Source organism: Paenarthrobacter sp. NPDC056912, from assembly GCF_042786555.1.
GTDB lineage: Bacteria > Actinomycetota > Actinomycetes > Actinomycetales > Micrococcaceae > Arthrobacter.
This window is the reverse complement of the sequence record NZ_JBHUCD010000020.1, coordinates 1-56674: the sequence shown is the minus strand read 5'-3', so window position 1 is coordinate 56674 and position 56674 is coordinate 1. Positions and strand designations below refer to the sequence as shown.

At 63.9% G+C, this 56674-nt stretch carries 52 protein-coding genes, 1 tRNA gene and 2 riboswitches (1 of these 55 cut by a window edge); of the genes, 21 read left to right on the top strand and 32 right to left on the bottom strand.

What is annotated here, in order from left to right; genetic code table 11:
* From sucC to ACFRJ9_RS19370, 4 genes are all read right to left on the bottom strand, one after another.
* Window positions 1-960 carry the 5' portion of an ADP-forming succinate--CoA ligase subunit beta gene (gene sucC, locus ACFRJ9_RS19385; RefSeq protein ID WP_377671308.1) on the bottom strand. 210 nt of this gene lie to the left of the window's left edge, so only the first 960 of its 1170 coding nucleotides appear in the window; its start codon is at window positions 958-960; its stop codon lies off the left edge, out of view.
* Window positions 961-1236: 276 nt separating this feature from the next.
* Window positions 1237-1935 (bottom strand): hypothetical protein, encoded by a 699-nt coding sequence (locus ACFRJ9_RS19380; RefSeq protein ID WP_377671305.1) that lies wholly within the window; start codon window positions 1933-1935, stop codon window positions 1237-1239.
* A 25-nt stretch (window positions 1936-1960) separates the two neighbouring features.
* Window positions 1961-4504 (bottom strand): DNA helicase PcrA, encoded by a 2544-nt coding sequence (gene pcrA, locus ACFRJ9_RS19375; RefSeq protein ID WP_377671303.1) that lies wholly within the window; start codon window positions 4502-4504, stop codon window positions 1961-1963.
* Window positions 4505-4568: 64 nt separating this feature from the next.
* Window positions 4569-5408 (bottom strand): inositol monophosphatase family protein, encoded by an 840-nt coding sequence (locus ACFRJ9_RS19370; RefSeq protein ID WP_377671300.1) that lies wholly within the window; start codon window positions 5406-5408, stop codon window positions 4569-4571.
* Between the two features lie 33 nt (window positions 5409-5441).
* Here ACFRJ9_RS19370 and ACFRJ9_RS19365 point away from each other — a divergent pair, with 33 nt between their 5' ends.
* Window positions 5442-6068: a hypothetical protein gene (locus ACFRJ9_RS19365; RefSeq protein WP_377671298.1), complete on the top strand. Its 627-nt coding sequence runs from the start codon at window positions 5442-5444 to the stop codon at window positions 6066-6068.
* On the opposite strand, the gene ACFRJ9_RS19360 is transcribed toward ACFRJ9_RS19365, so the two are convergent.
* Both ACFRJ9_RS19360 and ACFRJ9_RS19355 read right to left on the bottom strand, forming a co-directional pair.
* Window positions 6007-6834, bottom strand: a complete 828-nt coding sequence (locus ACFRJ9_RS19360; RefSeq protein WP_377671296.1) for a hypothetical protein — start codon at window positions 6832-6834, stop codon at window positions 6007-6009. The genes ACFRJ9_RS19365 and ACFRJ9_RS19360 overlap by 62 nt on opposite strands.
* Window positions 6835-6947: 113 nt before the next feature.
* Window positions 6948-7745: a hypothetical protein gene (locus tag ACFRJ9_RS19355; RefSeq protein WP_377671293.1), complete on the bottom strand. Its 798-nt coding sequence runs from the start codon at window positions 7743-7745 to the stop codon at window positions 6948-6950.
* Between the two features lie 106 nt (window positions 7746-7851).
* Here ACFRJ9_RS19355 and ACFRJ9_RS19350 point away from each other — a divergent pair.
* From ACFRJ9_RS19350 to ACFRJ9_RS19340, 3 genes are all read left to right on the top strand, one after another.
* A tRNA-Arg gene (locus tag ACFRJ9_RS19350) sits at window positions 7852-7924 on the top strand.
* Between the two features lies 1 nt (window position 7925).
* Entirely contained in the window at window positions 7926-8384 is a 459-nt protein-coding gene (locus ACFRJ9_RS19345) for a DUF6314 family protein (RefSeq protein ID WP_377671291.1), read from the top strand.
* On the top strand, window positions 8381-8779 hold the full coding sequence (locus ACFRJ9_RS19340) for an NUDIX domain-containing protein (protein ID WP_377671288.1): 399 nt from the start codon (window positions 8381-8383) through the stop codon (window positions 8777-8779). The genes ACFRJ9_RS19345 and ACFRJ9_RS19340 overlap by 4 nt, the downstream gene beginning before the upstream one ends.
* 2 nt (window positions 8780-8781) lie before the next feature.
* On the opposite strand, the gene ACFRJ9_RS19335 is transcribed toward ACFRJ9_RS19340, so the two are convergent.
* The gene (locus tag ACFRJ9_RS19335) at window positions 8782-10695 is read right to left on the bottom strand and encodes an ABC transporter ATP-binding protein (RefSeq protein WP_377671286.1); all 1914 of its coding nucleotides are present in this window, start codon (window positions 10693-10695) and stop codon (window positions 8782-8784) included.
* Window positions 10696-10697: 2 nt separating this feature from the next.
* Complete coding sequence (locus tag ACFRJ9_RS19330; protein WP_377671284.1) at window positions 10698-12359, bottom strand: ABC-F family ATP-binding cassette domain-containing protein; 1662 nt, start codon at window positions 12357-12359, stop codon at window positions 10698-10700.
* A 221-nt stretch (window positions 12360-12580) separates the two neighbouring features.
* Between ACFRJ9_RS19330 and ACFRJ9_RS19325 the strand changes: the two genes are divergently transcribed.
* The 5 genes from ACFRJ9_RS19325 to ACFRJ9_RS19305 all read left to right on the top strand — a co-directional run bounded on the left by ACFRJ9_RS19325 (window position 12581) and on the right by ACFRJ9_RS19305 (window position 16503).
* Complete coding sequence (locus ACFRJ9_RS19325) at window positions 12581-13303, top strand: hypothetical protein (protein ID WP_377671282.1); 723 nt, start codon at window positions 12581-12583, stop codon at window positions 13301-13303.
* Entirely contained in the window at window positions 13300-14007 is a 708-nt protein-coding gene (locus ACFRJ9_RS19320) for a hypothetical protein (RefSeq protein ID WP_377671280.1), read from the top strand. The genes ACFRJ9_RS19325 and ACFRJ9_RS19320 overlap by 4 nt, the downstream gene beginning before the upstream one ends.
* A gap of 239 nt (window positions 14008-14246) precedes the next feature.
* On the top strand, window positions 14247-15062 hold the full coding sequence (locus ACFRJ9_RS19315; RefSeq protein WP_377671272.1) for an amino acid ABC transporter substrate-binding protein: 816 nt from the start codon (window positions 14247-14249) through the stop codon (window positions 15060-15062).
* On the top strand, window positions 15063-15722 hold the full coding sequence (locus ACFRJ9_RS19310; RefSeq protein WP_377671270.1) for an amino acid ABC transporter permease: 660 nt from the start codon (window positions 15063-15065) through the stop codon (window positions 15720-15722).
* Entirely contained in the window at window positions 15709-16503 is a 795-nt protein-coding gene (locus tag ACFRJ9_RS19305; protein ID WP_377671268.1) for an amino acid ABC transporter ATP-binding protein, read from the top strand. The genes ACFRJ9_RS19310 and ACFRJ9_RS19305 overlap by 14 nt, the downstream gene beginning before the upstream one ends.
* Before the next feature lie 9 nt (window positions 16504-16512).
* Here ACFRJ9_RS19305 and ACFRJ9_RS19300 read toward each other — a convergent pair whose 3' ends face one another.
* The 10 genes from ACFRJ9_RS19300 to ACFRJ9_RS19255 all read right to left on the bottom strand — a co-directional run bounded on the left by ACFRJ9_RS19300 (window position 16513) and on the right by ACFRJ9_RS19255 (window position 30049).
* On the bottom strand, window positions 16513-19542 hold the full coding sequence (locus tag ACFRJ9_RS19300; RefSeq protein ID WP_377671266.1) for an alpha-mannosidase: 3030 nt from the start codon (window positions 19540-19542) through the stop codon (window positions 16513-16515).
* Window positions 19543-19716: 174 nt separating this feature from the next.
* Window positions 19717-20583 (bottom strand): formate dehydrogenase accessory sulfurtransferase FdhD, encoded by an 867-nt coding sequence (gene fdhD / locus ACFRJ9_RS19295; RefSeq protein ID WP_377671263.1) that lies wholly within the window; start codon window positions 20581-20583, stop codon window positions 19717-19719.
* Between the two features lies 1 nt (window position 20584).
* Window positions 20585-22900: an FdhF/YdeP family oxidoreductase gene (locus ACFRJ9_RS19290; RefSeq protein WP_377671260.1), complete on the bottom strand. Its 2316-nt coding sequence runs from the start codon at window positions 22898-22900 to the stop codon at window positions 20585-20587.
* A gap of 55 nt (window positions 22901-22955) precedes the next feature.
* On the bottom strand, window positions 22956-24299 hold the full coding sequence (locus tag ACFRJ9_RS19285) for a molybdopterin molybdotransferase MoeA (protein WP_377671257.1): 1344 nt from the start codon (window positions 24297-24299) through the stop codon (window positions 22956-22958).
* Entirely contained in the window at window positions 24296-25186 is an 891-nt protein-coding gene (locus tag ACFRJ9_RS19280) for an NTP transferase domain-containing protein (RefSeq protein ID WP_377671254.1), read from the bottom strand. Before ACFRJ9_RS19280 ends, ACFRJ9_RS19285 begins: the two co-directional genes overlap by 4 nt.
* A gap of 43 nt (window positions 25187-25229) precedes the next feature.
* Window positions 25230-25730: an HNH endonuclease gene (locus tag ACFRJ9_RS19275; protein WP_377671252.1), complete on the bottom strand. Its 501-nt coding sequence runs from the start codon at window positions 25728-25730 to the stop codon at window positions 25230-25232.
* Between the two features lie 437 nt (window positions 25731-26167).
* The gene (locus ACFRJ9_RS19270; RefSeq protein WP_377671249.1) at window positions 26168-26944 is read right to left on the bottom strand and encodes an NlpC/P60 family protein; all 777 of its coding nucleotides are present in this window, start codon (window positions 26942-26944) and stop codon (window positions 26168-26170) included.
* Window positions 26945-27045: 101 nt separating this feature from the next.
* On the bottom strand, window positions 27046-27777 hold the full coding sequence (locus ACFRJ9_RS19265; protein WP_377671247.1) for a C40 family peptidase: 732 nt from the start codon (window positions 27775-27777) through the stop codon (window positions 27046-27048).
* A 4-nt stretch (window positions 27778-27781) separates the two neighbouring features.
* A riboswitch (cyclic di-AMP (ydaO/yuaA leader) is annotated at window positions 27782-27949 on the bottom strand.
* A 138-nt stretch (window positions 27950-28087) separates the two neighbouring features.
* Window positions 28088-28918 (bottom strand): M23 family metallopeptidase, encoded by an 831-nt coding sequence (locus ACFRJ9_RS19260; RefSeq protein ID WP_377671245.1) that lies wholly within the window; start codon window positions 28916-28918, stop codon window positions 28088-28090.
* 4 nt (window positions 28919-28922) lie between these two features.
* A riboswitch (cyclic di-AMP (ydaO/yuaA leader) is annotated at window positions 28923-29164 on the bottom strand.
* Between the two features lie 189 nt (window positions 29165-29353).
* Window positions 29354-30049, bottom strand: coding sequence for a metal-dependent transcriptional regulator (locus ACFRJ9_RS19255; RefSeq protein ID WP_377671243.1), 696 nt, complete (start codon window positions 30047-30049; stop codon window positions 29354-29356).
* A 294-nt stretch (window positions 30050-30343) separates the two neighbouring features.
* Here ACFRJ9_RS19255 and serC point away from each other — a divergent pair, with 294 nt between their 5' ends.
* The gene (gene serC / locus ACFRJ9_RS19250; protein WP_377671240.1) at window positions 30344-31474 is read left to right on the top strand and encodes a phosphoserine transaminase; all 1131 of its coding nucleotides are present in this window, start codon (window positions 30344-30346) and stop codon (window positions 31472-31474) included.
* A gap of 169 nt (window positions 31475-31643) precedes the next feature.
* Here serC and ACFRJ9_RS19245 read toward each other — a convergent pair whose 3' ends face one another.
* Entirely contained in the window at window positions 31644-32255 is a 612-nt protein-coding gene (locus ACFRJ9_RS19245; RefSeq protein ID WP_377671237.1) for a DUF3027 domain-containing protein, read from the bottom strand.
* 8 nt (window positions 32256-32263) lie between these two features.
* A complete protein-coding gene (locus tag ACFRJ9_RS19240; protein ID WP_377671235.1) occupies window positions 32264-32647 on the bottom strand; it encodes a cold-shock protein in 384 nt (127 codons plus the stop codon).
* A 215-nt stretch (window positions 32648-32862) separates the two neighbouring features.
* Here ACFRJ9_RS19240 and ACFRJ9_RS19235 point away from each other — a divergent pair, with 215 nt between their 5' ends.
* The 5 genes from ACFRJ9_RS19235 (at window position 32863) to ACFRJ9_RS19215 (ending at window position 40102) form a co-directional block, all read left to right on the top strand.
* A complete protein-coding gene (locus ACFRJ9_RS19235; protein ID WP_377671232.1) occupies window positions 32863-33078 on the top strand; it encodes a hypothetical protein in 216 nt (71 codons plus the stop codon).
* 66 nt (window positions 33079-33144) lie between these two features.
* Window positions 33145-35613 (top strand): helicase-associated domain-containing protein, encoded by a 2469-nt coding sequence (locus ACFRJ9_RS19230; RefSeq protein WP_377671230.1) that lies wholly within the window; start codon window positions 33145-33147, stop codon window positions 35611-35613.
* Window positions 35614-35653: 40 nt separating this feature from the next.
* The gene (locus ACFRJ9_RS19225; RefSeq protein WP_377671229.1) at window positions 35654-37312 is read left to right on the top strand and encodes a DNA repair helicase XPB; all 1659 of its coding nucleotides are present in this window, start codon (window positions 35654-35656) and stop codon (window positions 37310-37312) included.
* A gap of 213 nt (window positions 37313-37525) precedes the next feature.
* On the top strand, window positions 37526-37999 hold the full coding sequence (locus ACFRJ9_RS19220; RefSeq protein ID WP_377671227.1) for a hypothetical protein: 474 nt from the start codon (window positions 37526-37528) through the stop codon (window positions 37997-37999).
* A gap of 12 nt (window positions 38000-38011) precedes the next feature.
* Complete coding sequence (locus ACFRJ9_RS19215; RefSeq protein ID WP_377671225.1) at window positions 38012-40102, top strand: multicopper oxidase family protein; 2091 nt, start codon at window positions 38012-38014, stop codon at window positions 40100-40102.
* 3 nt (window positions 40103-40105) lie between these two features.
* Here the strand turns inward: ACFRJ9_RS19215 and ACFRJ9_RS19210 are convergent, their stop codons facing one another.
* Window positions 40106-40333, bottom strand: coding sequence for a hypothetical protein (locus tag ACFRJ9_RS19210; protein ID WP_377671223.1), 228 nt, complete (start codon window positions 40331-40333; stop codon window positions 40106-40108).
* A gap of 146 nt (window positions 40334-40479) precedes the next feature.
* Complete coding sequence (locus tag ACFRJ9_RS19205; RefSeq protein WP_377671221.1) at window positions 40480-41400, bottom strand: LysR family transcriptional regulator ArgP; 921 nt, start codon at window positions 41398-41400, stop codon at window positions 40480-40482.
* A 68-nt stretch (window positions 41401-41468) separates the two neighbouring features.
* On the opposite strand from ACFRJ9_RS19205, the gene ACFRJ9_RS19200 reads away from it, so the two are divergent.
* The 4 genes from ACFRJ9_RS19200 (at window position 41469) to ACFRJ9_RS19185 (ending at window position 44788) form a co-directional block, all read left to right on the top strand.
* Window positions 41469-42119: a LysE/ArgO family amino acid transporter gene (locus ACFRJ9_RS19200; protein WP_377671219.1), complete on the top strand. Its 651-nt coding sequence runs from the start codon at window positions 41469-41471 to the stop codon at window positions 42117-42119.
* 94 nt (window positions 42120-42213) lie between these two features.
* On the top strand, window positions 42214-42924 hold the full coding sequence (locus tag ACFRJ9_RS19195; protein ID WP_026543233.1) for a response regulator transcription factor: 711 nt from the start codon (window positions 42214-42216) through the stop codon (window positions 42922-42924).
* 2 nt (window positions 42925-42926) lie between these two features.
* Window positions 42927-44393, top strand: a complete 1467-nt coding sequence (locus tag ACFRJ9_RS19190) for a sensor histidine kinase (RefSeq protein ID WP_377671217.1) — start codon at window positions 42927-42929, stop codon at window positions 44391-44393.
* Window positions 44394-44497: 104 nt separating this feature from the next.
* Window positions 44498-44788, top strand: coding sequence for a WXG100 family type VII secretion target (locus ACFRJ9_RS19185; protein ID WP_377671215.1), 291 nt, complete (start codon window positions 44498-44500; stop codon window positions 44786-44788).
* A 95-nt stretch (window positions 44789-44883) separates the two neighbouring features.
* Here ACFRJ9_RS19185 and ACFRJ9_RS19180 read toward each other — a convergent pair whose 3' ends face one another.
* The 5 genes from ACFRJ9_RS19180 to ACFRJ9_RS19160 all read right to left on the bottom strand — a co-directional run bounded on the left by ACFRJ9_RS19180 (window position 44884) and on the right by ACFRJ9_RS19160 (window position 49442).
* A complete protein-coding gene (locus tag ACFRJ9_RS19180) occupies window positions 44884-45903 on the bottom strand; it encodes an RNase H family protein (RefSeq protein WP_377671213.1) in 1020 nt (339 codons plus the stop codon).
* A 218-nt stretch (window positions 45904-46121) separates the two neighbouring features.
* The gene (groL, locus tag ACFRJ9_RS19175; protein WP_377671211.1) at window positions 46122-47747 is read right to left on the bottom strand and encodes a chaperonin GroEL; all 1626 of its coding nucleotides are present in this window, start codon (window positions 47745-47747) and stop codon (window positions 46122-46124) included.
* 315 nt (window positions 47748-48062) lie between these two features.
* Window positions 48063-48266 carry a cold-shock protein gene (locus ACFRJ9_RS19170; protein ID WP_377671386.1) on the bottom strand — a complete coding sequence of 68 codons (204 nt, stop codon included), beginning with the start codon at window positions 48264-48266 and terminating at the stop codon, window positions 48063-48065.
* Between the two features lie 182 nt (window positions 48267-48448).
* Window positions 48449-49057 (bottom strand): LytR C-terminal domain-containing protein, encoded by a 609-nt coding sequence (locus tag ACFRJ9_RS19165; protein WP_377671209.1) that lies wholly within the window; start codon window positions 49055-49057, stop codon window positions 48449-48451.
* Window positions 49058-49106: 49 nt separating this feature from the next.
* Entirely contained in the window at window positions 49107-49442 is a 336-nt protein-coding gene (locus ACFRJ9_RS19160) for a DUF3263 domain-containing protein (protein ID WP_377671207.1), read from the bottom strand.
* A 106-nt stretch (window positions 49443-49548) separates the two neighbouring features.
* On the opposite strand from ACFRJ9_RS19160, the gene ACFRJ9_RS19155 reads away from it, so the two are divergent.
* Window positions 49549-50319, top strand: coding sequence for a uracil-DNA glycosylase (locus ACFRJ9_RS19155; protein WP_377671205.1), 771 nt, complete (start codon window positions 49549-49551; stop codon window positions 50317-50319).
* A gap of 52 nt (window positions 50320-50371) precedes the next feature.
* Window positions 50372-51214 (top strand): siderophore-interacting protein, encoded by an 843-nt coding sequence (locus ACFRJ9_RS19150; RefSeq protein ID WP_377671203.1) that lies wholly within the window; start codon window positions 50372-50374, stop codon window positions 51212-51214.
* A gap of 58 nt (window positions 51215-51272) precedes the next feature.
* On the opposite strand, the gene ACFRJ9_RS19145 is transcribed toward ACFRJ9_RS19150, so the two are convergent.
* From ACFRJ9_RS19145 to ACFRJ9_RS19125, 5 genes are all read right to left on the bottom strand, one after another.
* Complete coding sequence (locus ACFRJ9_RS19145; protein WP_377671201.1) at window positions 51273-52760, bottom strand: threonine/serine exporter ThrE family protein; 1488 nt, start codon at window positions 52758-52760, stop codon at window positions 51273-51275.
* A 27-nt stretch (window positions 52761-52787) separates the two neighbouring features.
* Window positions 52788-54104, bottom strand: a complete 1317-nt coding sequence (locus tag ACFRJ9_RS19140) for a peptidoglycan bridge formation glycyltransferase FemA/FemB family protein (protein ID WP_377671199.1) — start codon at window positions 54102-54104, stop codon at window positions 52788-52790.
* Window positions 54105-54208: 104 nt separating this feature from the next.
* Window positions 54209-55297 (bottom strand): lipid II:glycine glycyltransferase FemX, encoded by a 1089-nt coding sequence (locus tag ACFRJ9_RS19135; RefSeq protein ID WP_377671197.1) that lies wholly within the window; start codon window positions 55295-55297, stop codon window positions 54209-54211.
* Between the two features lie 116 nt (window positions 55298-55413).
* The gene (locus ACFRJ9_RS19130) at window positions 55414-56235 is read right to left on the bottom strand and encodes a DNA/RNA non-specific endonuclease (protein ID WP_377671195.1); all 822 of its coding nucleotides are present in this window, start codon (window positions 56233-56235) and stop codon (window positions 55414-55416) included.
* A gap of 38 nt (window positions 56236-56273) precedes the next feature.
* Window positions 56274-56674 (bottom strand): L-serine ammonia-lyase, iron-sulfur-dependent, subunit alpha (locus tag ACFRJ9_RS19125; protein ID WP_377671193.1); only part of this gene is annotated, 401 nt, incomplete at its 5' end.

The following is a 56674-nucleotide window of genomic DNA, read 5'->3' as shown; positions in this document are numbered from 1 at the left end:
GGTGATGCCACCGAAGACGTTCACGAACACGCTCTTGACCTGGGAGTCGCCCAGGATGACGTCCAGACCGTTGGCCATGACCTCAGCGGAAGCTCCACCACCGATGTCCAGGAAGTTGGCGGGCTTGACGTTGCCGTGGTTTTCACCGGCGTAAGCAACGACGTCCAGGGTGGACATCACAAGACCGGCGCCGTTGCCGATGATGCCTACTTCGCCGTCCAGCTTGACGTAGTTGAGGTCCTGCGCCTTGGCCTTGGCCTCCAGCGGGTCAGCAGCGTCCTTGTCCTCCAGCGTTGCGTGGTGCACGTGGCGGAAGTCAGCGTTTTCGTCCAGGGAGACCTTGCCGTCCAGGGCAACGATGTCGCCTGCGCCGGTGCGGACCAGCGGGTTGACCTCAACCAGGGTTGCGTCTTCCTTCTTGAAGACGTCCCAGAGCTTCAGGATTACGTCGGCCACCTTGCCGCGCAGTTCTTCAGCGAAACCTGCAGCTGCGACGATCTCGTCAGCCTTGGCCTGGTCGATGCCCACAGCGGGGTCGATCGCGATCTTGGCCAAGGCCTCGGGACGCTCAACGGCCAGCTGCTCGATTTCCATGCCGCCTTCAACCGAGCACATGGCCAGGTAGTTGCGGTTGGCGCGGTCCAGGAGGACCGAGAAGTAGAATTCCTCGGCGATGTCAGCACCCTGGGCGATCATCACCTTGTTGACGGTGTGGCCCTTGATGTCCATGCCCAGGATGTTGGTGGAGTGCTCAAGCGCCTCTTCGGCAGACTTGGCAACCTTGACGCCGCCAGCCTTGCCGCGGCCACCGACCTTAACCTGTGCCTTTACGACAGTTACGCCGCCGATCTTCTCAGCAGCTGCCTTTGCTTCTTCAGGAGTGTGCGCCACGATGCCGGCGAGCACGGGTACACCGTGCGCTTCGAACATATCGCGCGCCTGATATTCAAACAGGTCCACGGTTTAGTGTCCTTCTACGTCGAAGTAGTTTTCTGTACAGCCGGGAACCGCGATGACCGCGATAGCCAGCTGCGGAAAGTACGCGGTACATGACCGTGATTAGAGCCGGTCACATTGCGTAAGGTCCTCTCGGAACTTTAGCCCTTTGAGGAGTCCCGCCAGCTACACACTACCTGTTAAGTGAGTAAGCTTACACTTCTATCCCATGTAGAAAACCCGCGCAAAGACGCGGATTTTGGGCCGCTGGCAGGCAACCACAAGGCCTCGACAAGGCGATCAGGCAGGGTCTTTCAAGGTCCCCCGGACCGTCTTGCCGCCGTCGGAAATCAGCTGGTAGCCCTGCCGCTTCACGAAGAAGGCCACGCCACCGGAGACGTTTCCGCAGGCGACGCCGCCGTTGTAGGCGGAGCAACGCAAACCGTTCCGCTCGATGTTTTGTCCGTCCGCCAGCTCGCGCAGCTTGGAGATGGGTCCCGCATGGCTGCCCTTGGGCCCGAGCTCCGACTCCATTTGTGTTACGCCCGAACGACACGAGCCATACACCGCCTTGTCCGGGGACAGGAGAACCGTGCCGCCGAGGTAGCCCAGACCGGTACCGGCGCAGTCGTCAGTGATGTCATCGACGTCCGGTTTTGAGTACACAGCCAACTCGCAGTGCACCACGGGAACAACAGCGAACTTGTTGTTGGCCGCGTCCGAATAGGAGTTGGCCTCATAGGGCAGGTTGAGGTGGCCGCCCCTGGAGGAGGTCATGGCACACACGATATTCCGGTCTGCCGTGACGAACGCGGTAACGTCCTCACCCGCCGCGAGGCTGCTCTGTTCCGTGACGGGAACCTGTTCGAGCTGTTCCAGCGGCGGCAACGGAGCCGGCGGCGTATAGTCCGGGTCCTTGGTTGCGAAGGAGCACCCCGCGGCCAGCACCATGATCAAGGCGGCCAGGATCCCCCACACAGTCCGTCGCATGCCACTCATTATGCCGCGGGAATCGAGCTTGGGCTCAGGCATCGAGCTTGGTCAGGGGCGCATACCGCAACAGGAGCCGCTTCTCGCCGATGTCGAACTTCACCTTGGCCACGGTCTTGTCCCCCGCGCCTTCGACGCCCAGCACTACGCCGTTGCCAAAGCTGGTGTGGTTGACCTTGTCCCCCACCATCACCGAAATGACTTCCTTTTGCGGCTGCACCCTGTTGCGTGCGACGGCGGCAGGGACGTCGGCGTCGAACCCTGCGGTGGGGCTCGCGGCAACGCCGCGGGAGCTGCCCGCACCCCAGAACGATCCGCCATACCGGTTGGAACCGATGGGAGCGCTGCCCCAACCACCTGCCTGGCGGCTCATGCCCTCACGCTTCCAGTCCAGGAGCTCGGATGGGATCTCCTCCAGGAACTGGCTGGCGGGGTTGTACTGGCTCTGTCCCCACATGCTGCGGACCTCCGAGCGCGTGACGTACAGGCGCTTGCGTGCCCGGGTGAGCCCCACGTAAGCGAGGCGCCGTTCTTCTGCGAGTTCCTTGGGGTCCGTGGCCGAGCGTTGGTGGGGGAAGATTCCGTGCTCCATGCCGGTCAGGAACACCACGGGGAACTCAAGGCCTTTGGCGGTGTGCAGGGTCATCAGCGTGACCACTCCCATGCGCTTGGCCTCCGCCACGGCGGCGTCGATGTCCGCTCCGGGAGCGTCGGGAATCTGGTCGGCATCGGCCACCAACGAAACCTGTTCCAGGAATTCGCCCAGGGAGCCTTCCGGGTTGTCGCGCTCGTACTCGCGGACCACTGCCACGAGTTCGGCGAGGTTCTCCACCCGGGATTCGTCCTGCGGGTCATTGCTGGCGCGAAGGCCCGCGAGGTAACCCGTCTGCTCCAAAACTGCTTCCAGAGCGGCCGCGGCGCCGGAGCCGGCAGCTACCTCGGCGAGGTCATCCAGGAGCTTCACAAAGCCCAGCACGGCGTTGACGGAGCGGGTTGCCATTCCGGGTGCCTGGTCCGCGCGGCGGGCGGCGGTCATGAAGGATGTCCGTTCGCGCTCGGCCAGGGCAGCCACTGCGCCCTCGGCGCGGTCGCCGATTCCACGCTTGGGTTCGTTCAGGACACGGCGAAGGTTGACGTCGTCGTCCGGGTTCACCAGAACGCGCAGGTACGCCAAGGCATCCTTGATTTCCTTGCGTTCGTAGAAGCGCGTGCCGCCGACCACCTTGTAGGGAAGGCCGACACGTACCAGGACGTCTTCGATGGACCGTGACTGCGCGTTGGTGCGGTAGAAGATGGCGACGTCGCCGGGGCGCAAGCCTTCCTCATCCTGCAGCCGGTCGATTTCCTTGGCGATGAACTGGGCTTCGTCGTGCTCGTTCTCCCCCACGTAGCCAACGATCTTCTCGCCATCTCCCTCGGCGGTCCACAATCGCTTTTCCTGGCGGTTGGGGTTGCGTGAGATCACGGAGTTCGCGGCGGTGAGGATGTTCTGGGTGGAACGGTAGTTCTGTTCGAGCTTGATGGTGCGCGCGTTGGGGTAATCGGCCTCGAACTCCACGATGTTGCGGATGTCCGCGCCGCGGAAGGCGTAGATGGACTGATCGGAATCGCCCACCACGGTCAGTTCGCTGGGTTGGACGTCCGTGTCTGTTCCCAGGCCCACGATTTCCCTGACCAGCGCGTACTGTGCGTGGTTGGTGTCCTGGTACTCGTCCACCAACACATGGCGGAAGCGGCGCCGGTAGGACTCGGCGAGCGCCGGGAAGGCCCGGAACATGTAGACGGTCTGGGCAATGAGGTCATCGAAGTCCATCGCGTTGGCTTGGCGGAGCCGCTGCGTGTAGCCCTTGAAGACCTCGGCCACGGCTTGCTCGAAGGGGTCGTTGTGATTGGCCGAGGACGAGTAGGAGTCGTCATCAATGAGCTCGTTCTTGAGCGCCGAGATCTTGTGCTGGATGGCCTTGGGCGCGAACTTCTTGGGGTCCAGGTCCAGGTTCTTGGCCACGAGCGTGATGAGGCGCAGCGAATCGGCGGAATCGTAGATGGAGAAGTTCGAGTTCAGGCCGACGTTCGAGGCTTCACGGCGCAGGATGCGGACACAGGACGAGTGGAAGGTGGAGATCCACATGGTCTTGGCGCGGCCGCCCACCAGGGCCTCGATGCGTTCCCGCATTTCCGCTGCTGCCTTGTTGGTAAAGGTGATGGCCAGGATTTCGCCGTGGTGCGCCCGCTTGGTGGCGATGAGGTAGGCGATCCTGTTACTCAGGACACGGGTCTTGCCGGAGCCTGCACCTGCCACGATCAGCAACGGGCTGCCTGCGTGCTTAACGGCTTCTTCCTGCTGTGGATTCAGCCCCTGAAGCAACGCGTCGGCACTGGGCAAGCCGGAGCCACCCTGGTTGCCCCATCCTCCCGACGCCGGACCCTGCGGATTGTCCGGAGACGCGCCGCTTCCCTCGTGGAGGCGGGCGCCGGACGCACCTGCGCCGGAGTGCGAAAGCTCCGGGGCAGCCTTGAGCGCGGCTTTGGTGCCTGCTTTGAAGGGGCCGTCTGCGTAAGGGTCAAACAACATATCCATGGTGCCTACCAGTCTAGGCGGTGCCTCCGACACTCAAAGGCGCATTGGCTGGCAGCAGCGGATGCTAGGCAAACTGGGGCACAGAGGTGAGGGCCGTACTCAACTCGCGTACCGCCGTCGGGCCTCCTGCGACGAACCAGTTCAGCCCGTTGACCTTGACGACGGCGGTGTCCCCGCCGGCCGCGCGGACAATCGCCTTCCCCGGGAGCCAGTCCCATTCGGGGCAGCTGTGCTGGAACCAGCAACCGAGTTCACCGTCGGCGACGCGGCCGAGGTCGCACGAGCCCGAGCCGAACATGCGCAGGGACGCTGCGGAAACGGCAGCGGCGTGCCACGGCATGGCAGTGCGAGGGTCGGCAAGCCAGGTGGGGTGGATGTAGGTGGCGGCACAGATTTCGCCAACAGAGGCGTCGCCGGAGCCGGAGATGGGTTCCCCGTTCAGTGTGGCCGGGTGGTCCTCGCCGCCGAGCCAGAGCTTGTCCAGTTCGGGTTGGTAGATCGCGCCGAGGATCACGGAGGGGTCCGCGGTGTTGCCGCTGCCGGCGTCGTCGCGCTTCAGGGCGATGGCCGAGCACCAGTAGGTGGACCCGTGCAGGAAGTTGTACGTGCCGTCAACGGGGTCGATGACCCACGTGCGGCCGCTTGTACCGGCCACGGACGCGCCTTCCTCCCCGAGGATGCCGTCCTGCGGGCGGCAGCGTTGCAACTGTTCCAGGACGTAGGCCTCGGCCGCGTGGTCGGCGGCAGTGACGACGTCGGAAACGGATGTCTTGCGTTCCCCTTGCAAACCACCCATCCGCATGAGCAGCGCCAGTTGGCCTGCTTCCCGCACCAGCGCGCTGGCCAGCTGGTAGTCGTCGAGGGATGGATCGAGTTCAGTTGCGGTGTGCCTGCCGGTGGTCATGGTTCCAGCTTAGGTGGCGGGATAATGAAAGGCATGGCCAAGACACCAGCCCAGCGCATCAAGAAGCACGGAGACAAGGCAGTGGTTCCCAACCACTCGCTGCCGCCCGTGATCAACAACACCACGCAACGCACTCCGCAGAAGGCGCAGAGCAACTCCAAGCTCATTGTGATCGCGGGCGTGGTGGCCAGCTTGTTCCTGTTCTGGTACTTGCACCTGCTGACCCTCAACCAGATGACGCAGCTCTCCGGCGGCTTGGCCATGCCCGACTCCTTGATCGGCGGGTTCTCGCAGGACTACATCGTCCAGCTTCGCGCCGCCATGGACGAGTCAGCGCGCGGCCAGCTGAATTACATCCACAAGACTGCAGGCACGCTGTTCCCGCTGATCTTCGGCTTCAGCTGGCTTCTCCTCATTGGCACCAATGTGGCCCGGAAGTCATGGCGCTGGGCGCTGTGGGCGGCGCCGCTCTTGTTCGTCGTGGCCCATTTGTGGTCCAACGTCGCCATTGACTCCGTGCTCGCTTCCGAAGCGCCCGACGCCGGTTCGGTTGCCCTCGCGTCAGCTGTCACGGTTGCGTCGTGGGTACTTTTCCTCATCAGCCTGCTGAGCGGCGTGGCTGCGGTGTTCCTGGGGCGGAAGAGCGCGAAGCAGCCCTGACGGCTTTCCTTTGCCTGGTCACTCGGCGTGCCACAACCAGTCCCACCAGGGACAGCCCAAGGATGATCGGATAGGCCATGGTGCGTTCCACCGCGCCCGGCTGTTCGACGCGCAGGGCCACGGCAAGCAAGTAGATGGTTGTTCCCAAGGACACCGCACCGAACAGCAGTACCAGCCAGGACATCGGCGTGTGTCCGCGCCAGACGAGGCCCAGGATCGCCAAGGACAACGGCCCGGCGATGAAGTACATGCCCGCGCCAACCAAATGCAGGGCAAGGTCCGTGTCCTCCGGAACCAGTCCAACCATCGCCTGGCCGATACCCGCCACGAAAATCAGCACCCGCACGGCGCCGGCCGCGAGCCAGGGAACGGCTTCGGGTGATCTCAGGCCCCTGGAGGCCATGCGGGGTGTGATGACGCGCGCGCCAGGCTCGGCTGCGATGGAGAGCACGGCCGTATTCACCAGCACGGCGCCAAGGACCATGGCCACGCCTTGGAGGACGAACGAAATGTTGATCAGCCAATTTAGGGGTGAACATACCTCGTAGCCATTGAAGGGACCGCAAGTGGCTGCGCCGAGATCGCTGATGACGTGGTCGCGCCGGTCATAGACAGGGACGCCTTGCCAGGCAATCATCGCCATGGCTTCCACGACGAAGTAATGGACGGGGGTGATGGCTGCCCAACCCCCAACCAGCTCGCGTCGCCCGGCGAGGTCGGGCAGAAGTCCCCGGTCACCGCCGCGCGGACCACCCGCCGTCGTCATAGCGCCAGAATAGACCCGGCTTCCGCGCGGCGCACCACTCGTTCGCCGGGGCCGCACCTGATCCCGCCTCACGCACCAGTGTTTACGGGAGCGGATGGCGGCAAGGGGTGCGCCTAGCCGCCCACCCGAAGCCGTGCGACTGTCCGCTCCGTGTGCACGCGCTGGGCGATCACCAAGCCGGCCGCGGCCAGGCCGACCGTTACCGGATAGCCCATGAGCCGTTCGAGGGTGCCGGGTTGGGGCACCTCCATTCCGGTGATCCCGCCAACGACCAGCGCGCCCACGGTAACAAGGCCGCAGGCAGCGAGGAACCAGCTCATGGGGGTCTGCCGGAACCACAGGGCGCCCAACAGAAGCAGGGCAAAGCCTCCGCCGATGAAGAACATCAGCGCACCAGCAAAGTGCCACGGTGAACCCAGGTCCTCGGGGACCAAGCCCACAACCACTGTTCCTGCGCCGGCAACACCGGTAAGGATCCGGACAGCGACGGCAAGGATCCAGGGAACGGTCAACAGCCTCATCCGGGACCCGGCGTCGTCAAGGACCGTGCGGAAGCGCTGCGCCTGCACACCGGGCTGCGCGGCCACGCACAACAGCCCCGCAGTCAGGAACAGCGCGCCCAGGATCAGGGCCACTCCCTGGACCACGAACGACGCATTCATCAGCACATGCAAAGGCGAGCAGACGTCCCTGTCTTCGTAGATCCCGCAGGCCACAGCGCCAAGGTCGCTGATGTATCCGGTGGCCCGGCTATAGGGCTCCGGACCGGCCCAGGCCTGGATCACGGCGGCCTCGGCCACGAAGTACTGGACCACGCTCAGCTGAGCCCAGCCTCCGATATTTGCCCTGATGCTGCGGACGTCGGGGAGGAACCATCCGGCCTGTGCCGGTGCAGTAGCGTGCCCTTTCATGATCGCCAGCCTAGTGGTGTTCGGGCGCCGCCCCGGCAGCTTGTATGCTTGTAGTCGTGTCCGGGCCGTGGAGCTCCAGCAGTGGGATTCCAAGCCATGGACGCAGGCCCTCGTAGCTCAGTGGATAGAGCACGGCTCTCCTAAAGCCGGTGTCGTTGGTTCGATTCCAATCGAGGGCACTTGAACCACCAGCAGCCCACCCAGGACTTGCGGGCCTATCTGGCCGGCAGCTGGAACGTGGAGCGGGCCCTCCTGGACCGGGCCTCCGGCACCCGCGGGACCTTCACCGGCGTCGTGCGTTACTCCCAAAACCCCGACGGCGGCCTCCACTACCGCGAAGACGGAACCATGCACTGGCCAACGCATTCAGGGCCGGCCTTCCGCGAATACGTCCTGAAGCCCGGCACCGGGCCTGAATCAATGGACGTGTTCTTCCCCGATGGCAGGCCGTTCCACGTCATGAGCTTCTCCGAACAGGGACACCAGGACGAACACTGGTGCGATCCCGACGATTACCGCGTCAACTACACGTACGCGGGTCCGGATGCGTTCAGCTTCACCTGGGATGTCCAGGGCCCCTCAAAGAACCTTTTGCTCGAATCGCACCTGATCCGTATCGACGCCGGGAGGCAACCGTGACCACCACAGACCTGATCGTGGTCAGCGCTGTCTGCGTGTACAACGCAGAAGGCCACTTGTTGACTGTCCGCAAGCGCGGAACGGACAAGTTCATGCATCCCGGTGGCAAGCCCGAGCCAGGCGAGACCGCGGCCCAAGCTGCCGCCCGGGAACTGTTCGAGGAAGTCGGCATCGAGCTGTCGCCGCAGGAGCTGGAGCCCCTGGGCGTCTGGCTCGCCGTGGCCGCCAACGAAGCCGCAACCACCATCGAAGCCACCGTGTTTACCGCGCCCGGAACATGGGCAGCGCACCCCTCGGCCGAGATCGCGGAGATCCGCTGGCTGGACCTCACAGCCCCGTTGCCCACAGACCTGGCGCCCTTGCTGACGGACCACGTCCTTCCGGCGCTCAAGTAGCGTTACAGCTCCGGGACTGCTTCCCTGGCCACAGCGGTGGCTTCAGCGAACTGGGTTTGGTACAGCTCGGCGTAGCGCCCGTCCGCGGCCAGCAGCTCGGTGTGTGTGCCACGCTCCACGATCCTGCCGTCCTCAACCACCAGAATGGCGTCGGCCGCACGGATAGTGGACAGCCGGTGCGCAATGACGACGGCGGTACGCCCCTCCAGCGCCTCGCCCAAGGCCGCCTGGACGGCGGCTTCGTTGGTGGAGTCGAGTGCGGCGGTCGCCTCATCGAGAATCACGACGCGCGGCTGCTTGATGAGCAGGCGGGCGATGGTAAGCCGCTGGCGTTCACCACCGGAGAGCCGGTACCCGCGCTCCCCCACCACTGTCTCCAGGCCGTCGGGCAGGGACCGGATCATGGGTTCGAGGCGTGACCGCCGGAGCACGTCCCACATGTCGTCCTCGGTGGCGTCAGGCCGGGCCAGGCGAAGATTCGAGGCGATGGTTTCGTGGAACAGGTGGCCGTCCTGGGTCACCATGCCCAGGGTGTCCCGCAGGGAATCGAAGCGGACATCGCGCACGTCAACGCCAGTCCCGGGGCGATCGCCGCCCAGGCGCACCACTCCGGAGTCGACGTCGTACAAACGGGACAGCAGCTGCGCCACAGTGGACTTGCCCGCGCCGGAGGAGCCCACCAAAGCCACGGTCTGGCCCGGTTCCACCCGGAAACTGATACCGTGCAGGACTTCCTCGCCGCCACGGGTATCCAGCGTGGCAACGTCCTCCAGGGAAGCAAGGGACACTTTTTCAGCGGACGGGTAGGCGAAGCGGACGTCGTCGAACTCCACGGCCACGGGTCCGGCGGGAACCGATCCGGCATCCGGCTTTTCGGTGATCAGCGGTTTCAGGTCCAGGATCTCGAATACCCGCTCGAAGCTGACCAAGGCACTCATGATTTCCACCCTGGCGTTGGACAGCGCCGTCAGCGGAGCATAGAGCCGGGTCAGCAGGAGTGCCAGGACCACAACATCACCCGGCGCCAGTTGCCCGCCGAGGGCCAGCCAGCCGCCCAGCCCGTAAACGAGGGCCAGTGCCAGGGCCGACACCAAGGTCAGGGCCGTCACGAAGGTGAACTGCAGCATGGCGGTCCGGATGCCGATGTCACGGACCCTGCCCGCGCGCGCAGCGAACTCCCGGGATTCCTCATCCGGCCGGCCGAAGAGCTTCACCAGCGTGGCACCGGGCGCGGAGAACCTCTCGGTCATCTGTGTTCCCATGGCGGCGTTGTGGGCGGCGGCTTCACGGCGGAGGTCGGCAAGCTTGGAGCCCATGCGCCGGGCCGGAATCAGGAAGATCGGCAGCAGCACCATGGCCAGCACAGTCACCAGCCAGGACGTGTTCAGCATGACGGCAAGCGTCAACGCAAGGGCAACCACGTTGCTGACCACGCCGGACAAGGTGCCCGCGAAGGCGGACTGCGCGCCGATGACGTCGTTGTTCAGGCGGCTGACCAGGGCTCCGGTGCGCGTCCTGGTGAAGAAGGCAATGGGCATGCGCTGAACATGGTCGAACACCCGGGTGCGGAGGTCCACGATCACGCCTTCTCCGATGATGGAGGACAACCAACGGGTCAGCAGTCCCACGCCGGCTTCACCCACAGCAACGATCGCAATCAGCACGGCCAGCCAAATCACCGTCCCCACGCCGGCGTTGGCGATGATGGCATCAACAACCTGGCCCGCGAGCACAGGCGTGGCAACAGCCAGGACCGCGCCCGCAATCGAGGCGATCACGAACGCGATGAGCTTGCCTTTATGCGGAGCGGCGAACGCCAGAACGCGCTTGAGGGTCTCCTTGGAGAACGGCTGCGAGCCGCTCTTGGCAGTGGTGATGTTGTACAGCGAGCTCCACGCCACGCGGTCCATGCTCATGGTTACTTCTCCTGGCTTGGGGTGTGGTGCAGTTCCTGGACCTGACCGTTGTCCACATGCCAGCGCGAATCGAGCCGCACGTTTTCCAGCAGGCGGCGGTCATGGGTGACCAGCAGGAGTGCGCCTTCGTAGCTTTCCAGCGCCTCTTCGAGTTGCTCGATCGCGGGCAGATCCAAATGGTTGGTGGGCTCATCAAGCACCAACAGGTTCACCCCGCGTGCTTGCAGCAGGGCCAGGGCGGCACGGGTCCGCTCCCCCGGGGACAGTGAATCGACAGTCCGTGAGGTGTGGTCGGCCTTGAGGCCGAACTTGGCCAGCAGCGTCCGGACATCCGCGCTGTTCCAATCCACCAGCACGGCTTCTACAGCGTCGCCAAGGGGCGTCCCGCCGTCGAGCAGGCCTCGGGCCTGGTCGATTTCGCCGATGGCAACGGAGGCACCCATGGAGGCATCGCCGTCGTCGGGTTCCTGCGTTCCAAGCAGCAACCGCAGCAGCGTGGACTTGCCGGCACCGTTCGGTCCCGTGATGCCGATCCGCTCGCCACCGTTGAGTTGGAGGCTGACCGGTCCCAGCGTGAAGTCACCCTGTCGTGCGATCACGTTGCGCAAGGTGGCGACGACGGCGCTTGAGCGGGGTGCCTGGCCGATGCTGAACTGCAGCTGCCATTCCTTTCGGGGCTCCTCCACCTCCGTGAGCCGGGCGATGCGGGACTCCATCTGGCGGACCTTCTGCGCCTGCTTCTCGGACGATTCCGTGCTGGCCGCGCGGCGGATCTTGTCGTTGTCCGGGTTCTTCTTCATGGCGTTCCGTACGCCTTGGGAGCTCCACTCACGTTGAGTCCGGGCGCGTGAGACGAGATCGGCCTTGGTATTGGCGAACTCTTCGTAACGCTCGCGGGCATGGCGCTTGGCGACGGCGCGTTCTTCGAGGAAAGCCTCATAGCCGCCGTCGTACACCGCTACCGAATTCTGGGCGAGGTCCAGCTCCACCACGGTGGTGACGCAGCGGGCCAGGAATTCACGGTCGTGCGAGACCAGGACCACACCGCCGCGCAGGCCCTGGACGAATGCTTCGAGACGGGCGAGGCCGTCGAGGTCGAGGTCATTGGTGGGCTCGTCCAGGAGTACGACGTCGAAACGGCTGAGGAGCAGGGCAGCCAAAGCCACACGGGCGGCCTGGCCACCGGAGAGCCCCGTCATAAGGGCGTCGGTGCCCAGTTCCAAGCCGAGGTCTGCCAGCACAGCGGGAGCACGGTCCTCCAGGTCCGCGGCGCCGGATGCCATCCAGCGGTCGAAGGCCAGAGAGTAGGCGTCATCGGCTCCTGGAGCTCCTGAGCCGAGGGCCTCCGCGGTGGACTCCATCTCAAAGGTGGCCTGCGCGCAGCCGGTCCGCCGTGCAATGTAGGCGGCGATGGTTTCACCGTCAGTGCGCTCATGCTCCTGCGGCAACCAACCTACAAAGGCATCCGACGGAGCCAGGTTGACGCTTCCCTCTTGCGGCTGGTCCACGCCGGCCAGGATGCGCAGCAGCGTAGATTTGCCCGCACCATTGGCGCCCACCACGCCCACCACATCGCCGGGCGACACGGTGACGGAAAGGCCTGAAAAAAGGGTGCGGTGGCCGTGGCCACCGGCAAGATCCTTGGCCACCAAAGTTGCTGTCATTGTCTATCCTCCAGCAGGGGAACGCAGAAAATCAGGCCGCGATTCCCGCGGGCATGGAAAAACCCGTTGGTCCGGACTTGGGGGGTGTACGGACCAACGGGTTCAAGCATCAAGCATAATTCAATGTGGCGTCGGCGTAAAATCGTTTTCGTTCTCCTACGCCCGGTTTCCCTGGTTGGCGAAGCCGGGCATGCCCCTATGACACCTCCGGAAAGCTCCACATGCCCTTACAGTCCAAGGCGTTCCAACGCTGGCTTCATGGCGTTGCGCCCGACGCCAGCACCGCGGACGTTTGCAGGATCGCCGGCATCAAACGAACAACCCTGGCCCAGCAGCTGGTCCGCGGCAAGGTAGCCGAATCCACCTTGGTGAGCATCAGCCGCGGCTTCCACGTCAGCCCGGTGGAAGCACTGTCCACCTTTGATCTCTATGCCGAGCTGCGCGGGGACCCCGTCCCGCCCACGCCCGGCGAGCTGGTCAGCCAGATCGCCACCATCGACTTGCTGCGGGCAGTGGTTGAACGCAGTGAACCCGGTTCCGTCCCAACGGCGGGACTGTCGGAGCCACCGCACCCTACCGCCGTGCGGAACTGGGTGGACGCGATCGACGACGGCGAGTTGCGGCACCGGGTCAGCGAAGCCACCGGGATCGCGCCACAGAACTTCTCGGCCCACCTGACCGCCAACAGGCTTCCACCCGAATTGGCCATCGCGACGTCGCGGGCTGCCGGCGTGGGGCCCGCGGGCGGGCTGGTGGCCGGAGGACTGATTACCGAGGCCGAGGCGGGCTGGCCGCCCAACGCCCGCCAGGAGGCCCTGGACAAAATGACCCAGGGCGAACTGGTAACGCTGGCCGGCGAACGGCTCCAGGCGCTGGGGAAGACGCTGCGCCGCCACGAACAAGACCATGAACGTACTGAAAGAATTTGGGAGAACCTCGGATGACGGCTGTCCTGCCCTGGGCAACGCTTATTGTTTGTTTGGCGATCACCCTCGCACGGGTTCCGAGCGCGTTGCGCGGTGAAAACCGGGTGGTGTTCTACATCTTCTCGCTGATTTCGTTGAGTATCTTCATCAGCATCGAGGCGCCTTACCTGGTCATCGACGGCTGGCTTGGCGGAATGAACATCGGCAACCTGATCCTGCGGTTCCTCTTGTACGCCACGTTCTTCCTCATGGGCATCAAGATCGCCGATGCCTTCGGCTCGGCCTCCGCCGTGCGCGCCATCCGCGGACCCATCGGGCTCACCGTAGCGGCGATAGTGGGTGCGCTGACCATCTACTTCTTCGTCATCACCGACACCCAGGGCTCCTCGGCCGGCATGAGCGGCCTCAAATGGGGACCGTCCCTGGACGGTTACGCAGCCATGGGCCGCCTGTATCCCGGTTACGTTGCGGCCTGCCTGGTGCCGGCCATCTGGCGCACGGTGGTGAGCACGGCTCCGGTGCTGCTGCGCGTCGCTTCCGGGCTGCTCCTCCTGGGCTTGTCGTTGCTCCTGCTGTCCCAGCTCTTTCCCTTGATTCCGTTTTCAGAGGCGTGGCTCCGGGTCCTCATCAACTACTCCGCCGCCATGTTTACGTGCATCGGATTGGCCGGAATCTGGTTCTCCAAGGCGTTCGCGCGGCGGAAACAGCGACTCTCAGCGTAAAGACTTTCACAAAACCATTAGATCGTGGCACAATCATGAATGTGTGAACGCGGTTGCAGCCTGACACCGGAATCAGAGAACGGGTTTCCGGTGGATGTGGCGCCCACGTGATCACAATTGGGGGGATGAGTGGTGGCGGGCTGTTGGGGACCGCCCCCACTCAGCCTTTTTAACGGCACTTTTCCGGCCGCCCGCGGGCGCTCCACGGGCCCGGCCACCACGATGGCTAAGATGGCTCCATGACCAGCATCCGCACACGTCGCTCTGTCCTCGCAGCCACCCTGGCTTCGGCCGCCATTGTCCTTTCAGCATGTGGTGGCGGGTCTGCCCCGGCACAGTCCGGCGGGGACACGTCCCTTTCGGATGTGAAGTCCAAGGGTGAGCTGGTGATCGCCACCGAGGGCACCTACCGTCCTTTCAGCTTCCATGCTGACGGGGCAGGAGAACTCACCGGCTTCGACGTCGAGATCGCCAAGGCCGTGGCGGAGAAAATCGGCGTGAAGGCGACCTTCCAGGAGACTCAGTTTGATGGCATCTTCGCAGGTTTGGACGCCAAAAGGTTCGACACCATTGCGAACCAGATCTCCATCAATGACGAACGCAAAGCCAAGTACGACTTCTCCAAGCCCTACACCGTCTCAACGGGAGTCGTGGTCACCAAGTCTGACAACACCAGCATCAACAGCTTCGCCGACCTCAAGGGCAAGACCACCGCGCAGTCGCTGACCAGCAACTTCTACAAGATGGCCGTTGAAGCCGGTGCCAATGTCCAGGCAGTTGAAGGCTGGGCCCAGTCCGCCACCCTTGTACAGCAGGGCCGCGTGGACGCCACCGTGAATGACAAACTCACCTACCTCGACTTCGCCAAGTCCACGCCCGATTCCGGGTTGAAGGTGGCCGCCGAGGCACCGGACAAGACCGAAAGCGCGTTTGTCTTCCGCAAGGGTTCCACCGAGCTGGTCGCTGCCGTGGACAAGGCTTTGGCGGACCTCCGGGCAGACGGAACATTGGCAAAGATTTCCGAAAAGTACTTCGGCGCGGACGTCACCAAGTAGATGAACTGGGACCTCATCTGGAGTTCCTTCGGACCGCTCATCACAGGGGCCGTGACAGGGACCATTCCCCTCACGCTTGCGTCCTTCGCTTTCGGCCTGATCCTGGCCTTGGTGGTTGCCCTGATGAGGCTCAGTTCCAACTGGCTGCTGTCCGGCATCGGCCGTTTCTACGTCTCTGTCATCCGCGGCACGCCGTTGCTGGTGCAGCTCTTTGTGATCTTCTTCGGACTGCCCAGCATCGGAATCCGGCTGGATCCGTGGCCCAGCGCCATCATCGCGTTCTCCCTGAACGTTGGCGGCTACGCGGCAGAGATCATCCGCGCAGCCATCCTGTCTGTGCCCAAGGGGCAATGGGAAGCCGGTCACACCATCGGCATGTCCCGGGCACAGACGCTGGTCCGCATCATCCTCCCGCAAGCCGCACGGGTGTCCGTTCCACCGTTGTCCAACACCTTCATATCGCTGGTGAAGGACACCTCACTGGCCTCGCTCATCCTGGTCACTGAACTGTTCCGCAACGCGCAGCAGATCGCTGCGTTCAGCCAGGAGTTCATGGCCCTGTACCTGCAGGCAGCCCTGGTTTACTGGGTCATCTGCCTGGTCCTTTCCACCGCGCAGTCCGCCGTGGAAAGGAGATTGGACCGCTATGTCGCCCACTAATGAACCAAGCCCCGCATCTGTTCTCGAAGCAAGGAACCTGGCCAAGGCTTTCGGCAGCAACGTGGTGCTGCGGGATATGGACATCGATATCCGCCGGGGCCAGGTGGTGGCCCTGATCGGGCCTTCCGGTTCCGGCAAAACCACTGTGCTGCGGTCCCTTAACGGGCTGGAAATCCCCGACGCCGGCACCGTCACCTTTGGGGACAGTGACTCGTCAGGCGGCCTTTCCATCGACTTCGCGGCCAAGGTGGGCAAGAAAGAGGTCGCAGCGTTGCGCGACCGCAGCGCCATGGTCTTCCAGCACTACAACTTGTTTCCGCACATGACCGTGCTGAAGAACATCATCGAGGGCCCTGTCCAGGTTCAGAAACGGCCCAGGGCGGAGGCCATCGCCGAGGCTGAGCGGCTCTTGGAACGGGTGGGATTGGCCGACAAACGCGACGCCTACCCCTTCGAGCTCTCAGGCGGCCAGCAGCAGCGCGTGGGGATCGTCCGGGCACTGGCCCTCAAACCTCAGTTGCTCCTCTTCGACGAGCCAACTTCCGCGCTGGACCCTGAGCTGGTTGGTGATGTCCTGGGCGTCATCAAGGAACTGGCCGAAGAGGGCTGGACCATGGTGATCGTCACCCACGAACTGGCCTTCGCCCAGCACGTTGCGGACGAGGTCATCTTCATGGACGGCGGCGTCGTGGTGGAACGCGGTCCGGCTGCCGAGGTGCTGCGCGCACCCCGGCAGGAACGAACCAAACTCTTCGTGAAGCGGCTCCAGCACGACGTCTGAGCCGTTGCCCTACCGGGCGAAGCGCAGCGTCACCAACTGGAACGGCCGGAGCACCAGCCCCACTGAGGAGTCCTCCTCCACGGCCACGCCAGGGGCCTCCACGGGCCGCTCCAGCAGGTCTGTGGCAACTACACCAGTGGCCTCAAAGCCGGCCGTCACAGTGCCCGCTGTGCGCTCCCCCAGCGATTCGTACAGCCGAACGATCACATCGCCGGAGCCGTCCCCGGCCAGTTTCACGGCCTCCACCACAATCGCCGGGTTCGACACGGAAACCAAGGGGTCCACCGTGTGTCCGCCCGTGACGAACCGCGGCTTGAGGTTGGTGCGGTAGCCCTCTTCCACCGCGTCGGCAATCGCCGCGCCGGGCCTGATGGACAGTTCCAGCGTGTGCTCCCCGCGATCTGCTTCCGGGTCCGGGAACCGGGCCGAACGCAGCAACGAGGTGCGGACCGTCGTCGTGGTTCCGCCGTCCCCGCGGACCGCCCGGGTGACGTCGTGTCCGTAGCTGGAGGAGTTACTGACGGCCACGCCGTAACCGGGCTCGGCAACGTGGATCCAACGATGCGCGCAGATCTCGAACTTAGCGGCTTCCCAGGACGTGTTGGTGTGGGTTGGCCGGAAGACGTGGCCGAACTGTGTCTCGGACGCCGAACGGTCCGCCCGCACGTCCAACGGGAACGCGATCTTCAGCATCTTCTCGCGCTCCTGCCAGTCCACCGTGGTGGCGATCCCCAGCGACTTCGCCCCGGCGTCGAGCGTTATGCGTTGCGTGATCGCAGAAGCGCCAACTGAGCGCTTGACCACCACCACGACGCCGGCCGGAGAGTGCTCAAGGCCGATTGCCTCGGCGTGGGTCAACGGCGTGACGTTGCGGCGATAGAACTCCTCTATGTCCCAGGCATCCCACTCGTTCGGTGTGTCCCTGAAGAGCTCCAGCACGTTGCCTGCCTGGCCGGGGGCGATCGCGTTCCGGCCGCTGGCGTGGTCAACAAGGGAGGTCAGCAGTCCGTCTTTGTCCAGGACCGCGCGGATGATGCCGTTGTCCAGGATGTAGCCGCCACCGTGCTCCTCGACCCCTACGCCTGTCTCCGCCGTGCCGGCCTCGGCCGCACCGAGCGCCGGGACTCCGTTGCGGGGGTGCGGTGCGGCGTTGAGCAGAAACCGCTTGTTGCCCGTGCCAAGGAGGGCCTTGGCAGCGTGGCTGATGATGCCCTCAAGGTCACGGGCTATGGCTTCATAGTTCCGCTCCGCGTCCTGGTGGACCCAGGCAATGGAACTGCCCGGCAGGATGTCGTGGAACTGCTGCAGGAGGACCAGCCGCCACAGCCTTTGGAGTTCGTCCTTGGGGTAGGAATATTCCGGGCCAAGCCGGACAGCGGCCGTGGAGCACCACAATTCGGCCTCGCGCAGGAGGTGCTCGCTGCGGCGGTTTCCACGCTTGGTCTTGGCCTGGCTCGTGTACGTTCCGCGGTGCATCTCCAGGTACATCTCCCCCACCCAGACCGGCGGGTTGGTGTACTCGGCCTCGGCCTTGGTGAAGAAGTCCTTGGCGGTTCCCATGCGGACCTTGGGCGAGCCTTCCAGGTCTGCCGTGCGGTGCGCGGCGGCCACCATTTCGCGCGTAGGTCCGCCACCGCCGTCACCATAGCCGAAGGGCACCAGTGACATGGTGCCGCGGCCGTGGTCACGATAGTTCCGCTCGGCGTGGGCCAGTTCGCGGCCATGGAGCTCGGCGTTGTACGTATCCACCGGCGGGAAGTGGGTGAACAGCCTGGTGCCGTCGATGCCCTCCCACCTGAACGTGTGGTGCGGCATCCGGTTGACCTTGTTCCAGGAGATCTTCTGCGTGAGGAACCACCGAGAACCCGCGGCCTTGACGATTTGCGGCAGGGCGCCGGAATAGCCAAAGGAATCCGGCAGCCACGCCTCCTGGCATTCGACGTCGAACTCGTTCAGGAAGAAGCTCTTGCCCTCCACGAACTGCCGCGCCATGGCTTCGCCGCCGGGCATGTTGGTGTCGGATTCCACCCACATGCCGCCCACGGGAATGAACTGTCCGGCCTTGACCTTTTCCCTGATCCGGACAAAGAGCTCCGGGAAGAATTCCTTGATCCAGGCCAGCTGTTGGGCCGAGGAACAGGAGAAAATGAAGTCCGGGTCTTCATCCATGAGCGCCACCACATTGGAGAACGTGCGGGCGCACTTGCGGATGGTTTCGCGCACGGGCCAGAGCCACGCGGAATCGATGTGCGCGTGGCCTGTGGCCAGGAGCTCGTGGGCTGACGCGTAGGCGGGTCGGCTGAGGACCTCTGCCAAGGCCTCCCGTCCCGCGGCGGCCGTACCGGCCACGTCATCCGGGTCCATGACGTCCAGCATGCGTTCGAGCGCACGAAGGATCTCGTGGCGCCGCGGCAGTTCCGTGGGGAGCTCGTGCATCAGGCCGCTAAGCGTCCAAACGTCCTGGTTGAGTTCCCAGACCGTTTCATTCAACTCCGCGATGGCAATCCGGCCCAGGCGGTACCGCGGGTCATCGCCGGACGTGGCCTTATCCCCCAATGGAGTGGGAGCGAAGGACCAGCCCTGCGCGACATCCGGGTTGGCCGCGGCCTCCACATAGAAGTCGATCGACAGCCCGCCGCCAAGCAGCTTGAGGGGCACGTGGTAATTGCGGGGCGAAATGGCCTTGATGATGCTGCCGTCAGCCCGCCAAGCCGTGCCTTCGCACTGGAATCCGGGGGCGTCGCTGTTGAAACCGAGATCCACGACGATCTCCACCGCCGTGTCATCGGCCGTGCCCCAGCCTTCGGGGACTTCTCCTTGCAGGCGCATCCATTTGGTGCTCCAGGCCTTCCCCCACGGCGCGCCTGGCTCCTGCGGGGTGAAGATTTGGCGCATGGCTTCCGCTGCTGCCACAGGCTCGCCGGGAGCGTCCCAGCTGCTCAATTGCAGCGGAATGGACTTGCCGTAAATGGCCGGAAGAAGGCGATCCCGAACGAACCGGTCGAGACGCTGTTCAGTGATCCGGCGGTCGTCGTGCAATGAGTTCCCCTTTTGCGTTGGCTGGGTGTTCAGGACTAATGACAGGGTCCCTGCGGGCTGGGATTGGACGGCGGTTCTTGCGTGCGCCGTGATTCCAATCGATGGATAAAATCTACGTCGTTCCAGCCCAATAACCAAGTAACTGACCACTCTCCGCAGCCAAAAACCCGGACGTTATGAGGGAGAATCGCCAGCGATCCTGTCACGTCCCGCATACACGTTCAGGCTCAGGCCGCGACTGAACCCCACCAAGGTGATTCCGGCTTCCGCGGCCAGCTCGGCAGCCAGGCTGGACGGCGCGCTGACGGCAGCCAGGACCGGGATACCTGCCATGGCAGCCTTCTGGACCAGCTCGAAGGAAGCCCTTCCCGATACCTGCAACACGGTACCCTTCAGCGGCAGCATGCCGGCACGCAGGGCCCAGCCCACCACCTTGTCCACCGCGTTATGGCGCCCCACATCTTCCCGCAGGCAGAGCAGTTCCGTGGTGCCGTCGTCGTGAATCCTGAAAAGGCCCGCCGCGTGGACGCCTCCGGTGGTATCGAAGACCGCCTGCGCCTCACGGAGGCGGTCCGGCAGGGCAGCCAGTGCCCTGACCGGGATGGTGACATCGTCCTCCTTGGGGCTATGGTGCGACGACTTCCGCACGGCCTCGATCGAGTCCGTGCCGCAGATCCCGCACGAACTGGAGGTGTACACGTTCCGCCCGGTATCCGGGCGTTGGACGTCCGGCCTCAGTTGCGCGTCCACCACGTTGAACGTCTGCACCCCGTCCTCGTTCTCCCCGGCGCAGAAACGCTCGGAGATGAGCTGCCCGGGTTCCCACACGATGCCCTCGGACACGAGGAAGCCGGCGACGAGGTCGAAGTCGTCTCCCGGGGTACGCATGGTCACCGAGAAGGACATGTCACCAAGGCGGATCTCCAGGGGCTCTTCCACCGCCAGGACGTCCTCCTTGTAGCGGATGGGATGCTCCAAGGCTTGTGGCGAGCCATCCAGGACAAACTTGTGCACCTTGCGGCGCTGGGTCACGCGTCCCACGTCAGGATCCGTTCTCCTCATTGGCTGTGTGCTTCACGAACCGCACCGTCATGGCTTTGTAGCCGGGAGTGTTGGACTCCCGGGCGACGAGTTCGCGGTGAACCAAGGCGTTGGCCTCGGGGAAGTATGCGGCGGCGCAGCCCTTCGCAGTCGGGTAAGCGATCAGACGGAACTTGTTGGCACGCCGTTCGGTCCCCGCGAACGTGGAAATGACATCCACCAGCTCCCGGTCTTCAAAGCCCAGTTCCTCCAAGTCTTCGGAGTGGACCAGAATCACGCGCCGGCCATCGGAGACGCCACGGTACCGGTCATCCAGGCCATAGAACGTGGTGTTGTACTGATCGTGGCTGCGGACCGTCTGCAGGATCAGGTGGCCCTCGGGTGCCTCCAGATACTCCAGCGGCCGCACCGAGAAACGTCCTTTGCCGATGTCCGTGGCGAAGGTGCGTGTGTCCCTCGGCGGGTTGGGCAGCACGAATCCGTTCTTCGTGCGGACACGGATGTTGAAGTCCTCAAATCCCGGAATGACACGGGAGATATGGTCGCGGATCACGTCATAGTCCTCTGCCATGGCCCGCCAATCCACGCCGTGGTCATCACCGAAGGTAGCTTGCGCCATCCGGGCCACGATCACCGGTTCGCTGAGGAGGTGCTCCGAGACCGGAGTGAGCCTTCCCTGCGTCTTGTGGATGACGGACATGGAGTCCTCCACCGACAGGAACTGCTTGCCGTTGGGGTGTTTGTCATCCGTGTCCGTGCGGCCCAACGTTGGCAGGATCAGGGACGTCTTGCCGTGGACGATGTGCGCGCGGTTGGGCTTGGTGGAAATGTGGACGGTCAGCCCCGCCCGCTTCAGTCCTGCCTCGAGGGCGGCCGTGTCCGATCCCGCCGCGGCGAAGTTTCCGCCCATGGACACGAAGACATCCACGTCGCCCTTTTCCAGGGCGTGCTGGGTTTCCACGGAGTCGTAGCCGTGGTCGCGGGGCATGTGGAAGCCGAATTCCGTGTCCAACGCGGCCAGGAACTGTTCCTTGGGCTTCTCCCAGATGCCCATGGTGCGGTCACCTTGAACATTCGAGTGGCCCCGGACCGGACAGGCCCCCGCCCCCCGCTTGCCGAAGTTGCCCTGGAGCAGGAGCAGGTTGATGATCTCCCGCAGGGTATCCACAGAGTGCGGCTGCTGCGTCAGTCCAAGCGCCCAGCAGATGATGGTTGCCTTCGACGCAGCCATCATCCCGGCCGCCTTGGTGATTTCCGCACGCGTCAGGCCCGTGGCCCGCTCGGTTTCAGCCCAGTCCAGCACCGAACGGGCTTCCTTGTAGGCAGCAAACCCTTCGGTCTGCTGCTCTATGAAGGAATGGTCGACGACGGTCCCCGGGTTGCGCTTCTCTTCCTCCAGGAGGAGGTGGCCCAGTGCTTGGAACAGCGCGAGGTCCCCGCCCACCTTGATCTGCAGGAACTCGTCCGCGATGGTGGTGCCGCCGCCGATCACGCCGTTGAGAGACTGCGGATCCTTGAAGTTCAAGAGGCCGGCTTCGGGCAGCGGGTTCACGGCAACGATCTTTCCGCCGTTGTTCTTGCAGTCCCGCAGGGCGGACAGCATGCGGGGGTGGTTGGTTCCCGGGTTCTGTCCCACCACCAGGACCAGCTCGGCGTGGTGGATGTCTTCGAGCGAAACGGTGCCCTTGCCGATGCCAATGGTGGGGTTGAGGGCGCTGCCGGAGGACTCGTGGCACATGTTGGAGCAGTCCGGCAGGTTGTTGGTGCCAAGGCTGCGGGCAAACAACTGGTACATGAACGCTGTCTCGTTGGCCGTCCGGCCGGAGGTGTAGAAAACGCACTTGTCAGGCGTTGTGGCGTTGATGTGCTCACCAATCAGGGCGAAGGCCTCGGCCCAGCTGATCGGAGAGTAGTGGGTGTCACCAGGCCTGTTGACCACCGGCTCGGCAATCCTTCCCTGGCTTCCCAACCAGTACTCGGTTTTGTCTTCCAGGTCGGCAAGCGAATGCTTCGCCCAGAACTCTGCACCCACGGTCCTCGTGGTGCTTTCCTCGGCGATCGCTTTGGCCCCGTTCTCGCAAAACTCCGCGGGGCTCCGCCGGCCGGTGATGGACTCCGGCCACGCGCAACCTGGGCAGTCAAAGCCATCATGCTGGTTGACCCTGAGCATGGAGCGGACCGTCCGGGCTACCCCTGCTTGGGCGTAGCCGCGTTCCAAGGCGACGGTGACTGCTTTGACACCTGCGGCGGCTCGTTTGGGCGGGTGGACTTGCAGGTCATCTTCGTTGATGTCCTGTTCGGGAGCATGCCTGTTCATGAGTCCATCATTGCAAGCCTTCACGCCCCCTGACCACCTGCGTCCATCAAGGGCGCTAAGCGTCCAAGGCGCTCCAGTCCACCGGGCCCGCAGATGCTTTCTTCGGTTGGCGTGCCGGGGCCTTCCGGGACTTCTCTTGCGCCGTCTTCGGAACGGGCAGCGGTTTGCCCCATGGCAAGGGGAAGGCGGGCACCGGCTCACCCATCTGGACGCCGTGGGGCGGCACCACCATGACGCCGTCGGCTCCTGCCAGGCCACGCATCATTCCCGGTCCGGAGTGTCCGGCCGGCGATGCCAGTCCGTAAACCAGCGTGAACGGCATCAGCCGGGTTCGTCCGGGATCGGCGTCGATCATGGCACCGCACGGAACTTCGCCAACTTCGTGGAGTCGTCCATGTCCCAGAGCAGCCAAAAGGGGCGCTCCAACTGTGAAGAGTGCCATCATCGCGGCCAGCGGGTTGCCCGGCAGGCCGAGTACGAAGCGGCCATCGGGTAGTTCGGCCAGAACCGCAGGATGCCCGGGGCGCATGGCGATGCCGTCGATCAAGAGGCGGCCGCCCAGCTCGGCTATGGCTTTTCGGAAGTGGTCCGTCCCCGACCGTCCGGTCCCTCCGGTGGTGATAACGACGTCGGCAGGCGGCTCAGCTTCGACGTCGGGTTCCAAGAGTGCAGGCTCCGTGTCCTGAAGGGCGGCAAACCAGTCGTCGTAGTTGTCCCCCACCTTCAGTTGTTCCCCCGCGATTCCGCCCAACAGCTCCACCACCGCACCCAGTTGCGGGCCAAAGGTGTCACGGACCTGCCCCGGCAACGGAACACCCCGGGCCACCACTTCGGAACCGGTCAGGAGGAACCTGACCAGCGGCTTGCCGAGGACTTCGAGTTCATCCAGGCCGGCGAGGGCGGCGAGGGCAATGTGTGCCGGATTCAGAACGGTTCCGGCCTTGAGAAGGACATCCCCTACGGCAGCCTCTTCGGCCGCTTTGCGGATGTGCTGGCCGTTCCGGGGCTCGCCCGGTTTGGCGGCGCCGCCCAGCGCGAGCAGCGGCAGGCCGTCGTCGTCCGCGGTAATGACGCCACTTTCGCAGCGCAGCACGGCCTTGGCGCCGGGCGGTATCAACCCGCCCGTGACGATGGGGCTGGCCTGGTGGGGGGCCAAACGGTGGCCGGGCTCGCTCAGTATCCACGGACCGCTGCCATTGACGGCCCAACCGTCCATGGCCGAGGAAGCGTAGTGCGGCATGTCCTGCACGGCCAGCACATCGGAAGCCACAACGCGGCCAATAGCTGAACTGAGCGGCACCGGGCTCGACGGAATCGGCGAAGCTACGTCAAACGCACGCTGCCGGGCTTCGTCCCAACTGTGTGCCGCGTGGTGGCCCTGGCCGGGGGCCTCCGTCATTCGGCGTCAGTCCCGGGCTCCGCGTATTCCTTGGCCACGTTCCGGGCCAACTCCAAGGCGGCGTTCATGGAAGCGTCGTCGCTTGCCTGCCCGATCCCCCTGGCCATGCCCGCCGCATATCCGGCAATGAACGTGGTCAGCGGCGCCGCGGGGCGCACCACTGAATGCGCGGCGACTCCTGCCACGGCAAGGACCTGGTTGATGTCCACTTCCACGTCCTCCAGCTCAAAAGCCTGTAGCAGAGTGCGGCACCATTCCTCGAGCGTCTCTTCCTGGCTCTTCATGTCCGCCTCCAACTCGTTGTCAATGCCAAGGGCCGCAGCATCCTCCCACGTATCCACGTCATCCGTGGACCCTGCGGGGACGTCAATTGCCAGCACGTTCAGCCTAGCAAGCAGGCCGAACACTGAAGAGTTCGTTAACCCGAAACCTTCGGAAGCTACGCGCACTTCCCTTTCCAGTGCGGAAGTGCGGTAGATCCCCAGGAGGGGCTGCTGGCGTCCGTCACCAGAGACCGCCATGGCCCCCTCAACGCCGGAATGCTCCTCAAGGCCGCTCCATAGGAGGCTGACGCCGCGTTCAGCATGGGGCATGTCGCAGGCCAGTATCAAGGTCCATGGTGCGTGGCTGCCGCTGACCCCCAGGACGGCCAGCCCTGCCGCTATCGCTGCGGCAGGGCCAGCGAAGGCGGGCTCTTCCCGAGCCCGGAGGACACCGTGCGGCACTACCACTGAGCCAGGGCCGACCACCACGGTGGAGGCAGCACCTCCGGCCGCCTTCAGGGCATGCGAAAGCAGCGTGGCTCCGTGGTACGTCAATGCGGGCTTGGGCACGCCACCGAGGCGGGTGGCCCGGCCGCCCGCCAGAATCACGGCGTTGAACTCCATCCGCCCAGATTACCCGGGACAGGCAGAGCACAGCAGAAATCGATCAGGCAGCGGATTCCGGCAACAGGAACGGGTCCCAGTCCGGCGCAGGTTTCTCGAGTTCTTTGATCTGCCACATGGTTCCCTGGGGCATCCCGGGCGTGAAACGGAGTTTCCAACCCATCTCAGCCAGCGTATGGTCGCTCTTGGCGTTATTGCATTTCAAGCACGCCGCAACCAGGTTTTCCCAGGAATCCGCGCCGCCCCTGGATTTGGGGTGGACGTGGTCAATGGTGTGGGCTGTTTTCCCGCAGTAGGCGCAGCGATGACCGTCGCGGCGAAGGACCCCGCGGCGACTCACGGCGGTAATCCTGTTGTACCTGGGGCGGATGTAGCGGTTAAGGAGGATCACGGATGGTCGTCCGAGAATCTCCTGTGGCCCAACGACAGGCTCGTCGCCTTCGGCCACTACGCTAGCTTTCCCAGTCAGCACAAGGACCAGCGCCCGGCGGAATGTTATTACCGCCAGCGGTTCATATCCAGCATTCAGAACGAGTGTGCGCATGCACGTACCTCTTCACGGCCGCACCCGTCAGGGGCACGAGGGCCGGCTGCCCTCTGCTTGTACGGGCTGTGGATCGACACCATAAGGGTAAGCACTTATATGCCGTATCAACGAATTTTCTGCCGTTTCGGGTGCAGTGTCGGCCAAATGTTCACGCGTGGTTAAGGGGTAGGGAGCCATCGGGCAGGCGTCAGCGTGCCGTCACCACTCACTTTGAGCGCCGACAGCTGGGACACACCGACGATTGCGGCGTGCCGACCACCCTGCAGAACCAAAGTGGGTCGTGAACGCACACCCAGTGGCCACACCACCCATGGAATTTCCGACGGCGGCGGGCACCAGAGCGCTGCTTGGGCGGCGCAGACGAATCCCGGCAGCGGTTTAAAGCAGAACACCCCGCCGGCCGAAGCCTGCGGGGTGTTCCTGAAAGTATTGATTCAGCCGTTGACGCGGATGAAAACCGGGCCGGAGCCCACGTTGACGCTGAACAGTGCCGTGGTGGAGCCGTTCCAACCGCCGTGGACGGCCATGCCGTTGCCCACGTAGACGGCGATGTGGGCCATTCCACCGTAACCACCGTTTGCGTAGTAGGCGAGGTCGCCGGGCTGCGCTTCGGCTGCACTGACCGTGCGGCCCAAAGACAGGTACCCGGCAGGCCAGTCGTGGAAGTTGATGCCGACGGCGGCCAAGGAGTTGGTGACCAGCATGGTGCAGTCCTGGGTGACGCCGAGCTGGGCGTAGGCTGCTGCGGCGATGGCCGCGCCAAGTCCGCTGGATGCTGCGGGGGCCTTGGCTGCCGGGGTGGCAGCGTTGACGGCCAGCGTGGCGTTGGAAGCCGTGGTGGTTGCGCCTTCCGTTGCCTTCTTGGCTTCGGCCTTGGCGGGGGCCTTTTCAACGACGGGAGCCGGTGCTTCCACCGTGGTGACCACAGGGCGCTCGTAGGAGATGGCAACCGTGGAGTCCGCGGCGATGGTGGCCTGGGCTACCGTCTGGACTTCGAGGGTTGACGTAGACGTTGACTCACGCTGGACGTTCGCATCCGCAGCGTTCGCAGCAACGCCGCTGGTCAGGACCAGGCCTGAAGCTGCGGCAATAACTGCTGCCTGGCGGCCAACGCCACCGGCGTTGTCGCTGACAGCCTTGGCAATAACGGCAAGCGAGCTGGTCTTGGGGGCCTCAGCGCGATGCCGTGCAACCTTGTGTGCACTGGTCATGATTTTTCTCTTTTCGTATCCGCGGGCAGTTGGGTTGCACGCGGGTAATGGGCCTGCCAGCACTTGGGGGGCATGCTGGCGAGCCCCGAACCGGATTATTTCTAGCGGAGGGTGAAGAAGGAGGACGTGCCCGTGGACGCTGCGGAGTGCAGCAGCGTGCCCTGGCCGGGGTTCAAAGCACTGATCATCATGCCGTTGCCGACGTAGATGCCTACGTGCGCTCCGCCGTTTTGCATGACCAAGTCACCAGGAGCAGGAGTGCTGGTGGGCTTCATGGCGGTCCAGGCGTTCACGCGGGGGATGCTGATGCCTGCCTGAGCGTAAACCCACTGGGTGAAACCGGAGCAGTCCCAGCCATTGGGGGTGGTGCCGCCCCAAACGTACGGGTGGCCGATGCCGGTGTAGGCAATCGCCGCGAGGCCGGAGGCTGCAGCGCTGGACGCGGCATCGGTGGCCTCGGAGGACTTGGCCGTGACGGCGCCGGCTGCTGCTCCGGAGCGCTCGGTAACCTGCGCTGCGCGCTGGACAATCTTGGGGGCTTCCTTGGTGGCCACAACGGGGCTCTCGAAGGAAACGGTGGCTGTGGGCTCCGCGGTTACCACGGCGGTAGCGATCAGCTGCTGGGTGCTGGAGGCTTCGGACTTGGAAACATCCGTGTCCGCTGCCTGTGCAGGCAGACCGACGCTGAGAACGAGGCCGGAAGCTGCAGCCAGGACGACGGCCTGACGGCCAACGGTTCCGGCATTGGAAGAAACAGCCTTGGAAAGGGTGTTCAAGGGGTTCGTACGAACCGATTCAGCGCGATGGCGCGCAGGGGTAGTGCGTGATGACACGTAGGTAGCCTCTCCCAATGCCTGCGAGGTGAGCTGTCGGATTCGGATGGGAGTCATCCGGCCGCGCTGCTTCAAGGAAGCTTTGCGACTTAACCCCAAGGCCTTCTTTCGAAGACCAGAAGTGGTTCCCCCGCCCCTGCCAGACGATTTATGCGAACGGACCTTGAGCGGTGGCAGAGCTAGGCAATCCACTCAAGTGCACCGGCCCCCTAAAAAGCCGATGCGCTTTGAACGGTACAACAGTTGAACGCGAATGTCACATTCAGGTCACGGGGTGTCTCACGAATGCGAGAGGCGACCATCAACTGGCTCAGAGCCAGCCCATGGGGTCGACAACTTCACCGTTGACCTGGACCTCGAAGTGGAGGTGGCAGCCCGTTGAGGCGCCCGTGGTGCCGCTCAGCGCGACGGTATCGCCGCGGGTGACGGTCTGGCCCACCTTGACGGTGAACGACGACAGGTGGTTGTACGTGGTCTCCAGGCCATTGCCGTGGTCAATGACCACGCGGTTGCCTCCGCCGTACTCATGCCATCCGGCGAAGGTGACCTTGCCGGAGGCGGCAGCGTGGACGGCGGTGCCGCACTGGGCCACGAAGTCCTGGCCGCGGTGGAAGTCGCCGGTGCCGCCGGTGAGGGGGCTGACGCGGTACCCGAAGGGGGATGCCGTGGTCAGAGTGTCAAGGGGGCTGGCCATGGTGCCAACGGAAGATGCGCGCTGGATGCTGCCGGCGGACTGTGCGCTCAGCAGCTGCTTCAGCTTGCCGTCGGGATCGGCAGCCGTAGCCACGGCAGCGCGGCTGAAGTCGATTTTGGCGGACGCTGCCGCGGAAACCTCGGGCTGGCTGCCGCCGCTGACGGCAAGGGCGGACTCGGTCTGGCCTGATTCCGAGGTGGCCATGACGGGGCTCGTTGCGGGCAGACCGACAGTCAGGGCAAGTCCGGTGGCGGCAAGCGCGACTCCGGCTTTCTGCCCTACGCCACTGGCGGCGGCAAAGTCAGCTACCTGGCGCAGCGGGCTCTTACGGCGGCGCACCTGACGGTCGGTGTCGCGGGGCCGGATCTCTGCTACGACGCGGGCTGGCCGCAGCTCAACAGCGGGGCCGGACGCACGACGGCGACCCCTGACGTTCTGCGATGTCAAACTCTGTTCCTCTCTGAAAAGCCTGCGAAGTTAGCTGTCGGATTCGGGTCAGAGAGTTCAAAGACCCGGTCCGCACGAGGCGCTCACGGCACACAGGTATCCCAAGAGGGACTTGCATAAGTGGGCACTTCTGCTGCGGACTTCACCCCAAGGCTGCTTCTTTAGACAGCCGCTTGTGGTTCCCCCGCCTCTGCCAGTGGTGGATAAAACACCTGATCCGCTGGCAGAGCTCGGCTCCGGATCAGGTAACGCTTTGGTATCGGCGCTAGTACATAACTATAGGGGATTAAAGCCCGCGGTAATAAATTCGTTATCTACCGAAACATGCGTGTTGACAGTCGCCTTTATCATCAATCCCGGAAAACCGCAGGTCACACGCGCGCCCGCATCGCAAAAGTGAGGTTTGCCACCCGCGGCAGGATTGCCGTCGCGAGGTCAGCTCAGGGAGACGAAGACGTGCGCTGCAACTTCGGGGGGAAGCTCCAAGGCACCTTCGATGCCGGGGACACGCACGGAGATGTACTCGCCGACGCGGGCAAGCGACACCGTGGCACCGGGCCGGATCCCACCTTCGTCCAGTTGCGTGAGGAGCTCGGGCTCCACCTGGATGGGCTCTGCAAGGCGGCTGACAACCACGCGGGAATCGGAGGCATAGCCGTCCATGGCCTGCAAAAGGTTTACGTCAAGCCGCGGGAAGGGCTGGCTGGCAAGGCCACCCAAGGCCTCCAGCCCCGGGATGGGATTGCCATACGGGGATTCAGTGGGGTGCTCAAGGAGCTCGTAGAGCCGACGCTCCACGCGTTCACTCATTACGTGTTCCCAGCGGCACGCCTCGTCATGGACGTAGGCCCAGTCCAGGCCGATGACATCGGCCAGGAGCCGTTCTGCGAGGCGGTGCTTGCGCATGACCTCCGTGGCACGCTTGCGCCCAACCTCTGTCAGTTCCAAGTGACGGTCGTTGGAAACGATCACCAGCCCGTCACGCTCCATGCGGCCAATGGTCTGTGAAACCGTGGGGCCGGAGTGCCGCAAACGCTCGGCAATGCGTGCGCGAAGAGCAACGATGTTCTCTTCTTCAAGCTCCAAAATGGTCCGAAGATACATCTCAGTGGTATCGATCAGATCCGTCATCCAGCTCAGCTCTCCTCGAACGCAGTCTTCGTGCGTAATCTCCACCGTACCGCGTCCCGGCCAGGGCGGACGATGTGCCACCGCCGCCCCATGAACGCCAACCACCAGCCTAGCTTATTTGGAATTACTCTGGATAATTTCGGTCGCATTCCGTTCCCTGCTGTTCCACGTGGCGGACTATGACAAGGACAGGTTCCTGCCAGCTGGCCGTGTCAGGCAGAATTGGGGAGTCGAAGGGGCAGCCGATGCCACCTGCCACGACCCATCTTTGACCGATACCCATTGGAGCCACACGTGAGCGACACCAGCATCACCATTCCCGCCGAATTGCTGCCCAAGGACGGACGCTTCGGCGCAGGACCGTCCAAGGTCCGCCCGGAGCAGCTCGAGGCACTGTCCGCGGCGTCGACCACCATTCTTGGTACCTCCCACCGTCAGGCTCCGGTCAAGAACCTGGTGGGTTCGGTCCGGGAAGGCCTCAGCCAGTTCTTCCGCGCGCCCGAAGGGTACGAGGTGATCCTCGGCGTGGGTGGCTCCACAGCGTTCTGGGACGTTGCCGCGTTCGGCCTGGTGGAGAAGAAGGCACAGCACCTCTCCTTTGGTGAGTTCGGCTCCAAGTTCGCTGCAGCAACCAACAAGGCGCCCTTCCTCGATGCCTCCTCCATCATCAAGTCCGAGCCAGGCACACGCCCCGCAGCACAGGCCGAAGCCGGCGTCGACGTGTACGCGTGGCCGCAGAACGAAACGTCCACAGGCGTGGCAGCGCCAGTGCAGCGGGTCCAAGGCACCGATGAGGGTGCACTCGTCCTGGTGGACGCCACGTCCGCCGCCGGCGGCCTCGACGTCGACGTCGCCGAGTCGGACGTCTACTACTTCGCCCCGCAGAAGAACTTCGCTTCCGACGGCGGCCTGTGGCTTGGCCTCTTCTCCCCCGCCGCGTTGGAGCGCGCCGCCCGGATCAAGGCCAGCGGCCGCTGGATCCCGGACTTCCTGGACCTGCAGACGGCCATTGACAACTCCAAGCTGAACCAGACGTACAACACGCCTTCGCTGTCCACCCTGGTGACCTTGGATGCGCAGGTCCAGTGGCTGAACAACAACGGCGGACTGGACTTCGCCAGCAAGCGCACGGCAGACTCCGCCAGCCGCATCTACTCCTGGGCTGAAGCCTCCGAGTACGCAACACCGTTCGTGGCCAAGGCCGAAGACCGTTCCAACGTCATCGCCACCATCGATTTCGATGAGTCCATTGACGCTGCAGCCATCGCCAAGATCCTGCGCGCCAACGGCGTGGTGGACACTGAGCCCTACCGCAAGCTGGGCCGCAACCAGCTCCGGATCGCCACGTTCGTCGCCATCGAACCTGACGATGTTTCCGCCCTGCTGGCCAGCATCGACTACATCGTGGGCGAACTGAAGAAGTAACCGCAAGGTGACGGTCGGCGTCGTTCGGTATATCCCGGACGGCGCCGCCTTCGTTTAAGCCGCTGCCGTTTAGCCGCCTTCGTTTAGGCCGCGGCCGGGGTGGTTAAACAGCTGAAGGCGGACATCAGTGTCCACCTTCAGCGCTGTTCATTCCTGGTTTCCGCAACCCTTATCCAGCGTCGACCTCGTCGGCGTCTTCATCCGAAGAATCGGCGTCGGGTTCGTCGGAGTCCTCATCGGCCGACTCGGAGGCTTCGTCCTCAGCTGCCTGCACGGATTCCTCCGTGATTTCCTCCACGGTTTCCTCCACCAAGGGAGTCTCGTCCTCGGGACGGACCCGTTTGGCCCACGGCACCCATTCCGGGGCCAGGATGGAATCCTCGGAGGGCAGCAGGCCGAGCTCGCTTACAGTCACAACCTTGGAGCGGGAGTTACGGGTTACCACCGCGTACCACTGCCAACCGCCGTAGCCTGCGAGCCGGGACTCGAACAGGTGGGTGACCACGCGGTCACCTTCTGACTTGGCACCGATGTGGGCACCCACTTCACCCGGGTTGGCAATGCCTTGCACGGCTTCGCGGGCAGTATCGACGGCGGCAGCCAGGAAGGCGTCCGGCTTGCCGGTGCGCCACGCGGGCAGGCCGACGCGCGGCCTGGCCGCCACAGGCTTCCGCGCGGGGGCTTCCCCGTTCCCAGGAGCCTTGGCAGCGTCAGGGCCTGTCCCAGGGCTAGCCTGAGCGTTCCCTCCGGCCTTTGTGTCCTGTGCGGATTCCGATGCCATGGCCGGTCCTAGGCTTCCAGCTCGTCGGCAACCTTGCGGAGCGCAATGCTGATGGCCTTGGCCTTGTTGCCCTCGGGGTACTTGCCGGAGGACAAGGTGCCGGACAGGTTGTCCAACACCGTGACCAGGTCCTGGACCAAAGGCGCGAGGTCCCTGGCGTTCATGCGCTTGGCCTTGGCAATGGACGGCGTCTTTTCGAGGACGCGCAGCCCCAATGCCTGGGCGCCGCGGCGGCCGTCCGCCACACCGAACTCGACGCGCGTTCCGGCCTTGAGCTCTGTTACGCCCGCGGGCAGCGATGTCTTGGGCAGGAATACTTCCTGTCCGTCTTCAGCCGCGAGGAATCCGAAGCCTTTTTCCTTGTCATACCACTTGACCTTGCCGGTAGGCACGTAATCAACCTTCTTCGTTCTTGCTTTGGGAGACACGTCGGGCGGGCACCGCATCCGCAGGGTTCTGCGGGATCGAGGGTGACAGCCCGGTCCGTGTTGGTCTGTTCCTTCAAGGTTATCCTGCCGGACCGCCTATTCCCGCTTTGCGCGCCGGTGCTGCGGCAATGGACCCTGCCGATGCCTTGCCCCGCAGTGCTGCTGCTAGCGTTGAGGGCATGACTTCCCCGGGTTACCGCCGCCCCCTCATGATCATTGCCGCCGTCATCGCGGTTGTTTCGCTGGCAGCGGTTGGCACGGTCATGGTGGTGGCTTTGAACGGCGGCGCAACACCGGTATGGGTCACTTCCACGGCCCTCTACGGCCTGCCCGTGGCCTTCATGCTCGCGGTAGTCCTGGTGCTGGATGCAGTCCGCCAACGCCGCCGGCAATAGCGCGGCGCGGGAACGGCCCACGCCTCCGACGGGCATGAGGGGCCTTGTGGCGGTAACGTTGGATTGATGTCCCTTATTCGCGCGCTCAGCAAGGACCTGGAAGCGCGCAGCGACAACTCGCTGCGGGCCTTGTTTGCCGCGCGGCCTGACCTGATCTCCCCCATGGCCCCGGACTTCGCGGCCCTCGCCGCAAGGGCGAGCGCCCGGGTCAGCGTGCAAAGGGCCCTGGAACGCCTGAACAAGCCGGAGATGCAGGTGTTGGAAACCCTGCACCTCTGCACGAATGCCGATACCGGACACAGCGTTTCGGCCGCCGGGCTGAAAAAGGTCATTGCCGGCTCCACCCTCTCGGCTCTGGACCCGATCCTGGCAAAGTTGCAGGAACTGGCGCTGGTTCACCGGGCAGATCCTCCTGCCGGCTCGCCCGCCACCACGTCCCGCCAACGCTTCTACCTCCCTGTGGGCAGCCTCAAGGACGTCATCGGCATCTACCCCGCCGGGCTGGGACGCAGCTACACGGAACTGGTGCGGCTGCAGCCGGCCTTCGCCCAAAGAGTGGTGCAACTTGTTGCCGAACTCCAGCAGAGCGGCCTGGGCATCCACCCGGCCAGCACACCGATGGACGCAGCCCTCGCCCTTCAGCGCTGGACGTCCACGCCGGAGAACCTGAGCTCCATCCTGGCCACGGCACCGGAACGGACCATCGGCCTGCTGGACAAGTTCGGCGGCTGGGCCATGGGCGCGGTCCCCCAAGCGCAACGCCGCGCCTCCGTCACCCACGAAAGTGCCGACGTCGGGCCTATCGACTGGCTGCTGGCGCGCGGCCTGCTGGTCCCCTTGGACGCCGGCCACGTGGAACTGCCGCACAGCGTCGGAATTGCCCTGCGGGGCGGCGCGATCGTGGACGACTTCACTTTGGCTCCTCCGGTGCCGGAGCTCGGCCATACCAGTGCTGCCCTGCGTCGCAACGCGGCCATGGGCGCCATCGCCGAGACCCTCCGGCTGACCGGTGAACTGCTGTTCGTGGTTCGCGAGCAGCCGCTGGCCACTCTCCGCAGCGGCGGCGTTGGCGTGCGGGAACTCCGCCGCCTGGCCGAATCGATTCGTTGCGGCGTCCACCAGACGGCCATCCTGCTGGAGTTGTGCGCGCTGGGAGGCCTCCTGCGCCTTGACGTGGACAGTTCCACCTGGGTCCAGCCGCCTTCACTGGAATGGCTCACCTTGCCGCGCCAGGAGCAGTGGCTCTGGCTGGTCAACGCCTGGCTGGCCAGCGAACGCGCTCCGTCCTTGGTGGGACAGCCCCTCACGGGTCCGGCGTCGGCCTCGGCAGCCCATCAAGGCGCTGCCGGCACCACCATCAATGCGTTGTCAGCCGAAGCCCAGCGGCCCGATGCCCCCGTGGTTCGCCGGAGGGTCCTGGAAATACTGAACGAGCTGACCCTGGAGGCCGCGGCCCCGGACGGCAAGGCGCCCGTCCTGGATGCCCGTGCGGTGCTGCAGCGTGCGGAGTGGTCGCAGCCGCGGATGTCGCGCCGCTTCAGTTCCTTGGTTCGAGGCATCCTGGAGGAAGCCACGCTCCTGGGTTTGATGGGGTCCGGTGCCTTCACGCAGTTGGGTTCGGCTGTTGCGGGCGCTCAGCCGGAACAAGCCATGACCATCCTTGGCGAACACTTGCCGGCGGCCGTCAACCACATCCTGCTGCAGGCGGACCTGACGGCGGTGGCTCCGGGATACCTCGCGCCGGAGCTGAGCGAAACGCTGCTGTTGATGGCCGACGCCGAAGGCCAGGGCCCGGCGTCGATCTACCGGTTCTCCGCCACAACCATCCGGCGGGCGCTCGACGCCGGACAGGACGCGGAATCGCTGCTGGCGTTCCTCCGTGAGCACTCGGCCACTGATGTGCCCCAACCTTTGGCCTACCTTGTCCAGGACACTGCGTCCCGGCATGGCCGCCTACGGATCGGGACCAGTGCCAGCTTCATCCAAAGCGACGACGAAACCGCCATCACAGACCTGTTGCAGGAAGCGCGGACGTCGGCGCTGAGCCTGGTGCGGATCGCGCCTACGGTGCTGACGTCCTCTGCCAGCCCCCGCGAAACTGCGCGGGTCCTGCGCGAGCTGGGACTCTCACCCGCTGTGCAAGAGGCCGAGACCGCCGTCGTGCGTTTCAAGCGGACCACCGCGGTGCCCGGCAGCACCCGCCCCGTGTACACGGCACCGCGCACAGCTCCCCCGGACGACGACGTCGAGGCACAGCTTTCCGTCTTGCGTCAGCACCGCGGGGTCCCGGCCGAAGCCGCCGGAGAAGCATCCACGCAGTTGGGCCTGGAAACGCTGCAAAAGGCGATCAGGCTGAAGCAGGCAGTCACCATGAACGTGGTGGACAGCTTGGGGAATGCCAACACCGAGACGGTTGTTCCTGTATCAGTGTCGGGCGGACGCGTCAGGGTATTCGATCCCGCCAAGGACACCGAACGGGTGCTGTCCATCCACCGGATCATCGATGTGGAACCGGCAAAAGAACTGCGTTCATGAATAAAGCGCTGGTGAGAACCGCGCAAGTGAGGATTCAACAGTGACCGACGGTCCGCTGATCGTGCAAAGCGACAAAACCATCTTGCTGGAAGTCGACCACGAGCTCGCAACGGAGGCCCGGCATGCCATTGCCGCCTTCGCGGAGTTGGAGCGCGCCCCGGAACACATGCACAGCTACCGGTTGACGCCGTTGGGCCTGTGGAATGCCAGGGCGGCGGGGCTGGATGCCGAGCAAGTCCTGGACACTCTGCTGAAGTATTCACGCTTCCCGGTGCCGCACGCGCTGTTGATCGATATCGAAGAGACCATGTCCCGCTATGGCCGCCTGCGCCTTGAGAAGGACCCCCAGCACGGCCTGGTGATGCGGACCGACGACTACCCGGTGCTTGAGGAAGTGATCCGGGCCAAGAAAATCGCGCCCCTGCTGGGCCCGCGCATTGACGGCGAAACGGTGGTAGTGCACTCCTCCCAGCGCGGACAGTTGAAGCAGCTGCTCCTCAAACTGGGCTGGCCCGCGGAAGACCTGGCCGGCTACGTCGACGGGCAGCCGCACCTCATCATGCTGGACGAAACCGGCTGGCAGCTGCGCCCGTACCAGAAACTGGCCACGGAGAACTTCTGGGCCGGCGGCAGCGGCGTCGTCGTGCTTCCCTGTGGTGCCGGGAAGACGCTGGTGGGCGCTGCGGCCATGGCCACGTCCTCCACCACCACGTTGATCCTGGTGACCAACACCGTCTCGGCGCGGCAATGGAAGGATGAGCTCCTCAAGAGGACATCGCTCACGGAAGACGAAATCGGTGAATACTCCGGTGCAGTGAAGGAAGTCCGGCCCGTCACGATCGCCACCTACCAGGTCCTGACCACCAAGCGTGGTGGGCTCTACCCGCACCTGGAACTAGTGGATGGCCACGATTGGGGACTGATCATCTACGACGAGGTCCACCTGCTGCCCGCGCCCATTTTCCGGATGACAGCGGACCTGCAGGCCCGGCGTCGCCTTGGCCTGACGGCAACGTTGGTTCGGGAAGACGGCCGGGAAGGCGAGGTCTTCAGCCTCATCGGGCCCAAGCGCTACGACGCCCCGTGGAAGGACATCGAGGCCCAGGGCTACATCGCCCCGGCCGACTGCGTGGAAGTCCGGGTGGATCTCCCGCGGGACGAGCGTGTGGCATACGCGATGGCCGATGACGCGGACAAATACAGGCTGTGTGCTACATCCGAAACCAAAACCCAGCTGGTGGAGCAACTTGTGGCAACACACAAGGGCGAACAATTGCTGGTGATCGGCCAATACATAGATCAGCTCGATGAGATCGCGGAACGGCTGGACGCTCCCCTCATCAAAGGTGAAACCACTGTCAAGGCTCGGCAGAAGCTCTTCGATGCCTTCCGCAAAGGCGAGATCCACACCCTGGTGGTGTCCAAGGTGGCGAACTTCTCCATCGACCTCCCCGAAGCTTCGGTGGCCATCCAGGTGTCAGGTTCCTTTGGCTCCCGCCAGGAAGAGGCACAGCGGCTGGGCCGTCTCCTGCGTCCCAAAAAGGATGGCCGGGCGGCCCGGTTCTACTCATTGGTGGCCAGGGACACCCTGGACCAGGATTTCGCCGCCAAGCGCCAAAGGTTCCTGGCCGAACAGGGCTACGCCTACCGGATCATGGACGCCAAGGATGTAGGCAAGGACGTGGGGCAGGACCAATAAAGCCCCAGCGGGAAAACAATGTTAGTCAGGGGCCTTGCGAATAATCTCCAACAATTTTACGATTCCAAGTGAAGCTCTCCGCCCTGATGGGTTGCCCCTGGTCCAGGCAACCTGGCGGCCAGTCGTCGGCGGTGGGGGGTAGCCCGCAGCCAGGGAGCCGGCGATTTTGTTGGCCTAGAAGAATCTGTGAATCAACCCTCAGAGGATTCCCCAATGCGCAAGATCCTCCTGGTCCTCGCCGCGATCATCCTGTTGTCGTCACTCGCCCAACTGTTCTTCGCCGGCTATTTCCATTTCCAGAACACGATTGAAGCCCAGCGTGAAGCGGGCGTCTACCACGTACTGAACGGCCAATATGTGCTGCGCTACGCGGCTCTTCTTGCCGTCATTGTCGCAGCGATTGCCAAGGCCGGTTCCCGGAGCATTTGGCTGGCCGCCGGCATCTTCCTGCTGACATGGGTCCAGTTGTTCATCTTCATTATTGGTGGCATGCTCACTGGCTCCTCCGAAGACTTCATCACGCCCTCCGGCTCCTGGGTGGCTTCCATCCACCCCGTCACCGGCCTGCTGATCATCTTCATGTCCTACTGGCTGTTCAACCGGGCGCGTGCGGCGGCACTCAACCCGCAACCCCTGCCACCCAAGGCGGCAGCATCGGATGCTTCTGCCTCGTCCACCACGGCCTGATCAGCGGCGGCTGTGAATACCTCACAGCTGTTGGCAGTAGACCTGGTGCTGGCCATACTCGCGGCCAGCACGTGGATTGCCGCCGCTTGGATGACCGTTACGTCCACCACTGACCGCAGGCCAGCCACGCGCCGCACCATCGGCGTGGCGCTGCTGTTGGTGGGTGTTGCCGTCGCGTTGACGGCAACACGCTTTGCCTTGCTTCCCGCTTTGGTGGCGGGCAGCTGGTGGTTTGCCAGCGAACGAGCAACCATCAGCCTGCCTCTGACCGCCATCCCCGCGGCTTGGGCCGCGATGGCCGGTGTTCCGTATTTGCTGAGGAGGCGGAACACCGGCTCCAAACCTTCAGGGGAGGTGCCGGCCAGCACTGAACGCTCCCGTGAGCGGGCCGTACTGGCCATGGTGGCAGCCGCCGCGGCCGCCGTGGCATCGCTCGCAGTGACCTTCGTCCTGGGTCCATTCCCGGCTCCGTGGACCATCACGGTGCTCCTCGCATTGGTGGCCGGGGCCATCCTGCTTGCCAGGCTCACGCTGTTCGGACCCGTTCGGAGTGGCCACGAAGAGTCCAACGGGCGCGGTCGGCGCCAGAACCGCACCAGGCCCGCGGCACAGCGAACGACGGCGGTCGCCGCAGTCGCCGGCCTCATGGCCTGCACCGTTTTGGGTTCTGGAGTCTTTGCCTGGCTTGGGAGCCGGTCCGCCGACGGCGCAGCGATCGCTGCCGCCGTCGCGCATCACGACGGCGCCAAGGAACCCGCGACCGAAGCGGGCCCGACGCCGGTGACCAGCTTGCGCGGCGAATCCCCCACCGCTGCCGTGGTCCGGCACTACGAATTGACGGCCCGGGTGGAGCAGGTCACCCTGCCTTCCGGGCAGTCGACCGAGGCCTGGACTTTTGGCAGCATTCCGGGCCCCGCTTTGGAGGCCCGCCTAGGCGAAGTAATGGAGGTGGTACTCAAAAACCGTGACGTCTCTGCCGGTGTGACGATTCATTGGCACGGCTACGACGTTCCCAACGCCATGGACGGAGTGGCCGGGGCGACGCAGGATGCCGTGATGCCCGGCCAGTCCATGACGTATCGCTTCACGGCACAGCAAACAGGCACCTACTGGTATCACACGCATCAAGACTCGGCCGAAGGAGTCCGCAAGGGCCTCTACGGCACATTCGTCGTGCACGACCCCTCTCTGCCCCTTCCAGACAAGGACATTGTGGTGGCCGGACACGACCTCGGCGGTCTGGGGTTGCTGGGCTCCTCAGACCGTAGCAGTGAGCACACGGCCACACCGGGTTCCACGGTCCGCGTGCGGCTCATCAACACCGATTCACTGCCGCAGCGCTATCTGGTGGATGGCGCTGCGTTCAAAGCGGTGGCCGTGGACGGGACAGAGGTGAACCAGCCCGGGGAAGTGTCAGGCAAACTCCTGCGCCTTGGGGCCGGTGGCCGAATGGACGTGGCCTTCACCATGCCTGCGTCCCAGGTAACCATTCGCTCCGACGCGACCGCCAACGCCGCCGTGGTGATCGCCCCGCCGGGAGTGTCTCCGGGAACTCCGGGCAAAGTGCCGGCCAGCGTGTTCGCCACCACCCCTGTCCTGGACCTGTTGGACTATGGCTCACCTAAAGACTATGGCTCGCCCAATGGTGGAGCACCGCGGGTCCAGGGCTTCAACCGGGAGGAAGTCATGGTACTGGACCGGCAATTCCGTTTTGTGGACGGCGTTCCGCTCTACGCGTTCACCGTGAATGGTGCCGCCTATCCGTTGGTGCCGTCCATTGAGGTAGCTGAAGGGGACATCGTGAAAATTACCGTGGTGAACCGGACAGCCGAACCGCATCCAATGCATCCCCACGGACACCATGTGCAGGTGTTGAGCAGGAACGGCGTAACACCGAGCGGCTCACCACTGATCCTGGATACGGTGGATGTGCTGCCCGGCGAAGTGTGGGAGCTGCTGCTCCACGCCGACAACCCGGGAATCTGGATGGACCACTGCCACAATCTGGATCATGCCGCCGAAGGCATGATGATGCTGCTTCAATACCAAGGCGTGTCATCGCCTTTCGTGCACGGCGGCTACTCGCACAACCGGCCGGAGTAGGACTTAGGCCACCAGGCGGAGGTGATGGTGTATTTCCACGCGCTCCACGATCGCCCAGCACTCCGCACCGCGCAGTTGGAGATTGGCAAAGCGCTCGGCGGCAGCGAGGTCCGCGAACCCTTCAACCCTGACAGGGCCGGTCTGGGAGTCCGAGTAGCTGACGTGGTATTCGTACGCGCCCTCGGAAGCCTGCTGGTTCAGGGCGTTTGCTTGAGCTGTTTGTTGTGCCATGTTTCAAGTGTGGAACGGGGCACTGACAATTTTGCGGTACTCGGCAGCGTGTTGTCCTCCCCGTCGAGTTCGTGGGAAGCCTGTGGCATCGCCGGAACCTTCCGTGCGAGCGCGCAGTGTTCCCGCGAACCCATGCAGCAGCACCATCAGGGCTGGCGAAGGAACCGGGCGGAAACCTCGCGGACGGTGTCACTGAGCACATCCAGCACCCTGGATGCGGTCTTCCACCGCTGCCAATACAGCGGCACGTCCAATGGCCGTTCCGGCGCCAGTTCAATCAGCAGCCCCTCTGCGATGTCCGGCCCGCACTGGACTTCGGGAATCAATCCCCAGCCGAGGCCCAGCCGGATGGCATCGCCGAAATCCTGTGATGCCGGGACGTAGTGGCGGGGCCCTTTCCGCTCAGGCGCCGGGCGTCGGCTGCCGGGCCACGATTGCAAGAACGCCCACTGATAGGTGTCTTTTCGGTCGAAGTCCACGGTGGGCGCAGCGTTGAGCATGCCCGCGTCCAGGCCCTTCGCCAGATCGGGCAACCAACGGTCCACGTAGCCCGGCGCAGCCACGGCCAGGTACCTCATCACGCCAAGGCTTTCCACCCGGCACCCTTGCACAGGTTCCGGTGTGGCCGTCACAGCGGCCATGACGGTCCCTGAGCGCAGGAGTGAGGTGGAGTGTTGTTCGTCGTCCCGGTGGAGGTCGAAGGTCACGTTGAGCTCGCTTGGCACCTGGGCGAGCGCTTGAAGGAACCACACCGCGAGTGAATCCGCGTTGACTACGATCGGCACCGCCAACGGTGCCCCCTCCGCGTCCAGGCCGAGTTCCCGGCCTGCGTCCGCTTCGAGCTGGGCGACTTGCCGGGCCAGTCGCAGCACTACCTCGCCTGCCTCGGTGGCTTGGGCAGGATTGCTGCGCTGCAGCAGGACGCGCCCCGCTGACTGCTCCAACGCCTTCAGCCTTTGGGACACTGCCGACGGCGTAATGTGCAGCAACCGCGCGGCGGCATCCAACGTGCCTTCGGAAAGAACGGTGGCGAAGGTGAGCAACTGCTCGGAAGGAAACTGCGTCATTAGAACATCTTATGCACCGTCAGAATCTTTAGCTGGTCTCATGATCCCGGCGACCGTAGCGTCGAAGAGTGACTTTTACTGACTTCATTAACTCTGCTGGCCTCGGGCTGGCCACCGGACTCGCCCTCATCGTCGCGATCGGGGCGCAAAACGCGTTCGTCCTCCGGCAAGGAATCCGTGGTGAGCACATCGTCCCGATAGTGGCCGTCTGTGCACTCTCCGACGCGGTCCTGATCGCGGCTGGTGTCCTTGGCACCGGCGCCCTGAGTACGGCAGCGCCCGCCGCCGCCGTCGTCGTCCTGCGCTTCGTGGGGGCGGCCTTCCTGGTGACCTACGGACTGATGGCCGCACGACGCGCACTCCGCCCCCAAGCCCTGAACCCCGCAGATGGACCTGCGAACGGTGACGCGGCGGCCGGCGGAACGAAACACGGCCTGGCCGCGGCCATCACCACCGTCCTGGCACTGACCTGGCTCAACCCGCACGTCTATCTGGACATCGCTCTCCTTGGTTCGCTTGCCAGTGCACAAGGCGTACCGCTGCAGTGGTGGTTTGGCGCCGGGGCAATGCTGGGCAGCATCCTTTGGTTCTGCTCCCTCGGTTTCGGGGCCCGGTTTCTCCGCGGCTTCTTTGCCCGGCCGCGGTCGTGGCGCTTCCTGGACGGCGGCATCGCGGTGACCATGGTGGCATTGGGGGCCGGCTTGGCGTTTAGCGGTTAAGTCGCATGGCCGGCAGCCTTCACCCGCCGGCCATGCAGTCTGCACACATGGAGCATCCAGATAACTCCCAGAAACTGGGAGGATCATGGGTGTCATGAAAAAGAACGGCCCCGAAGCCAAGCTCCTTGTCGTCGATGACGAACCCAACATCCGCGAGCTTCTCTCCACGTCCCTGCGTTTTGCGGGTTTCGAGGTCGTAGCCGCGTCAAACGGCCGCGAAGCCTTGGCCGCGGCCGATCTCCATGCCCCTGATCTTGCGGTCCTGGACGTCATGCTCCCTGACATGGACGGTTTCACGGTCACGCGCCGCCTCCGCGCCGCCGGCAAACACTTCCCCGTGCTGTTCCTCACCGCGAAGGACGACACAGAGGACAAGGTCACCGGCCTGACCGTTGGCGGCGACGACTATGTCACCAAACCCTTCAGCCTGGACGAGGTTGTTGCCCGCATCCGCGCCGTCCTCCGCCGCACCCAGCCGCTCGAAGACGACGACGCCGTAATCCGGGTAGACGACCTTGAACTCGACGACGACGCCCACGAGGTCCGCAGGGGCGGTACCGTGATCGAGCTGTCCCCCACCGAGTTCAAGCTCCTGCGCTACCTCATGCTGAACCCCAACCGCGTTCTGTCCAAGGCGCAAATCCTGGACCACGTGTGGGAATACGACTTCAACGGCGACGCCTCAATCGTCGAGTCCTACATCTCCTACCTGCGCCGCAAGGTGGACATCGATCCCGATGCCGCCGCCCTCATCCAGACCAAGCGCGGCGTGGGCTACGTGCTGCGGACGGCAGAGAAGCGCTGACCTTGCTGCAACGCTGGAAATCGGCGTCCCTGAGGTCGCAGCTCGTCGCCATCATCATGGGCCTGCTCCTGCTTGCCCTGGCGGCGACGGGCGCCGGCACCCTGACGCTCGTCAAGAGCTACCTTCAAGGCCAGGTGGACGACAAACTCAAGGCCGCCGTCGCACTGGCCCAAAACCAGCAGTCCTTCGACAAGCTGTCCGAACCGAACCCTGCCGTACCCACGGACAACCCTGCCGTACCAACGGACTACTCACTGACGTTGTATGTTCCAGGACTTTCGCCCTACCCGTTCGGCGGCAGCCAGAGTGATCGCCCGGCGATCACCAACATCACACCGGCCGAAGCGAAGGTCCGCGGCAACGCACCCTTCCAGGTCAAAGGCACGGCCGGTACCAACTGGCGCGTAGTGGCTGTGGGCGTGGTGGCCAACGGACAGAACGGTGTAGTCATCATCGGGCTGCCGTTGACGCCGGTGGACAAAGTCATGGAGCACGCCGTGCTGGTAGTAGTGGGCGTGGGCCTGCTGACCTTGGTGTTGGCCTTCTTCATTGCCACCTGGACGGTGGCCCGTTCGTTCCGGCCCCTTGCCCGCGTTGAGAAAACCGCGGCCGCCATCGCGGCCGGTGATCTGTCCCGACGCGTGGAAATCGACAACCCGCACACGGAAGTGGGCAGGCTTGGGGGGTCGCTGAACGCCATGCTCGCGCACATTGAAGCCTCTTTCGCTGCGCGCGCAGCCTCCGAAGGGCGCATGCGCCGCTTCGCTGCCGATGCTTCCCATGAACTACGGACGCCCCTGGTGACCATCCGCGGCTTCTCCGAGCTCTACCGCCACGGTGCCCTGACCACCCAGGACGACGTGGCCATGGCCATGGGCAGGATCGAAAGCGAAGCAAAACGCATGGGCTCCATGGTGGAGGACCTGTTGCTCCTGGCCCGGCTGGACGAACAGCGGCCCCTCCAGCTCAAGCCCGTAGACCTGCAGCTACTGGCCCACGACGCCGTGGTGGACACCAAGGCGTCGTCCGCAGACCGGACCATCAAGCTCACCGGACTCGACGACGACTCGCCCACCGCTGCGCCGGTACAGGGCGACGAGGCCAAGCTGCGGCAGGTCATTGGCAACCTGGTGGGCAATGCCCTTCGGTACACACCCGAAGGAAGCCCCATCGAACTGGCGGTGGGTGTTCAGGCGACCCCTGCGGGTTCGGTCTCCGTCATTGAGATCCGCGACCACGGTCCCGGCATTCCGGATGAGGAAACCAACAAGATCTTCGAACGCTTTTACCGTGCCGACACCTCGCGCACGCGTGAAACGGGTGGCAGCGGTCTGGGCTTGGCCATCGTATCGGCGATTGTGGGATCCCATGGAGGCAGCGTTCGGGTGAAAGACACCGACGGCGGCGGGGCCACTTTGGTGGTCAGCCTTCCGTTCCATGAGGAACCCGCCGAGCTGTTATCCACATAGCGGCGAATGTCTGTTCCGCGGTTGTCGGCGGCTGCCTAGGCTCAATGTTGTGGCCACGCATCCCGCCGCAACCAGCGGAACATCTTCGTCGAAAGGCATTACCCATGAGCGTCATCTCCGTCGATACCGAGCTGCTTCAGCTCAAGTCGGCCAACGTGAAAGCAACCGTTGACCGCATCAGTACGGACGTTCAGACCATGAGGCGCGGTTTGGAGGAACTGCAGGGCACGTGGAAGGGCTCAGCTGCCACCAACTTCCAGTCGCTTGTCCTGGAGTGGTCGCTGACCCAGAGCAAGGTTGAGGCTTCGCTGGCATCCATCAACCTGGCTTTGTCCTCAGCCGCAACGAGCTACTCCGAAGTGGAACAGGGCAACACCCAGCGCTTCACGTACTGACTTGGTCCATCCCCGCAAGACTCCTGTGGGGTCGGCTGACTTCCCCCTGCGCAGCCGGCCCTGCAGGTCCCCTCCTGCAACGGAAATACCCTGAGCTACTTCTCCAGGGTCCCCTGATGGAACCGGAGCCGCCACTGGCCGCGCTCCAGCATCCAGACAGAGCTGCGGAGCGCCGAACCGGTGTGGGCCAGGCTTCGGTAGTTCAGCAGGATGGTGTTCTCGCTGAGACGATCCGCGCTCAGGAGTTCCAGATCGGTCGGTTCTCCGGGATCCTCTTCCAAGGCCATCATCATGGCATCCCGCGTCCAGAACCTGCCCGAGCTGCCAATCTCGGCAAAGTCCGGATGAAGCAGCACGCCAATCCTGCCGATGTCCGCCCGAACGTCCGGCCTGAGCAGTTCCCGCTCCAGAGCCAGCACCGTTTCCTCCGCTGAAACCTCTTGGGTAGAGGCGTCATCGTCGAGTTCGCTGAAAAGATCCGGCTGGCCGAAGATACCCGACTCGCCAAACAAGGTTGGCTCGGAGTGAGGCCGGACGATGCGTTCGAGCCTGGGAGGCGCCGTGGCTGCGGCCCCCTTGGAGGCCTGGCCGGCAGCGGCACCCGCAGGGACCGGCTGGGCCTGCGCCTCGGCCTGGCTAAGCTCCTGGGCGCCGGGGAATCCCGGACCACTCCGCGGTGCCACACCCTGTTGGTAGGCCGTGGCTACGGCCCGTGCGCGCTCATCCGCGGCCTCGTTGAGGTCATGTCCTGCATGGCCTTTGACCCACTCGAATTTGTACTTGCGGCCCACAATGGCCTGGTCGATGTCCTTGAGCAGGTCAACGTTCAGTACAGGCTTGCCGTCGGCCTTCCGCCAGCCTTTCCGTTTCCACCCCGGCATCCATTTGGTGATGCAGTTGATGACGTACTGGCTGTCGCAGAGGATCAGCAGTTCTTCGTGCGGGACGTGCGCCGTGGACCGGAACAGGTCCAGGACGGCCATCAATTCTCCCTGGTTGTTGGTGCCGTGCGGCCAACCCCCTGCGCGCCAACAGGAGTCATCAACGTACCAGGCCCAACCGGCCGGTCCAGGATTACCGAGGGCAGACCCATCGGCGGCAGCAATAATCGTCATGATGTTAATCCTGCCAGACCCCACAGACACTAAATCCGTGCTAGCACCCAAGTAGGTAACAGCAAACGCCGCAATGAGCGCTCATTGCGGCGTTTGCGGTGTTTACTGATACCTGGTTGGGCACCCACGCACAACGGCGGCCCCCGCCAAAGGTGGGGACCGCCGTCGTTTGCTCTAGAGCGTGATGCTTGGCGCCGTATCGCTACGGCTCAGGGGGCTTAGAAGCCGCCCATGCCGCCCATGTCGTCGCCACCGGCAGCCGGAGCGTTCTTCTCGGGCTTGTCGGCAACTACGGCCTCGGTGGTCAGGAAGAGACCAGCGATGGATGCAGCGTTCTGGAGAGCCGAGCGGGTGACCTTTACGGGGTCGTTGACGCCGGCAGCCAGAAGGTCTTCGTAGACGCCCGTGGCAGCGTTCAGGCCGTGGCCGGAAGGCAGGCCGCGAACCTTGTCCACAACAACGCCCGGCTCGAGGCCTGCGTTGAAAGCGATCTGCTTCAGCGGAGCGTCAATGGCAACCTTGACGATGTTGGCGCCGGTTGCTTCGTCGCCCTGCAGGTTCAGGTTGGCGAATGCCTTGGCGCCGGCCTGGATGAGGGCAACGCCGCCACCGGCAACGATGCCTTCTTCAACGGCAGCCTTAGCGTTGCGGACTGCGTCCTCAATGCGGTGCTTGCGTTCCTTGAGCTCAACTTCGGTTGCGGCACCGGCCTTGATGACTGCAACGCCGCCGGCCAGCTTGGCCAGGCGCTCCTGCAGCTTCTCGCGGTCGTAGTCGGAGTCGGAGTTTTCGATCTCGGCACGGATCTGGGCCACGCGGCCTGCGATCTGCTCGGCGTCGCCGGCACCTTCAACGATGGTGGTCTCATCCTTGGTGACAACGACCTTGCGGGCGGTACCGAGGAGTTCCAGGCCGGCGTTTTCGAGCTTGAGGCCGACTTCTTCGGAGATGACCTGGCCACCGGTGAGGATGGCGATGTCGGCGAGCTGTGCCTTGCGGCGGTCACCGAAGCCCGGAGCCTTGACGGCAACGGACTTGAAGGTGCCACGGATCTTGTTGACGATCAGGGTGGCGAGTGCCTCGCCCTCGATGTCTTCGGCGATGATCAGCAGCGGCTTGTTCGACTGCATGACCTTCTCCAGAACCGTGACGAGTTCCTTCACGTTGGAGATCTTGGAGTTGACGATCAGGATGTACGGGTCTTCGAGGACCGTTTCCTGGCGCTCAGCGTCGGTGACGAAGTAAGCGGAGATGTAACCCTTGTCGAAGCGCATGCCTTCGGTGAGTTCGAGCTCCAGGCCGAAGGTGTTGGATTCCTCGACCGTGATGACGCCTTCCTTGCCCACCTTGTCCAGGGCTTCGGCGATGAGGCTGCCGATTTCCGGGTCACCGGCGGAGATGGAAGCCGTGGCTGCGATCTCTTCCTTGGTCTCGATTTCCTTGGCGGAAGCGAGGAGCTCGGTGATGACGGCTTCAACAGCCTTCTCGATGCCGCGCTTGAGGGACAGCGGGTCGGCGCCGGCGGCTACGTTGCGCAGGCCTTCCTTCACCAGTGCCTGGGCGAGAACAGTTGCAGTGGTAGTACCGTCGCCAGCGACGTCGTCTGTCTTTTTGGCAACTTCCTTGACCAGTTCTGCACCGATCTTCTCGTAAGGATCGTCCAGCTCGATCTCCTTGGCGATGGAAACGCCATCGTTGGTGATCGTGGGGGCGCCCCACTTCTTTTCGAGGACGACGTTGCGTCCACGCGGGCCGAGGGTGACCTTGACGGCGTCGGCGAGGATGTTCAGGCCCCGCTCGAGGCCGCGGCGTGCCTCTTCATCAAATGCAATGATCTTGGCCATAACGGCGGTAGTCCTTTCGGGGACAGTCGTTAAGAAGGTACCTGTCAGATGGGGTGCCCGCGACGGACGGTCCATTGCTTGCGGCCTCTGTATGCCCCGCGCGCCGGACCTCACCCCACCAAGGTGTTTCTTGATCCTCCAGCGGCTCGAGAGGGTCCGCCACCGGGGTAAGCCGGGCCGGACTTAGCAGTCGAACCTAAGGAGTGCTAACTCAATAATTAGCACTCGACTGGGGAGAGTGCAAGCAGAGGTGCCTCTTTGCGCTATAAACAAAGGGGTTTCAGCCATTAGCTGACGTGGCGGACCAACGAAGTGCTAGGCGACGCGGACGCTTTCCGCCTGCGGGCCCTTCTGGCCCTCCCCCAGTTCGAACTCAACGCGCTGGCCCTCTTCGAGGGCTCGGAAGCCGTCCATCTGGATTGCGGACCAGTGCACGAAGACGTCGTTGCCCGTTTCATCCACAGTGATGAAGCCGTAGCCTTTTTCGGCGTTGAACCATTTGACGGTTCCCAAAGCCATGATGCCCACTTTCAGAGTAGCCAAGACCGGTTGCCGGGATCTCCGGACCGGAATCAATCCACTGTAACCACAGTCACTATCCCGGCGCTGCTGCGCAAGGGCGGGGGGCCACTTTTGTTATTGAGGCTTAACCGAGTTGAGGCTTCGGGGCCGGACCGGCGACCCGAAGCGGCTGCAAGCAGTTACTGGAAGCCGGGTCCGGCGACAACAACCAATGGTTGCTGGACGTCAGGAGATTCCACGATGGACTGGATGCCCAACAGGTTTCCCAAGGCTTCCGCGTTGGCCTTCTGCCCGGGAGCGTTGTAGAAGACCACGGAGGTCTGCTGCGGCAGTCCGCCCCAGTTTCCTACTGTGCTGAGAGTCCAACCGTCGCCTTGGACGAGGCCTGCCACTCGGCTGGCCAGTCCCGCTGTAGCGGTGCCGTTGTAGACAGCTACTGGCGTGGTCCTGTCCACAGCAGCCGAGGAGGGTGTCCCTGACGGCGTCTCAGACGGAGTCGGCTCGCCGGAAGCGACAGGTGCGCTGCTTGATTCGGTGGGTCCGGCCGACGGTGACGTCCCTGTTTGCTGGGGCGCCGGCGTCGAGACGCTTGATGACGCACTGGGTGCCACAAGCCCAAGGTTCGGAAGGATCAAGAACGCCACCAGGCCGAGCACCAAGGCCACGGCTCCAACAGTCAGAACCGGCCACAAGGTGGGGCGGGCGGTCTCCTGGGCATCACGGTGGACACCCTGCAGGGAGGTGTTTTGTGGGACCTGGTCGAATTCGTCCCTGGCAAATTTGGTCATGGTGAAGCGTTGTCCTTGCTGGTTGCTGCTGACAGATCAGCCTGGCGATTTACGCGTCGGACCCCAAGCGACGTGCAGTCCGCGCGCGCTGGCGGGACGTACGTAGTCTACGCAGTCTCTTGACGAGCATGGGATCGTGGGCCAATGCGTCCTCGGTATCGATCAGCGCATTGAGGATCTGGTAGTAGTGCGTTGCCGAGAGATCGAACAGTTCCCGGATGGCCTGTTCCTTGGCGCCCGCATACTTCCACCACTGCCGCTCCAGCGCCAGCATTTGCTGGTCCCGATCACTGAGCGGGGAGTCGCTGCGGGTCTCGGCCGCGAGGTCCTCAAGGGCCAAACCGGCGGCCTGCGGCGCCATCGGTTCCGGTGCTGGTTCTGCCACGGCACACTCCTTCGACGCTTGTTGGGGGGAAATGTCCTACCCCCATGTTACGGGTGAATAACAACGCTGTCATTCGGCGGGCCGACGCTGCGCAGGGGACAATGGCGTGGTGACTGGCGAGGATGCACTCTTTGACCTTGAACCTGCGGACGCCGGAGGCCCGGACTTCGCGGCTCTGCCTGGCCTCCCGCTCGACGAATTGATGGCGCCGGACTGGGCAGAGGCCCTCGGCCCCGTCGAAGGGCAACTCCGGGAGGTGCTGGCCTTCGTGGCGGAGCAAGCAGCCAATGGAACCCGGATCCTTCCCGCCGCCGCCAATCTCCTGCGTGCTTTCAGCCAGCCCCTGGCCGACGTCAAAGTGTTGATACTCGGCCAGGACCCGTACCCAACGCCGGGACACGCCGTCGGGCTTTCCTTTGCTGTTTCCCGCCAAACACGGCCCATTCCACGGAGCCTGGCCAACATCTACCGCGAACTTCAGGACGACCTCGGGCTTCCTGCCCGCGTCCATGGCGACCTCTCCGCGTGGACTGGCCAAGGCGTCCTCCTGCTGAACCGGGTCTTGAGCGTCGCCGCCGGGAACGCAGGCTCACACCGCGGCAAAGGCTGGGAGGCCATCACGACGGCGGCCGTCACCGCCGTCGCGAACCGTACGGATGCTGCTGGCCGCCAGAGTCCGCTGGTGGCCATCCTCTGGGGAAAGGACGCAGAAGGCGTCGTGCCGCTGCTGGCGGGGACGCCGTCTGTGGTTTCTGTACACCCGAGTCCTCTTTCGGCGTCGCGCGGGTTTTTCGGGTCCAAGCCCTTCAGCAGGACCAATGAGTTGCTCCTCCGCCAAGGCGCGGAACCCATCGACTGGGAACTGCCGGTTCTGTAACCTTCGACTCATACCCAGCTGACGCGCAGACAATTAGCTTAGGCTTACCTACATGACTGCCGCCCTCCCCGTCACATCGTCCGCCACGCGCAAGACCCGCCCCCAGGTCAACCTGACCGTCCTGCGGACGGAGCGCCTCTCGCCCCACATGGTGCGGATTGTGGCCGGCGGACCGGGTTTCAGCGACTATGCCAACAACGAGTACGTGGACCGGTACGTGAAAATCGTCTTCCCGCAGCCGGGCGTCGACTACGAGCTGCCCTTGGATCTGTGGGCCATCCGCGAGACCATGCCGCGCGAGCAGTGGCCGCACACCCGGACCTACACCATCCGTTGGGTGGACCTTGAGGCCCAGGAGCTGGCCATCGACTTTGTAGTCCACGGCGACGAAGGACTCGCTGGCCCCTGGGCTGCCGCGGCCCAACCCGGAGACTCATTGGTCTTCACCGGTCCTGGAGGCGCCTACAACCCGGCACTCGACGCCGATTGGCATCTCTTCGCCGGGGACGACGCCGCCATTCCGGCAATCGCTGCCTGCGTCGAAGTCCTCGCCGCGGATGCCCGTGGACTCGTCTTCCTGGAAGTGGATACCGAGGCCGATATTCTTCCCATAACCGCACCGGACGGCGTGGAAATCCACTGGCTGCTCCGCGAGGGTGTGCCGGCCGGATCCAGCGAACTCCTCTTGGAAGCCCTCCGAAATGCCGACTGGCTGCCCGGGCGGGTGGATGTCTTCGCCCACGGTGAGCGCGGCTACGTGAAGGGCCTCCGGGAACTGTTCTTCGTCCAGCATGGTCTGGAACGTTCGCAGGTATCCCTGTCCGGCTACTGGGCGCAGGGCCGTGTGGAGGAAGTCTTCCAGGCCGAGAAGAAACTGCCTGTGGGCCAGATCTAGGTTTCGTCCTTAAAGCCGAACGGCGCCGCCTCCTGGCGGCGCCGTTCGCTTTTTGTCGCTAGCGCCTGCGTACTCGGCGGCGCTCGTTGCTGGAAAGGCCCTTGGTCAACGGCCGGGCCAAGTTGTCGCCCAGCACGATGCCAGCCGCCACGCCCATGACGATCGCCGCGGCGTTGAGCATCCCGCCAGCGCCCACCAGGATGTCTCCTTCTTCAACGGTCAAAACATACATCGACCGGAATATAGTCAGGCCAGGCAACAAGATCAACGCTGCGGGGACTGCCACCACCAGCTGCGGGGCGCCCAGCTTGAGCGCCACCACGCGGGCCAACAGCCCGATGACCACCGCCGCTACGGCGGGCGACAAGCGGTCGCCGAGACCGGTCAGCGAGGTCCCCCACAAGACGAAGAAGCCCACTATCCCCACTGCCGCCGTCGGAAGTAACAGACGCATTTGCGTTTGTTCGGTGACGCCGATGGCCACCACCGCGATGGCAATCAGGATTGCGCGGCCCCAGAGCGGATACGCGTCCGGGAATGTTTGCGTGACGTCCAGGACAGCGCTACCCATCATGGTCCCGACGACCACCGCGACGCCGATACCCGCCACGATCGCTCCAAAGGTGAGCGCGGTGGAAAGGAAACGGCCGGCAGCCGTGACCGGGAAGCCGTTGATGGCATCTTGGACGGACGAAACGAGCCGACCCGTTGGGAGCAGCAGCAGGATTCCGCCCGCCACCACAATGGACGGAGCGATGTCCACGCCCGCCCAGCGGAGCATCAACGCGATAAAGGTCACCAGGAACGCGCACGCCATGGTGTTGAAGAAGTCCGCGGTCCGCCACCTGGCGAGTTGACGGGAGAGCAGGCTGATCAGGATGTTGGAGCCAAAGGCCACAGCCGACGCTCCGAGCCCACCACCCAGGACCCCGACAAAGACCGCCGAGAAGATACCGAAGGCAATAGTGACCATCCAGCGCGGGAACGGTTTGGCGCTGCGAATGATTTCGTTCAACCGGCGCACGGCTTCGTCGCGGCCCACTCCCCCGGCCACGATGTCTGTGACCAGTTGGTGTACCTGCGCCAGGCCGGCGTAGTTGTTGGTCCAGGAGCGCACCACGCGAAGGAGCGTGATGGGCGTCTGGTCTTTGGGCGCGTAGTTGATGGCCACCGACTGGTTGGTGATGTCCACTTCAACGTTCTTCAGGCCAAGTGCAGCAGTGACCGCAATCATGCTGGTTTCAACTTCCAAGGCACCGGCGCCGTATCGGAACATGACTTCAGCCAGGTGAAGGGCGAAGTCGATGGTTTTGCGGGCCGAGGCATCCACGCCCACCACTTGAATAGTGGGGTTGGCGTAGGGACTTCCGGCCAGGCGGTCCACGATGTTCATGGGCGCCGTGGGCGGACTGTCGCCCTGCACCAAGCGCATGAGCATCCGTTTGGCGTTGACGTTCTGCCGCACCTGGGATGGACGCAGCGGTTGGGTTTTGGGCAAACCGTCGGTGTGGGGCCTGCTTCCGTACCCCTCAGGGCGATCAGTCACGCAGTGTTCCTCCCTTGGTTTGATTGATTAGCGGTTCCCCCGAAGCTTTCGTACTACTGGCAATTTCTCAAGGGGCAATCGTCCCAGTACTGTCTGGGCGGCCGCTGCAAGCTTCCTGACCACGCGGTAGGCGTTGAAGACCAGCGGGTTCACCGGAGCGACGAAATCGCCGATCAACTGCACTACCTCGCCGCCAAACCCCTTCTTGAATTCGTAGCCGCCGTGGCCGGTATCGTCCTGGCCCTGGATGCCGAACGTGCCGTAGAAGTTGTAACGGGAATACCCGTTGTTGAGCGCGTGCAGCATCATGCCCCAGTAAAGGGACGTGGCGCCGTTGAAGTAGATGTAGTCCTGCACGGTGCCGCCGATGACGCATACCAGTTCGTCACCCGAGCAGGCGAAGTGGATGGCTGCCACAGTGGCAACGCCCACGGAATCAGGGAAGCGTTCGATGTCCTTGAGGCTGCGCTCGTAGCTGTCCACGAGGTCCTGGACCACCTTGATGCGGTTGGCTTTCTTCTTGCTGCCGGTTTCTTCGACCTCCCGCTTGAGGTCGTTGAGTGTTTTGGATTCGGCTTCCAAACGCTCGGTGATGGAGGCCCGATACTCCGGGATGTTGATCTTGGCCATCATGAGCTTGGTGAACTCATCGGAGGTGTTGCGGAGAAGTTGCTCGTAGTACTCACGTTCGCGGTATGTGAAGCCCTTCTCGTCGCCGGCAGTGCTCAGCGCGGTGTAGAAATCATCCAGGGTTTCCAGCGTGGCCTGCTCCAGGTAGACGCCGTTCTTCTCGGCCTTCCGGATGGCCTTGCGGGTGCGGTAGTTCATGCCCATGATCAGCTCTTCGGAATCGGCGATCCCGTCGAGCTGCTTGATGAACATCCAGTTGATGTTGGCGAAGTTCATGTCGAAGCCCTGGTGCTTGAAGCCCAGGCCTTCGAATTCCTTGAGCAGGGGACGGTTGTCCTCCACCTCCGGGTGCTCTGCCCCTTCTTCGTCACGGGCGATGTAGCGGATGTTGGGCGAAATGCGCAGCTCCGCGGCCTTCTTCGAGGCCGCGTGCTTCTTCAACTGCTCGACGACGAAGCGCACCGCTGTGGCGTCGCTGTAGTCCATCAGTGGTCCCTTGGCGCAATCGCATACCTTGTAGCCAAAGCGGTTGGCTGTGTAGACGAGCTTCCCTGCGGCAATCAGGCTGCCGCCGCGTGTCACGCCGAAGAGCTCGACTTCCTGGCCACGGGCGCGCTGGAAACGCGTCAGGTCCATGGATTGGATGAAACTGCCCTGCGGGTGTCCCTTGGCGAATGTCTCGAAATCAGCGTCACTGAGAATCACGAATTCCATGTCGGTTCCAGCCTCAATCGGAGTCAAAGAAATTACCTCACCTAAATAGATTTGCACCCGTTGGTGGCCGGGGCGGGCCTGAAGTGGTCGGTGGTTCCGGGCTCTTAGTAGAACTGGCCGCCGGTACGCATGGTTTCAAGGCGGCGGAAGATGCGCTCGGCCCCTTTGAGCCACAGCTTGTGGCGAACTGGACCCAGCACGAGGTCGTAGCAGCCAACGAAGTCCGTGACCGTCTTGGTGAAGCTGGTCTTGAACAGACCCATGCCGTACAGGGCGTGGGTTTTGTCCTTGATTTTCGCGGCAGGCGGTGTGCCACAGAAGTCGTACTCCACGCATCCAAGCTCCTGCATGCGCTGGATGGCTGCCCACTGTGCCAGGTGGGAGTCACCGTACTGCTTGCGGTTCTGCGTAGAGCCGCCGTCTTTGTAGGTGGCTTTGGAGCCGTAGTTGATGACGAAAGCGCCAACACTGGGGGCGCCGTCCTCGTAGACGAAGAAGAAGTGCCCTTGGCCGCGGCTGCAGAACTCCTCCCAGAATTTCGAGTAGTACTCGTAGCTCCGCAGCGGCATGGCGCCCTTGGCGTTCACGGTGTTCTGCATGAGCTCGTACAGCTTCTTGTAGCTCTCTTCACCGGCCTCTTCCTGGAGAACCTCGCAGCCTTCGCGCTCGGCCCTGCGGACAGCATTGCGGGCACGCGATGAGATGCTGCGGAGGACTTCATTGGCGGGGGCAGAGATGTCCAGCAGGGCCGTGGAGTCGTTGGACTGGATGTTGGGCGCCTTCACCAATCCGGCGTTTGTCAGCTGAGCGCTCACGTCCGCGGACTCCACCACATCGGGTTCGATCTTGATGGTGAAGACGTTCATCTTCTGTTCCTTGGCCAAGGTGGCGATGGCCTTGAGCATGGGGCTGATGTCTTCCACCGCTGCGGCGTCCGGCCCTTTGATGAGGTACCAAAGGCGGCCCATGACGGGAAACTTCTTCTCCAGCAGCAGGTTGTAGCTGGCATAGTCGGCGGTCTCCACCACCAGGCGGCGGACCAGCCAGCCGTTGCCGTCCTTGACTGCGGCGTAGGCGTCCGACTGCAGCATGTTGCCGCCGTTCGGATTGGCTGTGACGTGTTTGTCCCAGTTATCGGTTTCCTCGGCGGTGGCAAAGCGGGCGGTAAATTCTCGCAAGGTGGCCGTGTCCAATCTCAGGGTTTGGTGCAGTGTTCAAAGCGTGGTGCGCATGCGGACATGCAGCCCCAAGTCTATCGGGCCGAGAAAAATCTGCTGGTCTCCCAGGAGAAAAGTGCTCTTGAGGATGCCTACAAACGGATCTGCTCCGCGCTCTCCAGCTGGATCGCCTTCGGTTGTTTGCCGAGTTCCCGCTGCCCGTTCACGAGGCGATCCGCGTTGGTGAGCCTACTCAGGCTCAGCCCTGTGAGGTCCGCGATCTGGCCGATGGGAACTTGGAACGTCCGGAATGGTCCCAGGGGAGGTGGTTCGCCTTCCAGGAGCCGTTGATCGATTGCTTTCTTGAGTTCAACCTTGCCCAACAGTGGCGACTGGTCCAGGACGAACCCGACGGCCGCCAGCTTGGCATCGTTGGTCCAGGCAGCGATCTTCCAAAACTTCCTGGGAACCTGCACTCCCCTGTAAGGAAGGTCGTCGTCGAGAAGGACGGGACCGGTGAAGACACTCAGCTTGGCGTCGTGTGCGTCCGCGTGGTCCAGCACGTGGTCCTCAAGCCCAACCCACAATTCCTTGCCCTGGTTGAAGTCGTCGATCTGTGGTGCTGCGTTGGTGAAAGCAAAGGTGTCCTGGTTGGCTTGCTTCGCAGTTGCCGGATCACCCCACACGGGGTCCAGTCGCCGGACCAAATGCCCGCGGTCGAACGCGTTGTTCTTGTAGACGTCCGGACCTGCCTGCTGTTCCTTCGGGATCCTGGTATCGAAATGCCAGGTTCCCTCGCGGGCCAGCGGGCTGAGTTCCCCGCCGCTGATGTTGACACCCACAATCGCCGCGAGCTTCCGGGCAGCCCGGAAACGCACGGAAAAATGGGTGTAGTCCAAAAGGATCGTCGTTGCCGACGGACTGGGCAGTTCAAGGTGTGCCCGCAAGAAGTCGCTGCTGTATCCCCCGCTCATGGATACAGCATGGCACTACGGACCGACAGGAAACAGAGTCAGCATTCGACGACGTTCACGGCGAGGCCGCCCATCGCGGTTTCCTTGTACTTATGGGACATGTCCTTGCCCGTTTCACGCATGGTCACGATCACCTCGTCCAGGGAGACCCGGTGCGTCCCATCCCCCCACAACGCCATCTTCGCGGCGTTGATCGCTTTCGCCGCAGCGATCGCGTTCCGCTCAATACACGGGATCTGCACCAACCCACCGATCGGATCACACGTGAGCCCCAGATTATGTTCCATCGCGATCTCCGCCGCGTTCTCCACCTGACCCGGCGTACCACCCATCACCTCAGCCAACCCCGCAGCAGCCATCGACGACGCCGACCCCACCTCACCCTGACAACCCACCTCAGCCCCCGAAATCGAGGCCTGCTCCTTGTACAACACCCCCA

Excerpts from the sequence above, each read along its gene's own strand:
- groL (WP_377671211.1), bottom strand. The coding sequence starts at position 47,747 with ATGGCCAAGATCATTGCATTTGATGAAGAGGCACGCCGCGGCCTCGAG.
- ACFRJ9_RS19370 (WP_377671300.1), bottom strand. The coding sequence starts at position 5,408 with ATGACCACCGGCAGGCACACCGCAACTGAACTCGATCCATCCCTCGAC.
- ACFRJ9_RS19180 (WP_377671213.1), bottom strand. The coding sequence starts at position 45,903 with ATGACGATTATTGCTGCCGCCGATGGGTCTGCCCTCGGTAATCCTGGA.
- ACFRJ9_RS19205 (WP_377671221.1), bottom strand. The coding sequence starts at position 41,400 with ATGACGCAGTTTCCTTCCGAGCAGTTGCTCACCTTCGCCACCGTTCTT.
- ACFRJ9_RS19140 (WP_377671199.1), bottom strand. The coding sequence starts at position 54,104 with ATGGAATTCGTGATTCTCAGTGACGCTGATTTCGAGACATTCGCCAAG.
- pcrA (WP_377671303.1), bottom strand. The coding sequence starts at position 4,504 with ATGGATATGTTGTTTGACCCTTACGCAGACGGCCCCTTCAAAGCAGGC.
- ACFRJ9_RS19185 (WP_377671215.1), top strand. The coding sequence starts at position 44,498 with ATGAGCGTCATCTCCGTCGATACCGAGCTGCTTCAGCTCAAGTCGGCC.
- ACFRJ9_RS19335 (WP_377671286.1), bottom strand. The coding sequence starts at position 10,695 with ATGAGCATGGACCGCGTGGCGTGGAGCTCGCTGTACAACATCACCACT.
- ACFRJ9_RS19325 (WP_377671282.1), top strand. The coding sequence starts at position 12,581 with ATGCCCTTACAGTCCAAGGCGTTCCAACGCTGGCTTCATGGCGTTGCG.
- ACFRJ9_RS19195 (WP_026543233.1), top strand. The coding sequence starts at position 42,214 with ATGAAAAAGAACGGCCCCGAAGCCAAGCTCCTTGTCGTCGATGACGAA.
- ACFRJ9_RS19305 (WP_377671268.1), top strand. The coding sequence starts at position 15,709 with ATGTCGCCCACTAATGAACCAAGCCCCGCATCTGTTCTCGAAGCAAGG.
- ACFRJ9_RS19285 (WP_377671257.1), bottom strand. The coding sequence starts at position 24,299 with ATGACGGAGGCCCCCGGCCAGGGCCACCACGCGGCACACAGTTGGGAC.
- ACFRJ9_RS19170 (WP_377671386.1), bottom strand. The coding sequence starts at position 48,266 with ATGGCTTTGGGAACCGTCAAATGGTTCAACGCCGAAAAAGGCTACGGC.
- ACFRJ9_RS19235 (WP_377671232.1), top strand. The coding sequence starts at position 32,863 with ATGACTTCCCCGGGTTACCGCCGCCCCCTCATGATCATTGCCGCCGTC.
- ACFRJ9_RS19210 (WP_377671223.1), bottom strand. The coding sequence starts at position 40,333 with ATGGCACAACAAACAGCTCAAGCAAACGCCCTGAACCAGCAGGCTTCC.
- ACFRJ9_RS19165 (WP_377671209.1), bottom strand. The coding sequence starts at position 49,057 with ATGACCAAATTTGCCAGGGACGAATTCGACCAGGTCCCACAAAACACC.
- ACFRJ9_RS19355 (WP_377671293.1), bottom strand. The coding sequence starts at position 7,745 with ATGAAAGGGCACGCTACTGCACCGGCACAGGCCGGATGGTTCCTCCCC.
- ACFRJ9_RS19150 (WP_377671203.1), top strand. The coding sequence starts at position 50,372 with ATGACTGCCGCCCTCCCCGTCACATCGTCCGCCACGCGCAAGACCCGC.
- ACFRJ9_RS19360 (WP_377671296.1), bottom strand. The coding sequence starts at position 6,834 with ATGACGACGGCGGGTGGTCCGCGCGGCGGTGACCGGGGACTTCTGCCC.
- ACFRJ9_RS19310 (WP_377671270.1), top strand. The coding sequence starts at position 15,063 with ATGAACTGGGACCTCATCTGGAGTTCCTTCGGACCGCTCATCACAGGG.
- ACFRJ9_RS19315 (WP_377671272.1), top strand. The coding sequence starts at position 14,247 with ATGACCAGCATCCGCACACGTCGCTCTGTCCTCGCAGCCACCCTGGCT.
- ACFRJ9_RS19290 (WP_377671260.1), bottom strand. The coding sequence starts at position 22,900 with ATGAACAGGCATGCTCCCGAACAGGACATCAACGAAGATGACCTGCAA.
- ACFRJ9_RS19220 (WP_377671227.1), top strand. The coding sequence starts at position 37,526 with ATGCGCAAGATCCTCCTGGTCCTCGCCGCGATCATCCTGTTGTCGTCA.
- ACFRJ9_RS19280 (WP_377671254.1), bottom strand. The coding sequence starts at position 25,186 with ATGGAGTTCAACGCCGTGATTCTGGCGGGCGGCCGGGCCACCCGCCTC.
- ACFRJ9_RS19365 (WP_377671298.1), top strand. The coding sequence starts at position 5,442 with ATGGCCAAGACACCAGCCCAGCGCATCAAGAAGCACGGAGACAAGGCA.
- ACFRJ9_RS19275 (WP_377671252.1), bottom strand. The coding sequence starts at position 25,730 with ATGCGCACACTCGTTCTGAATGCTGGATATGAACCGCTGGCGGTAATA.
- ACFRJ9_RS19255 (WP_377671243.1), bottom strand. The coding sequence starts at position 30,049 with ATGACGGATCTGATCGATACCACTGAGATGTATCTTCGGACCATTTTG.
- ACFRJ9_RS19130 (WP_377671195.1), bottom strand. The coding sequence starts at position 56,235 with ATGAGCGGGGGATACAGCAGCGACTTCTTGCGGGCACACCTTGAACTG.
- ACFRJ9_RS19330 (WP_377671284.1), bottom strand. The coding sequence starts at position 12,359 with ATGACAGCAACTTTGGTGGCCAAGGATCTTGCCGGTGGCCACGGCCAC.
- ACFRJ9_RS19270 (WP_377671249.1), bottom strand. The coding sequence starts at position 26,944 with ATGACCAGTGCACACAAGGTTGCACGGCATCGCGCTGAGGCCCCCAAG.
- ACFRJ9_RS19245 (WP_377671237.1), bottom strand. The coding sequence starts at position 32,255 with ATGGCATCGGAATCCGCACAGGACACAAAGGCCGGAGGGAACGCTCAG.
- ACFRJ9_RS19320 (WP_377671280.1), top strand. The coding sequence starts at position 13,300 with ATGACGGCTGTCCTGCCCTGGGCAACGCTTATTGTTTGTTTGGCGATC.
- ACFRJ9_RS19380 (WP_377671305.1), bottom strand. The coding sequence starts at position 1,935 with ATGAGTGGCATGCGACGGACTGTGTGGGGGATCCTGGCCGCCTTGATC.
- ACFRJ9_RS19230 (WP_377671230.1), top strand. The coding sequence starts at position 33,145 with ATGTCCCTTATTCGCGCGCTCAGCAAGGACCTGGAAGCGCGCAGCGAC.